Here is a 57,671-nt window from a genome sequence, read left to right on the forward strand (position 1 = left end):
TTTTTATTTGTCAGCTTTTAAGCAATTTCTGCAGGAAAGGTCACTACTTTTTCAATTTTGACCTGATCCATTGCAACCATGAGTAAACGGTCTATACCTAAAGCGATACCTGAACATTCCGGCATATGAGGCAATGCTGCTAACAGATGCTCATCTAAAGGCATAACATGAAGCCCTTGCTTAGCCCGCTCTGCATTATCTGCTTCAAAGCGTGAACGTAACACGTCTGCATCAAGCAATTCATCGTAAGCATTGGCTAGCTCTAAGCCTTCAATATAAACCTCGAAACGCGCCGCGACCTCTTCCCCATCTTCATCTACTTTCACTTTTGCCAAAGAGGCCATTTCTGGTGGAAAGTCTGTTAAAAAAACTGGAGCATCAAAACCCAAACTTGGTTCAACAAAATGAGAAAACAACAAATCCATGTAAGCTAGACGATCATCGCCCAAATCAAGGTTTAACCCCACACGATTTGCCGTATCTTTGAGTTGTTTCAAAGTTGCCTGCAAAGGGTTGATATCAAGACGATCTTGAAAGGCATGTTTATAACTTAAAATAAATGGACGAACTTCACCAAAACGATGTTGCAAACAGGTTTGCAATAAATCGGCTGTTTCATGCATTAACGCTTTTAAGTCCAGACCCGGACGGTACCATTCAAGCATGGTAAATTCACTGTTGTGTTTACGCCCGTGTTCATCATCTCGGAACACCTTACAGATTTGATAAATCGGCCCACTACCGCTCGCCAATAAACGCTTCATGGCAAACTCTGGTGAAGTCTGTAAATATTGAGTTTGCAATTTGCCATTAATATGACGCAAAGCCTGAACCGAAGCTAAATGTACATCGGTGACACCTGCTTGTGAAACGATTGGTGTTTCGACTTCCATGACATCACGTTCAGCAAAAAACTGACGAATTTGGCTATAGAGCTTGGCACGTGCTTTTAAGGCATCAATTGAACAAGTAGGTTGATAACTTAAACTCATGCCTGTGGTCCCCCATGTGCTGCCCATTCACGGCGCAGCGGATAATTTTTACGTAATAAATCAAATGCTTTTTGCTCTACTTTGCCATCTTTAATACAGGCACGGATGTTGGCATCATCTTGAGCAATATCATAAATCTGAGCTAACTTTTGCTTTAACACTGCTTTTAAATCATGTCCTGAAAAATAGTCTTCGCATGCAGGTAGCTGAGTTTCAAAACGCTTATTAATGTCGTATCCAAACTTTTGACAAAAAGCTTCATAAATCATTTGTGTACCGCGGGCTTTTCCTTCAAGGCTATAACCAGCAATATGCGGTGTTGCTAAAGCCAACATGTCTATAAGTTCTTCTGATATGACTGGTTCATGCTCAAATACATCAAGCACCACTTTACGCTGGGTACGATGAATATCCTCCATTAAAGCAGCTTCTTTCACGACTGGACCACGTGCACTATTAATTAAAATCGTGTCAGGTTGAAGTGCTGCAAAAGCTTTTTCATCAAACAAATGATATGTCGGATGTTCACCGTTTTTGGTCAGCGGCACATGAATTGAAATTGCGTTGGCTTGTTGCAACAGAGTTTCTAAGCTTACGTTTTCAATTGCGTCTAGTTTCACATATGGGTCAAATCCAATTACATTCCAACCAAGTAACTGAGCCATATAGACCAAACGCTTACCGACGTTGCCAAGGCCAACAATGCCTAGGGTAAATTTTTCTTGTTGTTCTAAAAGGTTCGCATCTAAATGAAGTAAAGCTGTAATGACATATTCAGCAACCGCTTGGGCATTACAACCAGCCGCATTTGCCCAAGTAATTCCTTGTTTTTCTAACGCTGTAATATCTAAATGATCGGTCCCGATTGTGGCACTGCCCACATATTTTAATGCAGTGTTTTCAATTAAACTTGAGTTAACTGCAGTAACCGAGCGGACCAGTAAAGCTTGAGCATTTTTTACATCTGCATGGGTTAAAGTGCGCCCTGCTTTGTGTTGAATATCGCCAAACTCAGAAAAAAAGTAATCGGTAAATGCCAAATTTTCATCTGCGACGATTTTCATTGTCTGCAACCCATAGCTTATAAAAACGTTATTATCCTTTGAGTTGTAGCAAAGCACAATGTTAAGGGTATAAATTAGTACAGGGTCTCAAGACTCAGTTTAGTCACAACCCACCACCAAAATAAAAGTAAGCCATGACAGCGAGTGTGAGCCAAATTAAAATAATGAGTACGGCAACCAAATAGTTTTTTGGTCGTTTTTCATGTTCATCCAGCCATTCTTCAGCTTGTTGTTCAGCATCGAAAATGACTTGTTGAGGTGTAAAACGAACTGCTAACCAAATCAGCATTGGTAAAATGATGGCATCATCAATAAAGCCCAAAATAGGAATAAAATCGGGAATTAAGTCGATGGGGCTAAACGCGTAAGCCACAGCCACCACAGCAATAATTTTGGGTAACCACGGCATTTGAGGATGCCTTGAGGCAAACCAAAGCATAATAATTTGCTTCTTTAGACCTTTTGCCCATTCTTTTATTGATTGTAACCAAGACATTTGGACAGACTCTGAACCTTTAGAGTTTTATAATAATCCATAAAACCTATCCTTAGCTTAAAAGCCAAAGAAATGTCAGATGAGCTTTATTTTAGGTCCATCACCTTGAACAATATATTTTAAATTTCTGTATATAAAACAAATCTATCTCCCCTACAAAAACTCGCCAAAGTCAGGCCAGATTGTTTGGCTAATTGAATAGCCATGCTGGTAGGCGCTGAAATTGACGCCAGTAGACTTATATTCAGCTGGGCACATTTTCGTATCAGTTCATAACTTGCCCGACTGGTCATCACCACAAAACCTAAACTGGTGTCGTAGTTTTCTTGCGCTAAATAACCGAGTAATTTGTCTAGGGCATTATGGCGGCCAACATCTTCAAATAAAGCGACGATGTGACCATCAACCACCCATGCTGCGGCATGTGCGCCACCCGTTAAAGCGGTAATTTCTTGCTGGGCTTTTAAGTGGGAAATGGCACTCGGAATTTGCTCAAGCCATATTTTTGATGCATGCGTTGTAATTTTAGGAACGTCTAACTGAAACTGCTCTAAACTCTCAATTCCACACAAACCACACCCTGTACGGCCTACCATCATGCGGCGGTGTTCTTTTAAGGCAGCAAATGCTCTCGATGAAATAGTCATTTCAACCGTAATGCCCAATTCATTTTGATGTACATCAAGCGCATATAGCTCTTTTAAGCTGGTTAAAATTCCTTCCGAGAGACTAAAACCTTTGGCAAATAATTCTACATCGGTCGGTGTCGCCATCATCACCGCATGCGAGATGCCGTTATACACCAAGGCAATTGGGTACTCTTGCACAATATGATCTAAAACATTTTCAGAGTCGGTTTTGTTAAACCGCTGTACTGGTAATGTTTCAACCCCATAGGAATGTGGTGTCAAAATTATTTCCTTTATTTCAAAATGGCGCTTGTTTAGAGCGCCATTTGTTTGGATGACATTTTTTAATATTGCCTTTGATTAAAGGTTGCTTACTTTCTTATCAGCGTCTTCAGGCGCAACTGCCGTTGCCAAGTTAAAATGCTCTGGCGCATTTCCGGGATGCAAAATCACAGGAACACTTTTTGAAGCAGGAATCTTGGCATATTTATCATGACTGCTTAACGCCACCAAAGGATTGGTTTCCGGATAGTAAGCGGCCAAGCTGCCTCGCGGAATGTTGTACGGCACAATACGGAAACTATGCACGATACGTTTTACACCGTCCGAGAAAACACTTTCAATATCAACCCATTGGTTTGCTTCAAAACCAGCTTCATCAATATCAGCTTGGTTCATAAATAACACACGGCGTTGCCCAAACACTCCGCGGTAGCGGTCATCTAGACCATATAAAGTGGTGTTGTATTGGTCATGAGAACGAGTAGTCATTAAGGTATAAACCTTACTGTCGGTATATGCCGCAGCGTACTGATTTTCTTTATCGGCATAGACCTCACTCAGCGGTGTAATCATAAACTGCGCTTTACCACTTTTTGTATTCCAGATGTGCTGATTGGCTGGATGCTCTAGATGGAATCCACCCGGTTTATAGACACGTAAATTAAAGTCATGGAACTCATCAAACACATCGGCAATTGAATCACGAATACGGTCGTAGCTTTCGATATACCATTTCCATTTAATTTGGCTGTCTGGAAGTACTGCTTCAGCCATTCGGGCGACAATATCTGGTTCAGACAAAATATTGTCAGAAATTGGAGCGTTACGTCCTGCTGACAAATGAATATTACTCATTGAATCTTCAACTGAAATTGCCTGTGGGCCATGAAGCTGCTCATCAATTTCGGTACGACCTAAACATGGCAAAATTAGTGCATCTTTACCACACACCAAATGGCTACGGTTTAACTTGGTTGCGACATGAACGGTTAAATTACACTTTCTAAGTGCTTCTTGGGTATACGGCGTATCTGGCGTTGCAACTGCAAAGTTCCCACCCAAACCAATAAAGACTTTGACCTCACCTTCTGCCATGGCTTTAATAGTTTCAACGACACCATGCCCATTTTTTCTCGGTGATTTAATTCCAAATACGCGATCAATGTTGTCGAGTAATTTAGGGCTAGGTAGTTCATTAATGCCCATGGTTCGGTCGCCTTGCACGTTACTGTGCCCACGAACCGGACAAAGCCCTGCACCCGGTCTGCCAATTTGTCCACGCGCCAACAATAAATTTGCCAGCATATGTACGTTAGCTGTGCCGTGGCGGTGTTGCGTGATACCCATTCCCCAACAGAAAATTGAACGCTCTGATTCTAAAAAGAGTTTGGCGAGTTTTTCTAAATGTTCAGGCGATAACCCTGAGTGTTTATAAATATCTGCCCATTCAGTTCTTTCAACCTCAGCAATCATTTCATCAAAACCAACGGTATTCACCGCAATAAAGTTTCGGTCAAAAACGCTTGGTTTACCTGAGGCAAGTGCTTTTTTATCCCACTCATTTAAGTGCTTTAACATCCCTAACATGAGTGCATAGTCGCCCCCAATTTTAGGTTGGAAATAATAACGACTAATTGGCGTACTGCCGTTGGTCATCATTTCAAGCGGTGCTTGCGGGTCTTGGAAACGCTCTAAGCCGCGCTCTTTAATTGGGTTAATCGCAATAATGTTGCCGCCACGTTTAGATACTTCACGCAAAGTACCTAACATACGTGGATGGTTGGTTCCGGGGTTATGACCAAAACTAAAAATAGCATCGGCTACGTCAAAGTCTTCTAGGGTGACTGTGCCTTTTCCTAAACCAATCGAGTCAAGTAAGCCAACACTTGTGGTTTCATGACACATGTTCGAGCAGTCTGGAAAGTTATTTGTACCAAAGCTTCTCACAAACAATTGATATAAAAATGCTGCTTCGTTACTGGCCCGGCCAGAGGTATAAAATGCCGCTTGGTCTGGGTTGTCTAGCGCATGTAAATGTTGAGCAATGAGTTTAAATGCATCGTCCCATGAAATAGGCACATATTTATCGGTTGCAGCATCGTAGCGAACTGGGTCTGTTAAGCGGCCTAAGTCTTCGAGGAAAAAGTCACTTTGTTCTGATAACCAACTGACGGTATGCCCTGCGAAATATTCAGGAGTCACTGTTTTACTGGTTGCTTCAAAGGCAACTGCTTTTGCACCATTTTCACAGAAGTTAAATGCGTGAGCATCTTTCTTTTCTGGCCATGCACAGCCGGGACAGTCAAAACCTGTAGGTTGGTTAATGTTGAGTAAGGTAATTGAACCTTTACCTAAAATATCTTGTCGCTTTAAGTTTCGAGCAACACTTAGCAGTGCGCCCCACCCGCCAGCAGGATGAGTATATGGCTCAATTCGCGCAAAACCGTTATTTTCCTGTATATGCTTTTGTTCTTCTGAATTATCCACTTTTTCATCCTCTTATTTCTTCTTAGGCATTCAACAGATCCAATAAAACCACAATTTAATTATGCTTATATCAAGAATCGCTGCTGTCTAGCTTGTGGGTAGAGTCCGCTTGGTATGTTATTCACCATATTTTAAAAAGCTGGCTCAACTGTTCTTATAATATGTGCCATATTTTTTACAATTACAATCATTTAGGCCAACCGTGCCATTTATAGAAAAACATATAAAACAATGAGTTAAAAAGATAGAAACTCCGCCTTTTACAGATCAAAACATTATTGGCTTTTATTTTTAACAGATTGAAAGCCTTTTAAAATTGATGTTTACATGTCTTTATCTATGTTTTTTTCGCATTAAACAGTATAAAACAATTAAAAATCTATCCACATTAGAGCATTTATGAAGGTTGTGATCGCCCCTGATTCATTTAAAGACAGCTTATCTGCTTTAAACGTAGCTCAGGCCATTGCCAAAGGATGGCAAGAAGTTTTTCCTCATGCAGAAACGATTTTATGCCCGATGGCGGATGGCGGCGAAGGAACTATTGAAGCAGTGTTAGAGGTCTGTGAAGGTGAATGGCGTGAAAAAACTGTAGTCGGGCCATTAGGTAAGCCTGTTCAAGCCAAATGGGGCTGGTTAGAAAAACAAAAAATCGCCATCATTGAAATGGCTCAAGCGAGCGGCATACAGTTAGTCCCACCGTCAGAGCGTGATGCTTGCCACAGCACAACGTTTGGAACAGGCCAGCTCATTCTGGATGCTTTAGATGCAGGCGCAAAAGATATTATTTTAACTGTGGGTGGTAGTGCTACTAATGACGGCGGCACAGGATTACTGAGTGCTTTAGGTGCTGTTTTGCTCGATGCCAACCAAAAGGTTTTACCCGCAGGTGGTCTCGCTCTAGGCAACCTATCAAAAATTGATTTAACACATTTCGACTCACGTATTCAGCACACGCGGTTTTTATTGGCTGCCGATGTGACCAATCCACTTTGTGGCCCAAACGGCGCATCACATATTTTTGGCCCACAAAAAGGTGCTTCTCCTGCTCAAGTAGAGTTACTCGATGCAGCGCTTGCTCATTTTGCCGATGTCTCTGCGCAAATTTTAGGTTTCGACAAACGAAATGAAGCAGGTTCTGGTGCTGCTGGTGGTTTGGGCTTTGCAGCCAAAAGTTATTTAAATGCAGATTTTAAAGCTGGAGTTAAAGTCGTGGCTGAACTGAATCAGCTTGAGCATAAAATTGCTCATGCAGATTGGGTTATTACAGGCGAAGGTAAATTTGACCAGCAAACCTTAAGCGGCAAAACAGTTTTTGGGGTAAGCCAAATTGCAAAAGCTCATGGCATCCCGGTCATTGTGATTGCAGGAACTTTAGGCCAAGGCTATCAAGCACTTTATGAGCACGGCGTTACGGCTGCTTTCTCATTAGCAAATGGTCCCATCACATTAGAACAAGCCTGCGAACATGCAGCAGAACTCATTTATGAAAGAACAGTCAATATTGCGAGGTTAATTCAGTTTAGCCAAACCAGCTTGAAAGATAAAAAAGTTTAATCGGTTAACTTTAAAAGACTCTCTTTACAGCTTTCCAATATTTCATCGCTAAGGATTGATTGGTCTGGGCATGCGCGAGACAAGGCAATTGCCCCTACGGATTGAGCAAGAATATTAATAGCTTGCTTTCTCAACTCTGGCGCTTCCAAAGACACTTGTTTTGCTCGTTCATTCATAATGAACTGGATAAGTTGCTCAATGCCCTCTTCAAACTCGACTTTTACTTCGTCTGGTTGTCTTGCGGCATCACAAGATAACGCTGTTAAGGTACATCCCAAATCTCGGTTATCGCGATGAGTGCGGGACACATAAAGTTGAATAAATTGAGCTAAATTTAAACCTTCTATTCTTTTTAAAACCTGCTCAAGTCCATATTTAACAGTAATTGAGACAAGGTCTGTTTTCGAACTGAAATGTTTATAAAACCCACCATGAGTAAAGCCTGCACTAGACATTAACTCGGCAATGCCGACACCATCGTAGCCTTTGTTACGAAACAGTTGAGTCGCCTTTTCGACAATTTTTTCTCGGTTTTCTTTTACCTGAGTTTTACTGACTTTCATGTTGGCCTACCCACTTTTACTCACCCTACTCGTCACAATTATACATTGATTATGATTGACATCAAAAATTATATATTTTAGATTACGATCATCATCTAAAAATTAAAGCGTGGAGACATCACATGTCAGCTCAATCAAAAGTACTTATTACAGGAGCTTCGTCAGGAATTGGTTCTGTCTATGCAGACCGATTTGCTCAACGTGGCCATAACTTAATTTTGGTTGCACGAGACACAAACCGCCTAGATAAAATCTCAAAAGATCTTCAAGAAAAATACGGCATACAAGTCGAGTTCATTCAAGCCGATCTATCAAACGATCAAGACATCAGTAAAATTGAAGATGTACTCAAAAATGATGCTGATATTGAAATTTTGGTAAATAACGCTGGGATAGCACTAAACGGAACCTTTTTAACTCAAGATATTAAAGAGATTGAAAAACTTATTACTTTAAATATGACTGCGGTCATTCGTTTGTCTCATGCAATTTCGCAATCACTTATACATAAAGGTAAAGGTGCCATTATTAATTTAGGTTCTGTGCTTGGATTAGCCCCTGAATTAGGTTCTACCATTTATGGCGCAAGTAAATCTTTCATCCAATTTTTTAGCCAAGGCTTATATTTAGAATTAAAAAATCATGGCGTGCATGTTCAAGCCGTATTGCCTTCGGCAACTAAAACCGAAATTTGGGAACGTTCAGGCATCGACTTAAGCCAAGTTCCACCATTAATGGATGTCAATGATTTGGTCGATGCCGCTCTGATTGGTTTTGATCGCAAAGAAACAATTACAATTCCTGTGCTGAAAGACGAAAATCAATGGAATAATTTTGAAAAATCACGTATCACATTACTACCAAACTTTTCTTCGGCTGATGTAGCCCAACGTTATAAAAACTAACGAGTACCGCTACCCAACTCTTAAGTAGGAAAATCTTATGAATGTTATTGATGCCATCCGTAATCGCCGCGCAGTTAAACGCTTCGACCCTGCTTTTCAACTTTCTGAAGATAACAAAAAGCAGTTGTTGCAAGAAGTTTTAGCAAATGCGCCAAGCGCTTTTAACTTACAACATTGGCGTCCAGTCATCATTGAAGATACTGAGTTAAGACAAAAAATTCGCACCATTGCTTGGGATCAACCACAAGTTACAGAATCATCATTACTAATTGTGTTGTGTGCAAAAGTAAATACATGGGAAGTTGATGCTAAGCGTGTGTGGGATGGCGCGACTCCAGAAGTACAAAATATTATGGCTGGCGCAATTGACCAATATTACCGTGACCGTCCACAAACCCAACGTGACGAAGTTATGCGTAGTGCAGGTATTTTTGCTCAAACCTTGATGCTTCTTGCTCAAGAGCATGGTTTAGACAGTTGCCCAATGGATGGTTTTGACTTTGACGCAATGGCAAAGCTCATTAACTTACCTGAAGACCATGTGGTGTGTTTAATGATTGCTGTTGGTAAGTCGGCTTCCGAGCCTTACCCACGCGTGGGCAAACTTCCTTACGACGATGTCATTATTCAAAATACATTCTAAGTTTTTAGTCAGATTTTAGGCCCTCATGCTATTTATAGCATGAGGGCCTAATTGTTAATGACATTCTGTTTTGTAAAATCATTTTGCCTTTTTGGTGTTTAACTTATTGGTTAAACGACGAACTAAAAGAAAAAATAAAGGCACAAAGAAAATAGAAAGTAGAGTTCCCGAAATCATCCCACCAGTTACGGCGATACCAATTTCTTTTCGGCTAACAGCCCCTGCTCCTGTAGATACAGCCAATGGAAGAACACCTGCAACAAAAGCCAGAGATGTCATAATAATTGGCCGTAATCGCTGACCAGCACCTTCAATAATGGCATCCATTAATGCCTGACCAGCCTCTAACTTGGCTGCCGCAAATTCAACAATCAAAATAGCATTTTTGGCAGAAAGCCCAATGGTGGTAAGCATAGCGACCTGAAAGTAAATATCGTTAACAAAACCTGCCAGACTTGCAGCAACTACAGCGCCAATAAGACCTAAAGGAATCACTAGCATGACAGAGACAGGAATAGACCAACTTTCATAAAGTGCTGCCAAACATAAAAAGATAAAGATGATTGAAGCCAAATATAACCAGATCGTTTGGCCACCAGCTAGTTTCTCTTGATAAGACAACCCACTCCACTGAAGATTAAAACCTTGTTGCTGGTCAACTAACTGCTGCATCTTATCCATAGCCCCACCAGAACTCTCACCTGCCGCCGCAGAGCCTTGTATTTGAACGGCTGAAAGACCGTTAAAGCGTTGCAGCATTTGAGGGCCCATCTGCCATTTCACAGAAGAGAAGCTAGAAAATGGCGTCATCTCACCAGTAGCACCGCGAACATACCATTGCCCAATATCTTGGGGTAAGGAACGATAGATTGCCTCTCCTTGTAAATAAACTCGCTTAACACGTCCCTGATCTATGAAATCGTTAATATAAGATCCGCCCCACGCCGATGAGAGCGTATTACTAATATCTGCTTGGGCTAACCCAAGAGCACTGGCTTTTCTTTGATCGATATCGACTTGTAACTGGGCTTTATCTTCTAAGCTATTTAAACGTACTGCAGCTAGGCCAGAATCAGCATTTGCTGCTTTTAACACATTATTTTGTGCTGCGAGTAAAGCATCTCGTCCTTTATTTTCAGCATCTTGCAACCAAAATTCAAAGCCACTAGATTGCCCAAGGCCTCTTACAGCAGCGGGTGAAAGTACCTGAACGCGTGCGTTACGCAGTGACTTAAAATGTGCATTTGCACGAGCAATCACAGCTTCGGCTGTATTTTCACTACCTTCTCGATCATCCCAATGTTTGAGTCCGGCAAATGCCATTCCCACATTTTGCCCACTGCCTGCGTTATTTCTACCCATCACCATGAAAATCACATTGAGATTATTCTTTTCTTTCGTCAAAAAGTAATCTGCAATCTGATTACCAACCCGCTCTGTTTCAGCTAGTGTCGTGCCTACAGGCGTACTAAATTGAACCATAACCGAGCCTTGGTCTTCTTGTGGTAAAAACCCCGTATTCATACGCGTATATTGCCAACCTAACAAAGCCGTAATACCCACGAATATGATCATAAAGACTTTGGGTTTACCTAAAACAGCAACTAGCTTTGTGCGGTAGCCTGACTGCCCTTGTTCGACTTTACGATTGAACCAAGTAAAGAATTTTCTCTGCTTATGTTTTTCATTTGCAGGTTTGAGTAATGTTGCACATAACGCAGGTGAAAGTGTTAAAGCAACAATTGCAGAAAGTACCATAGCCGATACGAGCGTTACCGAGAACTGGCGATAGATAATCCCGACGGAACCACCAAAAAATGCCATAGGTAAAAATACCGCTGCGAGTACCATGGCAATACCCACGAGCGCACCTGATATCTCCTGCATTGAAATTAGGGTGGCTTGCCGAGCATCAACATTTTGCTCATGCATAACCCGCTCGACATTTTCTACAACGACAATCGCGTCATCTACCAGTAAACCAATTGCGAGTACCATCGCAAACAAAGTCAGTGTATTAATGTTATAGCCAAGTACGCTCAACACACCAAATGTACCTAACAATACGACCGGAACTGCAATTGCCGGAATTAAAGTCGCACGCCAGCTCTGCAAAAATAAGAACATGACAATAATGACGAGAACAATTGCTTCAGCTAAAGTTTTAATCACCCCATTTACCGAAGCTTCTACAAATGGCGTACTGTCGCGTGGGTATGCAACTTTTAAACCCGCTGGCATAGAGGCAGTTAACCGTGTGACTTCAGCTTTAACTCGTTCAGCCGTTTCTAATGCATTGGCACCAGAAGCAAGTTGAATAGACATACCCGAAGCTGGCTTTCCATTCAAACGTGTAGAAGTCTGATAACTCTCTGCACCACGCTCGACTCGGGCAACATCTTTAAGTAATACAACCGCACCATTGGTTTGTGTCCGCAAAATAATATTTTCAAATTGGCTCACGGTTTGTAACCGAGATAATGCTGTTACTGTTGCATTTAAAGCCTGCCCATCACGCGTGGGTAATGCGCCCAATTCTCCTGCTGTAATTTGAGTGTTTTGTGCTTCAATTGCGGTTCTAACATCTGATGGCATTAATCCATAACTGTTTAATTTATGAGGATCAAGCCAGATGCGCATTGCATATTGAGCACCAAATACGGTGATTTCACCCACTCCATCGACCCGACTTAATGGGTCTTGCAGTGTACTCACCATATAGTCAGATATGTCGACAGAAGATCTAGTCCCACTTTCATCGTAAAGCGCAAAGACCAGTAAACTATCGCCTTGTGACTTTGTCACAGTGATCCCTTGCTGCTGAACCTCTTGAGGCAATCGACTCAGCGCCTGATTCACAGCATTTTGTACCTGCACCTGAGCAGTGTCAGGATTGGTATTCTGATCAAAACTAAGACTTATCCTTGCTTGACCCGCCGAACTACTACTCGATGAAAAATAAAGTAGACCATCAATCCCTTTAATTTGTTGCTCCAAAATCTGGGTAACACTGTCTTCAACAGTTTTGGCCGATGCGCCCGGATAGTTTGCAGTAACATTTACACCCGGTGGTGCAATGTCAGGATATTGCTCAATGGGTAACGTTAAAATCGAAATCGTCCCCAATGCCATAATACAAATAGAGAGGACCCAAGCAAAAATAGGTCGTGCAATAAAAAAACTCGACAACATACGCAATCCTCAACTCATTGGGGTAGGTTCAATCGTCATGCCGGCACTTAAGCCTTGCAGACCCTCAACAATGACTTGATCTCCTGCTTTCAAGCCAGAGGTCACTAACCAACGATTATCAATTGCATCGCCCAGAGTAATTTTTCGTTGCTCGGCTTTATTATCTTTTCCAACAATCCAAACAAGTGGATTTCCTTCTGCGTCTCGGAATAGCGCACCTTGAGGAATTAAAACGCTGTTAGGACGTGTTCCCGTTCCAAGTTCTGCCCGCACATACAGGCCGGGCAATAACGCATTATTGGGATTGGGAAATGCTGCACGTAAGGTGACACTTCCTGTCGCCTCATCTACAGCAACATCACTAAACTTAAAAGTCCCCTGTTCTGCATAGGCAGTGCCATTCTCAAGCTTCAAACGTACTGAAAGTTCAGTCGGTTTTATTCCATTTTCAGTAAGCTGTTTACGCAGTGCCATGTATTCATCACTCGACTGAGTCAAATCGACATACATGGGGTCAAGTTTTTGAATCGTTGCTAAAGGATCTGTTTGAGCAGAGGTGACTAAAGCCCCACGTGTAATGGATGAACGCCCTATCCGTCCTGAAATTGGCGCACTAACTTGTGTGTAACGTAAATTGGTTCGTGCTGTTTTCAGTACAGCTTCGTTTACGGCAACAGTCGCTTTCGCTTGCTCATATGCACTTTGAGCATTATCAAGCTCTTGTTGACTCACCCCATTTACTTTAATTAATTCTTTATAGCGCTCAGCTTGTAAACGAGTCGAATTTACAGTGGCTTTTGCTAATGCAAGATTACCAGCGGCTTCATCCACGCCATCCCGATAGAGTGATGAATCAATTTTATAAAGTGGTTGGCCTTTGCTTACTTGCGTACCTTCTTTAAATAATTGCTCTATTACTACTCCATTGACTTGTGGGCGGACCTGAGAAATTTCAGAGGCCACCGTTCTTCCAGCCAATTGATAGTTAGATTCAATCGTCTCTGGTTTTATAGTGATCGTGCCTACCTGCTGAATATTTTTAGGGGCAGGCGGATCAGAATCACATCCATTAAGAAAAAGTAGCAAAGGTAATAACCACAAGTACTTATGATTAAAAAAAACCGAACCAAACATATTTTGGCACCCTAGACTTATAGACAATTTATTTACTTTACTGTAAAGTAAATAAATATGATGTGCAAGAAAACTGATATGCTAAAAAAATCACCAGGTCGTCCGTCTCGAATTCGCCCTATTATTGTGGCAGCAGCCCGTGAACTATTCCTTGAGCATGGGTTAGAAGTCCGCTTAGAAACTGTTGCTGCAAAAGCCGGTACAAATCGACAAACTTTATATAATCACTTCCCGACCAAGACAGCTCTACTTATTGAAGTTTTTGATCATTTAAAAGCAGAAATGGAAGCACCTTTCATTGAACAGCATGAATTGAAAAATAAGCGTCTAGATCAATTATTGTTAGAAATTGGGCAGTCTGTACAAAATCATTTTTATCATATTGACGTCATTCGCCTGCAAAGATTGCTGATTATTGCCTTAGTTGAAATGAAGGAAATTCTTCCTAAAATTCAGCAACGTACTCAAGGGAATATTAAAAGATCTTTAACCGATATTCTTGCAACTGCACACAATGCTGGTATTGTTAAAATTGATCAGCCAGAGGAAGCAACAAAGGCTTTTCTCGGTGCCGTAATGGGTTATACCTATCCAGCTACACTGATTAGTGGAAATATTCCGACTCCAGAAGAACTAAAACAGTTAAATGAAGAAGTGTGTCGTACCTTTTTAAAAGCATGGCAATATAAAGAATAGCCCCACAACAAAAGCCCTTATGACAAAAAGGGCTTTTTAAATTAGACATTTAAACATCGTATCAATTATTAATAGCTTGAAGAAACATCTGGCAAACTCACTTAAGCAGATTTAACAGGAATATTTTCATGCTTCATTCATCCTATTTAAACTGCTTCAAAAAACAGTCTAATATCATCTCTCTATCCCCTACTTGACCCGAGCTTAAAAGCTGAATAATAGTCCCCTCAATCATATATAAAAATAATTTGGCGTCCTGAAAAGAAGCATCTTTTTTTAGTTTTATTAACTGACTATAGATTTCATTAAGCAACCATGTTCTATATCTCATTGCGGTGATATAGGCTTTTGGATAGGTCAGTTTGATTTCAAAAATTGCTTTAAATAATAGATAGTAAAGCCCCTCCAAATCGGTGTGTAAGACATAAAGTTTCTTAAGTTTATCCACCACACTTGTTTGACTGGTGTACTCAACCATTGAAACTACTTTTTCTTTTAAACGTTCTTTTTGCACGATCATGCAGATTTCGATAAAACGCTCTTTAGAGTGAAAGTAATGATAAAAAGTCGCTTTTGGAATTTGAGACTCTTTCACGATTCTGTCGACTCCAACGGTATGAAATCCGTAGTTGTGAAACAGATTAATTGATTTATTTACGACTTGTATGGCACGTGGGGAGATCACTAAATTTGGCATAGTTTTACCGTTATAAAAATTCTTGTTGTATGTAAACGAGATACTTTTTTGGGAGAAAAAAAGGTATAGCAAAGCCGTTAAGACTGTGTTTTGCACATCTCAAGTTTTATTGTTGATTAAGTTTTTGGTCGCGACGAATTAAAGCCTGAAAGCGCTAATAGCTATCAAGCTACTTATAAATTTAAGTAGTGTCGATATAGACTTTGGCAAAGGCTGCCAAGAAATTAAGAATGTGCAAAGCCAACTCCTTTTTATTTGAAGTTCCGCCAGACATTTATAGAATTATGGTGGCAGAACGAAAGGGGGTTAGCAGACTGGTCAAACGTGGCCAGCACACCCGAAGGTGTCCCCCTCCCGTTCCGCCGCAGAGGGGGCACGAGGGCTCAACACTAAAAGTATGAAACTTTTAATGCACGTTTGATGCGGTCTGCTAAAACCGACTGGCAATGTGGCCAGCAGGCAAAGAATAGTGCCCTGTTCTATTGCAGTCAAGCACACAAAATGACATTTGTTTTAAATTAGATCATTAAAAAGTAAGGATAAATAATAAGAGAGCTATTGTTAAATGAGGGTTTATAAAGGGGGAAAGAAATTGGCTTGGGAGGCTGTTCAATTCTTTAGGATAGAAATAGAGTCTTAAAAAAGAGTATATTCTGATATTTAATGATTCATTCAGGAAATAAAAAATGATTTCACTATTTAAAAGCAGGAATTTAAATGATAAATATAATTTTATTTAGTATTATATTAGGAGTACTCACTTCTCTAGTCTCAATTTTTCTTACAGAAAAAATAACAAATCTATTTTTTAATAAAAAAGAATTTTCTGAAAATTATATAATGTTTTCAAAAGTCTTCTATATTTTTTTATTTATGATTTTTTCAATCTTTTTCTCTATTTTCATAAGAAAATATTACCCTCTTTATTTTGAAGAAAGCTTAAGACATATTTTTATAAAAGGGTATTTCTCGACCTATTTTATAATTTTTCTCATGTTTGCTTTTCGGAAAGGTACTTAATATGTATAAATTTTTCAGATAAAAAGAATATAGATTAGATAAGTTATTTAGTAAATGTTTTTCTAAAACTAATATAAATTTAAGCCTGATAGCTTTGATCTATTAAAAAACAAATAAAGCAACCAGCCAAAACAAACTATTTCAATGTGGTTCTATATAAATATCTGATATAAGCTGTGTTGTGTATTTTAGGAAAATTTAACTTATAAAGACAAGGTAAGAATAGGTGAAGATAATCTTATTAGTATTGAGTAGTCTACTTATAGCACTTACAGCTATTTATTTTTTTAATAAAAAAGAATCTGAGATATCTCCAAAAGAATTTGTTCTCAATTGGGGAGAAAGAATGAAAAACTCACCGAATGGTGGCCCAGGAAGAAATTGCTTCCCTACCGCTTACTCAGTAATTCGTTACCCTGAATTAAAAGAAGAATTATTAGAAGCTAAAAAACTCAATTTATTTCATCCAGATCAATCAGGAAATGGACTTTTACAGATTCCTTTAAAAAACTGTTTTAGTGAAGCAAAACTTGTTGAACTAAAATTTGATAAATCTAGAAATATGGCTTGGGCTGTATATCGCTGTGAGAAAGATGGAATGGGGCTAGAAGTAAAATTATCTAGCTTTGAGGAATGGTGCAGCTATACCACATATCTAAAAAGATGGAACTTTCCAATAGGAAAATATACTCCTATTTCTATGCCTTAGAGGTTTTTATCCAGCCACCTGTTATATATTCCGCCACTGATACAAGATAAAATATACCGATATCTAGGAAAGTATTCTCTCCTACACGCTATAAACAATAAAATTTAATGAGAAGTTATGGATAACTGGAAGCATATCATCACCGCCTTTGTTGTGACTATTATTTATTGCAACAATATTAATCCCTTTATTTTCAAGGTTTAACCCTCTAAAACTTACTTTAGCTTGTTTCTTGTTTTCTACTTTAGGTTTTGGTGTAGCAGCTACCTATGGCCGTAAATCTAATAATCGAGGAATAGATGGTGATTGGGGAGCACATGGCTTATGGAAAGAGATATTTAATCTAGAACTAGTAACTATCAGCGTAGGTGTGGGAGTTTTAATTACTCTTATACTTATGTTAGCAATTTATTTTTCTAGAGAATAATATTCTTAAACTAATAAATAAAAAGCTAAGCCCCATCACCGAGACTTAGCTTTTAAAAATAATTTTAAATTAAAAAATTACTTATTTGATGTCTGCAAATTCAGAAACAGGCTTGTTCACTTCAACTTTTGTTCCACCGAATTTTTCGCTCACAAACTTTTGAACTTTAGGTAAGTGGTAAAGTTCACCAAGTTTTGTATAGATCGGGTCGTTTTTGTTCGCTTCAGCAACACCTAACAAATTCACATAAAGCTTTGTAGACTGGTCAATAGGCTCACGGAAGATAGAATCTTTCATTACATTGAGACCACCCTCAAGTGCCAATGTATTACCTAACACAATCGCGTCTACATCGTTTTTAACACGAACGGCTGTAGTCATTTGAATTGGTTTTAATTGTAAGTTTTTAGGGTTTTCAACGACGTCATTGGTCGTCCCTTTTACAGGGTCAAAGTCTGGTTTGAGTTTAATCAGTTTAGCAGACTGTAATAATGTTAAAGCACGCGCTTCATTGGCAGTATCGTTTGGAATCGCGATAGTTGCGCCTTGTGGGAACTCTTCAACAGATTTAACTTTATTTGCATAAATACCCATTGGCTCTAGGTAAGTTGTCGCAACAGCAGCAACTTTAGCTGTATTTGAAGAGTTATAAGCTGCCAAATAGTTAAATGACTGGAACGCATTTACGTCTTGTTCGCCACTTGCTACAGATGTATTCAATACAACATAGTCAGTTAGGTTAGTCACTTCGAGTTTAATGCCCGCTTGAGCAGTTTCAGGAAGCGTTGCAACGTATTTCCATACGTCTGTGTCTGAACCTGTAGAAACCAGTTTAATAGTTCGTACTGACTCAGTTTTATCTTTAGCTGAAGCTGTATTTTCAGTTTTTGCAGGTTCTTTATTACATGCAGTCAGTGTTAGAACAGATGCGCTGAACAGAACACTAAATAATTTTTTCATAGATACATCCTAAAATAGGAAACACCTACTCTACAAAAGAGTCAGGCATTGCCAACCAATGGGTCAAAATACAATTTTGGGGCGGAAATGATTTCCAGATATCGGGTTTAGAAAACTGAATTCAGCATCATTCCTTCCTTGAACTTGCTCGCTGAACAATAGAATTATGTTTTGAAACAGTTTCTAAATATTGGCTCATCATATATCAATAAATGAATATTCTACAAATAACTTGTTCGATTCTGATATATAGAAGCTTAATTGGTAAGATATTGAAAATAAAAAATATATTATATAAATATAGTAATTTTGATTAAAATATATACTTGTTTGATTTATATGAAATTTTCAGGATTTATTAGCAGTATTTAAGCTAAATCTTACTGTAATGTAGACACTAGGTATAAAAAAAAGCCCTTGTCATTAACAAGGGCTTTTTTAAGAATCTGGCGGAAGCGGTGAGATTCGAACTCACGGAGGACTCACACCCTCGTCGGTTTTCAAGACCGGTGCATTAAACCGCTCTGCCACGCTTCCAACGAGCGCTATAATATAAATAAAAATTGAAGTTGGCAAATCTTTTATTTAATTTTTAATTCAACCGCTCAAAATAAACACAAATCTATTTAAATTTCTGAGTTTTCTGTCTTTTCATAGCGAATTGTATTGATATACCACAGCTTTTTTCCTGATGGCGTGTGTACTTCAATCTCATCATCGACTTCTTTGCCGAGCAATGCGCGAGCCATAGGTGACTCAATCGAGATATGTTGAGGGTGATGATCATAAATTTCATCAATTCCAACAATACGTAAAGTTTTTTGCTCACCTTCTTCGTTTTCAATCTCGACCCAAGCACCAAAATAAACTTTGCCGTCTTGCTCAGGAGAGTAATCAACAATTTTTAATTCTTCTAAGCGTTTTCCTAAATAACGTACACGTCGATCAATTTTTCTGAGGAGCTGCTTATTATATTGATAATCCGCGTTTTCACTGCGGTCACCTAAGCTTGCAGCCCAGTTTACTTTTTTGGTGATTTCCGGACGTTCTTCATGCCAAAGTTGTTTTAATTCAGCAACTAATTTGTCATGCCCTGACCGAGTGATTAAGTTAGATTTCATGATTAAAAACCACTGTTCAACAACATATCGCTTACAAGATGTAGCATTTTATACCCTATTTTCTCACATCAGAAGTGTATAAATTTTCTTCCTTAAGAAATTCATGTGTTTATGATGATATATCGAAGTTTTAATTGTACAAAATTTGACATTACTTTTTTTCAATATTATGATGCGCGCAGTTTAAATGTTGAGCATTTTTTAACCCACTCGAAGACTATGTAGATTTTCTACACAGTTTGTTTTTTTCATTTCATGTCATTTTGAATGACGTCATGACTGCCCACCCCTTATTGAATTTATCAACTTTTAGAAGTTATGGCAGCTTTTTGTCTGACTTTTAGGGCATAAATTATCTGTAGCGGAGACAACATGCACAGTAATTCAAGTTCTGGGTCGAGGCTTTGCCTTAACTCTTTATTTTCTTCTCTCCCGTTAAAAGCGCTTGCACTCAGTACTATATTTCTCCCATTTCATAGTCTTAATGCAGGAAAAACCCTACAGTACAATACTGTAGTTAACACAAACACTTTAACTGTTGTTGCGGTAGAAAGCCCGACAACCGTTTTCAAAGAAGATCAGTTTTTACATGGTTTTGGTTACGACTTAGCACGTAACTATGCGCAGAACCTAAATGTAAAGCTGGACTTTAAAATCGTGGCAGACAATGCCACTGCTCTTAGATGGGTTCAGCAAGGTAAAGCAAACTTTGCGATGACTACAGCAGGTTTAAGCACAATCGAAAACAAAGGTTTAATGTCGTTTTCTGCAAGTTGTGGTGACACAGCAAATTTGCAAAAAAATGGCTTAAATCCTGAGTTGAGTTGGGTATTTAAACAGGCTGATGACCCACTCACACAGACCGCCAGCGGCTTTGTATGCCAAAGTAAGCAAAATGGTGTGACCGAGCAGCTTGCCTCTTTTTATAACCGCAATGTGGTGAAACCAGAAGCATGGTCAACCATTCAACGTGACTTAAGCACACGTTTACCGATTTACAAAGCGAGCTTTAAGCAAAGCGCAGCGAAGTATGATCTAGATTGGCATTTACTTGCCGCAATTGGTTATCAAGAGTCATATTTAAAGCCAGAATCTGTTTCTCCCACAGGTGTTCGCGGCTTAATGATGCTAACCAATAGCACTGCTCGAGCAATGGGTGTAAGCAATCGTAGCGATCCTGCTCAGAGTATTCAGGGCGGCGCGAAGTATTACGATCTGATGCTAACCGAATTTGATAATATTCCGTTCCCTGATCGGAACTGGTATGCGCTTGTGGCCTATAACATGGGACCAGGTGCGGTAAGTCAGATTCAGAAGCGCTTGCAATCTCAAGGGAAAGATCCGAACAAATGGGTCAACCTCTATGACTATTTGCAAAGTAATAAAACGCGAAATGGTCGATATAAGCAAGCGGTTCAATATGTCACTCGTATTCGTGCTTATCTTGAACATATCAAAACGGCGCAAACACGAATCAATATCTAATTTTTATTTTTAAAAGTTGATAAATTCATTGTTTGTACAAATAAAAAGCTTACCTCTATGGGTAAGCTTTTTATATGAATTCTTTTAGATTTAAGCAGTATGCTCTAATACTTTCTTAAACAAATCTTTTTGTTCTTGGCTTGGCTTAGCTGTTTGTAAAGCCATTAATTGAGACATGTCGCCTTGAACTTTAATTTTACCAGTCATGAATGCCTGCATAGCAGCAGCCATATCAAACTCTAAGAATACTTTACGTAAAGTTTCAGCATCCATATTTAAAGTTGTTTTGGCATTTGAAGACAAACCTTTTTGGATTTTACCCCCATCTAAAGCTAATTCGGTATTTCCAGAAGCATCTGTCACTACTAAATTAATTGCCAAGTTCGCAAGAGCGGGCGGCAAATTAAGATCACCTGCTTCAGCAGTTAATTTTTCGACAGTCGCAAACCAATCTTCAGTTAAAAATGCAGGCATGATTCTTCCTCAAATTTATTTGTTCAATTTCTCTGGTTGTCTATCCAGACAACATCATGTGAAGCAATTCTGCTTGTGGCTTGTTATAGCATGTAATTTAAATTTTGGGCTATGACTTTTTGTACGGAACATTCATTTTTTAGTATTTTGATACATTAAAGGCACTTGTTTATAAAGTGCCTTTAACATTCTTTATGCTAGCGTTTATTCAGCAGCAAAGCTTAAGTTCACGACATCTAAACGGTTCTTAAGTTCTTCCGGATCTTTAATATCCAACTCGCGCTGAGAATCTAGAGCCTCGAAATCAAACAATTCGCGGTCTGCTAACTGAGACGGAGATACGTTTTGTAATGCCCCGAAAATGCTGTGTAAGCGCTTCGGATATTGTTTATCCCATTCACGTAGCATTTCATTAAGCATTGCGCGTTGTAAGTTTTCCTGCGAACCACAAAGGTTACATGGAATGATTGGGAACTGACGAATCTCGGCATATTTAATAATGTCTTTTTCTTCAACATATGCCAAAGGACGAATCAAAATGTTCTTTTTATCTGACGATAAAAGCTTTGGAGGCATCGCCTTTAAGCTACCGCCATGGAACAAATTCAAGAAGAACGTTGCAATGATGTCATCACGGTGGTGACCTAAAGCAACTTTAGTGGCACCAATCTCTTGTGCAAAGCCATATAAAGAACCACGGCGTAAACGTGAACATACTGCACAGTAGGTTTTACCTTCCGGCGTTAAGCGTTTAGTAATGGTATAGGTGTCTTTTTCTAAAATGTAATATGGAATGTTGTTCTCTTCCATATAACGAGGCAAAACATCTTCAGGAAAGCCTGGTTGTTTTTGGTCGAGGTTAACCGCAACCACCTCAAAATTAATCGGTGCGATACGCTTAAACTGCAACAAAATATCGAGCAAGGTATAACTGTCTTTACCACCAGACACACACACCATGACCTTATCGCCATCTTCAATCATATTGAAGTCACGAATAGCATGCCCAACTTGACGGCGAAGCTTCTTGAGCAAACGGTAATAGGCCGAGCTTGTTGGAAGTTCAGGCTTAAAATTAAATCCCTGATTGGACTCAACTGGCGCGTACATAGACGAGATATACCCATAAATAAAAATACCGCGCAATTTTATATGATTCAGAAGAGAATCGCATCAAAAGAATAGTTTCAATTCTTGAAGTCGTCACATTGCTCGTGCATGATGCAAAACACATGCTCTATTTTGACTGAAGCGTTCAAAATTTGTGCAAAATGCTTACTTTTTGGACTTTTCCACAGTTTTCCACAAAACCTGTGGATAAAATTGTGGATTTCTTCGTACTTGACAAACTGTTTTGGCCTTCTGTTAAGGGTTTTCTTTAAATTGATCATTTTTTAACCAATGTTTTTTGTTATTAATAATCAACAAGTTAACCATGTCAATAGAATCATTTTAAAAAAATTTTTTAATTTTTTTTGATGAGCATTCGAACAAATCAGCTTGATTTTTTGAAAGAGTCGAAATAAAAAAAATTACACAAATCTTCTTTAAGTAATATTTTTTGATAAACTCTTTTGCAAGTTTTGAGTACCTAAAAATTGTGAATAACATAAAATGAAAAATTCGGTTCAATTTCTTGTTTCTTGTTTGCTGGGGATGACCACTTTTACGGTCGGCACAACTTCGAGTTCAGCGGGTCAAATGTATATTTACCAAGATAAAAACGGTAGTACATTGCTCACCAACCGAAAAAGCTATGACCACTCCCTTAAAAAAGTAAAAGTGACCTATTACCCTGATAGTAATATTCACAGTTATACAAACTGGGGAGCATCAGAAGCTTCTGTTTTGCCAAGCTACAATAAAAATAAGAACGCTTTCGACCACATTATTAGACAAGCTGCACAACAACATGGTGTTTCAGAAGGTCTAATTAAAGCCGTTATGCACACCGAGTCAGGATTTAACGTAAGAGCTCGTTCGCCAGTAGGTGCTCAAGGGTTAATGCAGCTCATGCCTGCGACTGCCCGTCGTTTTAATGTCTCTAACGCCTATGACCCGCAACAAAATATTTTTGCAGGCGCTAAATATTTAAGCTGGTTACTCAAGCGTTTTAATGGAAACACGCAAATGGCACTTGCGGCTTACAATGCCGGTGAAGGTAATGTCGACAAATATGGCGGTATTCCCCCTTTCCGTGAAACACAAGATTATGTGCGCCGTGTAACAAGTCGATACCAAAACCTATATGCATCGGGTTCAGGTTTTTCATCTTTTACAAATACTTCAGTACAAACCGTTTCACATCCTTCTAATTTGGCAGAAAACACAACAGCTCAAATCTCAGCACCAGCACCTAAATATTCATCTTCTCGTCAAATCGTGACTTTATCTGACGGTACCTATACCGATGCACCAACAGGCACTTATGTCACCAATAATGCCACCGCAATTGCCCATATACGAATTGAATAAACAGTAAAGAAGAACGGCGGCTCGCAGTTCTATTTAGGTTAGTTCAGATGTTTTAAATTGTAATGATCTATTACCTGATCTTTACCATTTTGACGAACTTAGCCAATTATTCTTTAAATTTAGGCACATTCTGCTAAATGAAAGAATGTATCAATTCCTTATTTTTTTCTTGAATTTTTCCCCCAAGCCCCGCATATTAGCTTCATGATTTCGAATTTGTAAATCAGATAACATTTTATTTATAAGAGGATTTTCTCAATGATGCGGATTGGTTTGTTTTTGCTTACCAACCTCGCGGTACTGGTTGTAGCTGGCATTATTTTGTCACTCTTCGGTGTCGGTAGTTACCATGGCGCGGGTGGCTTGAATCTAGGCAACCTTTTAGTGATCTGTTTTGTGTTTGGTATGGTGGGATCTTTAATCTCGTTATTCATGTCAAAATGGATGGCTAAGAAAACGACCGGTACAGAACTGATCGACCCGAATGCTCCTCGTAACCAAGCTGAAAGCTGGTTATTGCAAACAGTCGCTGAACTTTCTCAACGTGCTGGTATTAATATGCCAGAGGTTGGTATTTTTCCATCATATCAATCCAATGCCTTTGCAACAGGCTGGAACAAAAATGATGCCTTAGTTGCCGTTTCATCTGGTCTACTTGAACGTATGAACAAAGATGAGCTACGTGCTGTGCTTGCGCACGAGATTGGTCACGTTGCGAATGGTGACATGGTTACCCTAGCGCTCATCCAAGGTGTTGTGAACGCCTTTGTTATGTTCTTTGCTCGTGTAGTTGGTGACTTTATCGACCGTAATGTCTTTGGTCGTCAAGACGATGAAGCCCCGGGTATGGGTTACTTCATTATTACCATGGTATTGGATATCGTCTTTGGTATTCTCGCTTCTGCCATTGTGATGTGGTTCTCTCGTTATCGTGAATACCGTGCTGATGAAGCAGGTGCACGTTTAGCAGGTAAACAAGCAATGATTTCTGCATTATTACGTCTCCAAGCTGAGACGGAAATGCCAGATCAAATGCCAAAAGAAATGAAAGCCTTCGCAATTGCGGAAGGTAAAGAACAAGGTTTCAGCTTAGCTGCTTTGTTCCAAACCCACCCAACAATTGAACAGCGTGTGGCAGCTTTACATCAATTAGATTGCCCATAAAACGTTTAATGTAAAAATAAAGCCTCCAAATGGAGGCTTTATTTTTTATTACATGGTTTGATAGAAACTCCAAAGATAGCTTGCGCCCCACCAAACAGCTAATCCAATTAAAAGCAGTACAAGCGCACCTACTAAATCGGGAATATGCAACCATAACCAACTGACAACAGGATTTCGCCAGAAAGCTGAGTTCTGCTGCTTCTTTTCGAGCTTTTCATGTAAGTATGGATGAACGACATGAATATCACTCTGAATCGCATATTCTTCGCGTATATGCGTATGAACTACATCTAGTGCTTTTCGACTGGGTCTTATAAAAATATCAAAAATAGTCCCAGCCACAGGAACAAAGCCTACTACAGCATCTACAACAGCGAGTTTGATGACTGGAGTCAACTTATGCTGAGGCACACCAATTTGTTTAGCTTTATAGATGGCATAACAGGTCAATGCGAAACCAGCGACATCACCTGCAATTGGAATCGTACTCAGCGCAGCATCGGCACCAATGCCCTGCTTTGTAAAAGGAATGCGAACCGCACTGTCCATCATGGTTGCAAACTTGGCCAGATCTCGTTCTAGTGCGATGACCTGTTGCTCTGTTAATTTTTTTTCTTGAGGCATTTAAATCAAATATATGAAGAGTAGTTAATCTTAATATACTTGATTTAATACCTATTTTTAAATTGTTTACTTTTAACTAGTAGCTTTCGATCTGAACAAGGAACGCAGCAACACGTACATGACTGGAATAAAGAAAAGAACCAGTACTGTACCAAACATTACGCCACCTAAAATACTAATACCGATTTCTTGACGGCTTACAGCCCCTGCCCCTTGCGCAAAGACAAGAGGAATCACACCTGCACCAAAAGCCAAAGAAGTCATTAAAATCGGTCTTAAACGTAAGCTCGCGCCTTCTAAAGCTGCTTCAATTGCACTCTTCCCTTTTTCTTGAGCCAAGGCGGCGAACTCAACAATTAAAATCGCATTTTTACAAGACAATCCAATTGTGGTTAATAGCGCAATTTGGAAATACACATCATTGGGTAGTCCGAAAATATAAGAGAATATGACACTTCCTCCGACACCTAGCGGAATAGAGGTCATCACAGCGGCTGGAATGCTCAAGCTTTCATATAGAGCAGCTAAACATAAGAAGATAAAGCCTGCAGAGATTAAATATAACCAGACGGCCTGATTTGTCGACTTCTGCTCTTCAAAAGATAGACCGGTCCATGCCAAGCCAACGTCTTTTTGCTGATTTACGAGTTGTTCAACATCTTTCATTGCCTGACCTGAACTACTACCACTTGCAACATCTGCTTGAAGCTGTAAGGCACTATACCCCATATAACGTTTTACAATTTCAGGAGCACCACCCCAACTGAAGTTAGCAAACGAGCTAAAAGGTACCATCTCATTTTGGTTATTACGTACAGACCAATTATATAAATCTTCCGGTTTTGATCTGAACTGGGCATCACCTTGGATCATGACACGCTTGATACGACCACGGTCAATAAAGTCATTTACATACGTTCCACCCCATGCACTCGACAAGGTGTTGTTAATCGCGGGTAGTTCTAATCCATTTGCTAATGCTTGTTTCTGATCAATTTTGATATTGAGGTTTGCTTTACTGTTAGTAGATTGCTTATCAAAGTTTTCAAAACTTGAATAGCTTTTACTCTGCGTTTGCAACTGACGGAAGGTGTTATCTAGAAAATCTTGCCCTTGCCCATTCAAATCTTGAATCCATAAATCCAGACCATCGGTTTGGCCCAAACCATTGACTGAAGCAGGTAATGTCACATTAATTTGTGCATTATTGAACTGACTAAAATATTTCATCGCACGCTTTTGAATAGCGTCAGCTGAATTTTCTTTTCCAGTACGTACATCCCAAGGTTTTAAGGCAATAAATCCCTGTGCCAAGTTCTGGCCTGTACCAGAATAATTTCGACCATAGCGGATCAAAACCAAATCCACATTCTTATCTTCTTGAGTTAAGAAATATTGACGGACTTGTTCTCCAATTTTCTGACTTTGTGAGATCGGGGCACTATCAACAAGCTTAATTTGAACACTTAAAATGCCTTGGTCTTCTTTAGGAATAAATCCACTTTTTAAACCACTATAGAACAGTGCAAAAACTGCAATCAAAGCCACAAAAATCACGATAACTGATTTACTGTAACGGATGCTTGTTTGAACGATTTTGATATATTGATTTTTAAGTTGATCAATTTTTTTATTAAACCAAACTGCCCAGCGCATAGGCTCTGGATTCGGTTTTAAAATTAAGGCACATAAAGCGGGTGTTAAGACTAATGCCACAACGAGTGATAACGCCATAGCTGCAACTAATGTAATGGAAAACTGACGGTAAATCACGCCAATTGAACCACCTAAAAACGACATTGGAATAAAAACAGCAGTTAAAACCAATGTAATTCCGACTAAGGCTCCACTAATTTCTCCCATCGACTCAATGGCTGCCTCTTTCGGCGTTAAATGCTGTTCATGCATGAGCCGTTCAACATTCTCAACCACCACAATCGCATCATCGACTAGCAAACCAATGGCGAGCACCAATGCAAACAGCGTTAAGGTGTTAATACTAAAACCGAGTACATATAAAACAGCAAAAGTTCCTAAAATAACAACAGGAACGGTAATACTCGGAATGAGTGTAGCGCGCCAGCTTTGCAAGAACAGGAACATCACCAAAATAACTAAAATAATGGCTTCAATAAGCGTCTTTACAACTTCCTTAATAGACTCTTGGACAAACGGCGTATTATCTCGTGGATAAACAATTTTATAGCCAGCAGGTAGCTTGGTTGTAAGCTGATCTAGAGTTTGATGGATGAGTTTAGAAGTCTGAATCGCATTTGCACCAGAAGATAGTGAAATGCCTAAACCAGCGGCCGGATAGCCATTAATAGTGTTAAAAGACTGATAATTTTCTGCACCCAACTCGACTCTAGCAATATCTTTTAAGTAGACATAGCTCGCTGTTTGATTTGCTTTCACTACAATATTTTTAAAATCTTCGACTGTTTTTAGTCGAGATCCTGCGGTGACTTTCGTATTTAAATATTGTCCATCAATGACAGGTAAATCACCGATTGCACCTGCGGCAACTTGTGTATTTTGAGCAGTGATTGCATTCGCTACATCACTTGGCATTAAATTATATTGTTTTAATTTCTCTGGATTTAGCCAGATTCGCATCGCATATTGCGAACCGAAAACATCAGACTCACCCACCCCTTCAATACGGTTCAGGTCATCTACCACATGCGTAGTTAAATAGTCCGATAGCTCAATATTGCCCGATTTACCAGTTGAGTCATATAAGCCTACCACCATAAAAGTATCGCCGAGTGACTTACTCACGGTCACCCCTTGGCGTTGTACTTCATCGGGTAAACGTCTTATGACCCCACTAATACTATTTTGTACTTGGACCTGTGCTGTATCTGGATTTGTGCCATTATCAAAACTAATAGTAATTCGGCTACGTCCTGATGAATCACTGGTAGAGCTGAAATAAAGTAAATTATCAATACCTTGTATTTGTTGTTCTAAAATCTGAGTAACACTTTGCTCAACCGTTTGTGCATCCGCACCACTATAACTTGCCGAGACTGTAATTTTAGGAGGGGCAATATCAGGATAGCGCTCTACGGGTAAATTCAGCACCGAGAAAATACCAAATGCCATAACAATAATTGCGAGTACACTGGCAAAAATGGGACGCTGAATAAAAAATTTAGATAGCATGGCTGCTCAGAATTAGGTCGTCAATTAACAGATGGCAATACCAAATTTGCCCTCTTGATCATCAACGAGCGATATAAAAAAGACAAGTAGAATTAACACAATAAATGCAATTAGAACAAAAACAAAGCAAGAACTGGCATTTCCTACAAACCCATAAACAAGGTTTTAACAAGTGTCACTGAAAATTCATGAATTCTTCATGATCACGTCAAGTTCAATCATCAGACTAAATACGTTTCGACTAAAACAATATGAGTAGAATTATGTTTAAAAGAGCACTTTTATGCTTAAGTTTAATTAGCTTGGTTGGTTGTAATGATGACGATAAAACTGAAAACTCACCAACCACACCAGAATATCAACTTCCTAAAATTTTAGTGGTAGGACACCGCGGCGCGAGCGCTTTGCGTCCTGAACACACATTAGCTTCATATCAAAAAGCGATTGATGATGGCGCAGATTTCATTGAACCTGATTTAGTCTCTACAAAAGATGGCGTATTGGTTACTCGTCATGAAAATGAGATTGGTGGAACAACCAATGTAAGCACTTTAACTCAGTTTGCAGACCGTAAAACAACAAAAAATATTGATGGTAAAGACTTAACAGGCTGGTTTACAGAAGACTTCACTTTAAGTGAATTACAGCAGCTTAAAGCGCGTGAACGTATTCCAGAGTTCCGACCAGCAAACACAGCCTATAATGACCTCTACCCTGTCCCGACGCTAGAACAAGTGATTGAACTAGCTGAAGCAAATTATAAGAAAACGGGAAAAATTATTGGTTTATATATTGAAACCAAACATCCGACTTACTTTAAAAATCAGAAACTGGCAATGGAAGATACCCTTCTTAAAACCTTAGCCAAATACAAATATACACGTGATATTGCACCTGTCTATTTACAGTCTTTTGAAGTGAGTAATCTAAAATATTTAAAAGATCAGCTCGACCTTCATAAAACGATTAAACATGCACAAATCATTCAATTATATGACGCTAAAACCTCTCAACCAGCCGACTTCGTTGAATCTGGCGAAACTAAAACTTATGCCGATTTAGCCACAGCACAAGGCTTAAAAGACGTGGCTAAATATGCAAACGGTGTAGGGCCAAGCAAAGGCTATATTCTTAACTTTAATGACAGTGGCTCGGTTCAAACAACTTCGTTTATCACTGATGCACATACAGCTGGGTTAAAAGTACATCCTTATACTTTCCGCCCAGAAAATTATTATTTACCAACGCATTTAAAGTGCAGTCAAGATAAACCAGCGGAGCGCTGTCCATCTGGTGCTTTAAAAGAGTTTGAAGCCTATTTTAAAGCTGGTGTTGATGGTGTCTTTACAGATGATCCAGCACTTGGCCGTGAAGCCGTTATTAATTATGAAAAAGCCACAAAATAATTAAAGTTTTTAATAAAAAAAACAGGGCAATAAATGCCCTGTTTTTTTATTTCTCTACAACATTATCAAAATAAAGTGGGATCCACTGATATTGCTCAGCATTTACTTTATAAACATGGCCAATGCCCGGGAATGGTAAATGTGGTGCGGCAACCCATTGTTGCTTATTTGAAATTTCAGCAAACATTTTTAGACGAGTATTAATCGCCTGTTCAGAATTCACATCAAAATCTACCCCAGTTTTTGGAGCATCAAATTGCAATGAATGTGAGTGGACAATGTCTCCAACAAAAATAATTTGCTGATCATTACTTTTTAAGCGGAAGCTATGATGGCCTGGTGTATGACCGCGCGTATCGATTACTTCAAAACCGTGAATGACATCACCGTCTTTAAATGTCTTGAATGCTTTTTTCGCTTGATATGGAGCAAGAGCAGTTTTTACGTTTTTAACAGTACCCAAATAACTTTCTTTTTTGTCTGCTGGCACTGTTTTTTCAGACGCTGGATTTAACCAGTAATTAGCTTCACGCTCATGTGCATATACAGTTGCATTTGGAAATACGGCTTTTCCATTTTGAGCAATACCACACACATGGTCTGGGTGTAGATGAGTAAGTAAGACAGTTTTTACATCAGTAAGCTTATAACCTGCCAATTCAATATTTTTTGCAATCGAGCCAAGTTGTGGGCCAAAACAACTTGCTGCTCCACTGTCTACAAGCGTTAAACTTTTTCCATCATCCACTAAAAATGCATTTACCGAGGTTTGAATCCCTTTCTCATTAACAGCAGCATATTTTGTTAAGATTTTAGTTTTCTGGGCCTGATTTAAATTTTTGAATAAATCAGGATTTAAATAAATCGTACCATCAAGCAAAGAGGTTACGCGGTAGTTTCCAAATTGATGGTGATAATATCCTGGTACTTGCGAGGTTGCTGTTGGCTCAGCATAACTTGCATGGATGCTTCCAATTGCAATGCCCAACGCTACATATAATTTTTTCATCTTTTCTTCTCTATTGAGTTATAAAGTCGAAATCTTTAAAAAAGATTTAATAATTTTTTAAGACCCAAATTATATAATGCATGAAAAGTGTCAGAAATATAAGTATATGAATAGCTATTCTCCCTATAAGGGTAAAAGTGGTCTTAAGCGCATATTAAATGCAACGGGCTACTCTATTTCAGGATTTAAAGCAGCTTATAAAAATGAGGCAGCTTTTCGCCAAATTGTTTTGATTAATATTATTTTGATTCCGGTTAGTTTTTTTCTTGATGTGAGCCGTAGTGAGCATGTATTACTGATTATTGTATGTCTTTTTGCAATGATCGTTGAGCTATTCAACTCGGCTATTGAGGCAGTGGTTGATCGAGTCTCTCTTGAAAAACATCAGCTTTCTAAAAATGCAAAAGATATGGGAAGTGCTGCCCAATTTGTTGCACTCTCTATCATTGCTATTACTTGGTTAATTATTTTATTAGGCTAAAAAAAACCATGCCTACAAGTAAATAAGCATGGTTGTAACAAAAGAGGAACTTCTAGCTGCTGTTCCTGTTTTTAATATAAAGAATGGAACTTAATTATTTCTTAAAATTACGTGAAAAATAAAAAATCCCTGCATAAGCAGGGATTTTTTTGGTTAAAGCGTTGATGCGTTATTACATCATGCCGGTTAACGATGTAACCTTCACTAAATACAAATTACATTACAACCTATCCAATTGATTTAAAAATATTTTTATTCTAACTTTACATAACAATGTGATACATGCAATTACCAATTTTTGTGAGTAAGATTGTGAGTAAGCACTTTCAAAAATACCGTTACTCACAACACATGCTAAACGATCTTAAAATCAAAAGCTTAAAACCACGTGAAGAATTATACCGCGTGGCTGATCATTCAGGACTCTGTATAGAAATCCGCCCATCTGGTAGCAAATTTTGGCGTTTTCGCTACCGATTTCTTACAAAAGCAAAAATGCTCACAATCGGTCAATATCCCGAAATTACTTTAGCATACGCTCGCTTGAAAACAATGGAATATCGAGAACAACTCGCTAAAGGAGTTGACCCAATAAGCCACCAGAAAAAAGAACGCCTTGAAGCAATCAAAGCAAATAATGGTACATTCCGTTTAGTCGCCAACGAATTTATGAATTCTCGAAAAACTCAACAATCAAAGGAATGGGAACAACGCCGAACTAGTTATTTTGAGAGAGATGTTTATCCTCTAATTGGTAACAAACCTATCCATGAGATTGACTCGATTGATATTAAAAATGTTCTTGATAGTACTATGGCAAGAATCAAAAAATCAGGAAGAGGTACAGGGGAAGTTAAGGGAATTTTTGTCAGGCAAATAATAGGTGAAGTCATGGAATATGCAATTATCACAAAACGTATTTCTATTGACCCTACCTACGTCCTTAGAGGTTACATTAAGCAGCCAGAAGTAACACATGCCAGACCATTGACTGATTCTGAAAAAAGAGAACTTATGTCTAAGCTCAATACATACGGTGGCTCTACTAGTACAAGAAATGCTATCAAAGTGGCAACATATACATGGCTTAGAAGCATTGAAATACGTCGAGGCAAAAAGGAATATATTAATTTTGAAGATAGGACGTGGACTATTCCAGCAGTATCACAGGCTGATATTTTGGCTGGAAAGCGTAATATGAAAAAGAACAGAATGCATGTTGTTCCTTTATCAAATCAAGCCATACAAATCATTAAAGAGCAATTTGCTCTTTACCCCAATAGCGAATATATTTTTGCAGGTGAAGATGGAGAAATGATGGGCAAAACTACATTAAATACTGCCCTTCATAATATGAAATTAGAATTCACCATGCATGCCCTAAGGGCAACAGCATCGACAATTGCAAATGAGAATGGTTTTAACAAGGATTGGGTTGAAATACAGCTTGCCCACGTTTCGGATAATAAAACACGGGCGACATACAATCATGCTCAATGGTTAAATGATCGTAAAACTATGATGCAATGGTGGGCTGATCATGTAGATAGTTGGGGCTTTGTTTCATAAACAACTGACGCACCTACATGTATCACTTACAGCTATATTTATAGTTTTGAAACACAAATCTAACGAGATTTAAAAACATGAATAATAAATTTAAGGGCGATCTTGATTTTTATGAATTAGAAGATATAAGTCATCGCCTTGAAGTAATTGAGCTCATACTTAGAGAGGATGAAATCCCCTTCTCAATGAAATCGACTTATGGGGCTGGAAATTCTGAAATGTGGTTATTTGAAGGCACAGCTAAAAGGAATGGTGATAATTATATCGCTGAAAATATTATCGGTAAAAAATTTAAAGGCTCAACTGGTGATGATGATGGAAATGACATCATTTTTACTAAAGTGATATATAATCATGAGTTTTTCGAGCTAGAAATTGAAGGCTCGATTCTTTGTAAAGCACAAAAGTTTAACTTTGAAGGCATCTTAGAAAGCGTTGAAAATCGTATAGAAAATAAGCATACACCTGATACACTACTTCAAGATACAAAAAAATTTCAAAATCCCAAAAAACGCAGCCAGAATAATCGTAGGAAAGGATTATTTTTTATTAAATCTGAAATTGAAGATTTGCCGATTAATTTTAAATCTTATATTCAAGCTAATAGAACTTTTATCTCAGAAATAGAGGAATATGAAAAAATTTTAAAAGGTTTAGATTTTTCTAAAAATCTTTTTGAATGGGCAAATGAGTGTAGATCTCACATTAGTCAATTTGAATGCGATATTCAGCGAGTTATTGATAATGATTATCATATAGAAACATTCTATGATGAAAAAAATTTTATGGCTCAATGCCTAGAAGAAATTTTAGATCGTGCTCCTAATGATATTTCTTTCAGAATAGATAATTTGACTGAAGAGCAACAAAATCAAATAGCAGCAGTAGATGCTTATTTTTATAGCGTATATGAAAAGCTTAAAAAGAAAGGATACTCAGTTTATGAGACTTGGATTGATGCAGTGTAAATTTATTGGTTAATCTCTTAAATACGACAACCACTGACGTACTTTTCTGTGGTTTTGTGGATTTTATTCTTGTTTTCAAACACAATAAGCACAAAGAAATTTGAGAGTCTTATACGTGATTACAGGCGAAATTAAAAGCAAAATTGACCAGATTTGGAATGCATTTTGGAGTGGTGGTATTTCCAATCCACTCGAAGTTATGGAACAAATGACGTATTTGCTGTTTATTCGCCGACTAGATGAAATTCAGATTACAAAAGAGAAGAAAGCTAATCGTTTAAAGAAGCCTGTAGAACATCCAATTTTCACACCTGAGCAAGATCATTTACGTTGGTCGAAATTCATCACTTTGGGCGATGCTGCAACGCTATATAGCACCGTTGCGAATGAAGTCTTTCCGTTCATTAAGAATTTGGGTGCTGAAGACGAAACGACATATAGCCATCACATGAAGGATGCTCGTTTTACCATTCCTACACCTGCTCTTTTAACCAAAGTGGTGGATTTGGTTGCTGATGTGCCAATGGATGACAAAGATACAAAGGGTGATATTTACGAGTATATGCTCGGTAAGATTGCCTCAGCAGGTCAAAATGGTCAGTTCCGTACACCTCGCCATATCATCAAAATGATTGTAGAGCTGATGCAGCCGAAGCCAACTGATACCATTTGTGACCCTGCATGTGGTACAGCAGGCTTCCTTGTTGCTGCAAGTGAATACCTAAACGATCATTACTCTACTGAAATTTTTGCCAACCCTGAAGCAGCTAAACGCTTTAGTGAAGAAACTTTTTTTGGCTATGATTTTGACAGCACCATGCTTCGCATTGGTTCCATGAACATGATGCTGCACGGTGTAGAAAACCCACGTATTGAAAACCGTGATTCTTTGAGTGAAACGCATTCACATATTGAAAGTAAATACAGCCTGATTCTCGCCAATCCACCATTTGCAGGTAGTTTGGACAATGAAAGCTGTGCCAAGAATATTCAAGCTGTCGTAAAAACTAAAAAAACCGAATTACTCTTTTTGGCGTTGTTCTTACGTTTGCTGAAAACGGGCGGTCGTGCTGCGGTGATTGTGCCTGATGGTGTGTTATTTGGTTCATCTACGGCACATAAGGCATTGCGTCAGAAGATTGTGGAAGAGCAAAAACTTGAAGCGATCATTTCCATGCCTTCTGGTGTGTTTAAGCCGTATGCAGGGGTTTCGACTGCCATCATGATTTTCACTAAAACCATGTCAGGCGGTACGGACAAGGTTTGGTTTTATGATATGCAGGCGGATGGTTATTCGCTTGATGATAAGCGCAATGAGCTAGATGCGTCTAAGCACGAAAATAACAACATTCCTGACATTATTGCTCGTTTTAAAAACTTGGATGGTGAAAAAGACCGTAAAGCCACTGAGCAAAGCTTTATGGTGGATAAAGCCGATATTGCTGCCAATGGTTATGACCTATCGATTAACCGTTATAAAGAAGTGGTGTATGAGCAAGTGGAATATGAAGCCCCAAGTAAAATTTTAGCGGATTTAGAAGTGCTTGAGCAGGATATTTTAAAAGGTATGGCTACGCTTAAGGAGATGCTTAAGTGAGTTTTCCTAAAATGAGATTGGATCAAGTTTGCCTAATACGCAGAGGTTCAACAATCACTAAGAATCAAGTTAAAGCTGGAAATATACCTGTAGTTGCGGGCGGTAAGACTTCAACAATTTCACATAATGAAGCCAATCGTGATGCATATACAATTACAGTCAGTGCATCAGGGGCAAGTGCAGGATTTGTTAATTTTTGGCAAGTTCCTATTTTTGCTTCAGATTGCTCAACCGTTGAAGTAATTAATGAATTGGCTGATATCAATTACGTGTATTATTTTTTGAAATTTAAACAGGATTATTTATATTCTTTGCAAGCTGGGGCAGCCCAACCACATGTTTATGCTAAAGATATTGCAAAAATTGAAATCCCACTCCCACCACTTCCCGAACAACGCCGTATCGCTGCGATTTTAGATCAAGCGGATGTGTTACGCCAAAAACGTCAGCAAGCGATTGAAAAGTTAGATCAGCTTTTACAAGCCACGTTTATCGATATGTTTGGTGATCCTGTCAGTAATCCTAAAGGGTGGGATTTTGGCTGCATTGGCGATATGTTAGAGTCAGTGAAATATGGTTCATCTGACAAAGCAACTTTAGATGGTGAAATTCCAATTCTTCGTATGAATAATTTGACCTATTCAGGTGAAATGGATTTAAGAGATTTAAAATATATAACTAAAGCCCAAGCTGACGAAAAATACCTTGTAAAAGAAGGTGATATTTTATTTAATCGAACAAACAGCAAAGAGTTAGTTGGTAAAACGGCTGTATATGTTGGCCCTGAACCAATGGCTTATGCTGGCTACCTAGTAAGAGGCAGAACGAAAGAAAGTTTTGCACCTGAATACATTTCTGCTTTTTTAAACTCTCCTTGGGGTAAAGAGAAATTGCAAAGTATGTGTAAAAGCATTGTTGGAATGGCAAATATTAATGCCAAAGAGTTTCAATCAATCGTTTTACCAATTCCTCCTGAAAATGAACAAATGTATTTCAAAACTAGAGTATTAGCTATCCGAGAAAAGAAGCAATTACTTGTTAATCAATTAAATGTATTTGAAACTTTATTCAAATCGTTACAAAACCAAGCCTTTAGCGGAACTTTATAAATGGAGCTATTGCTGATACAACAAAGCAAATGCATCGGTCATCTTTTTTGATTACAATGACTCTATGTGAACATGAGTAAAAAGATGACTGATTTTGTCCAACATTCGCCCATAGCGATTCAACGCTATATGCAACAGATAGGAAACCTATCTGCGAATGAACTCGCAAAAAAATCAGGGTTGACAACAGAAAAAGTTTACACCTTACTCAAGGATGCCACTCCTATTCTCAAGCTAAGTGAGTTGGAACAGATCGCTAAAGTGCTTTTTGTTCCAAGCGTATATCTGACCAATAGTGAATTGGAATACATCCCTGAGATTCCAACGATTGTTGATCATCGTAATATGGAAGATGTATTTAACAGTTCTTATGCTTATCAAGCCGTTCTTCGAGAAGCTATTAAAGCAAGAAATGACTATCTCTATGTTTTAGAAACAATGGGTGAAGAGCCTCTCGATTTTAATTTAATGCTTTCAGGTGATGATGCCGTTGAAGATGCAAAAATTATTTCTGATTATTTTAATCTGAACCACCAAAAACGAGCAGTAAAACATAATGACTATTACTCTGCTTGGCGCAGTATTTTTGAAACTAAAGATATTTTAGTCATTGAAAAATCAAGCAAAGAACCTTTTGGTTCAGATGGTTTTTGTTTGTGGTTTGATGTTGTTCCTGTGATAGTTGTTTTGAGTACAGGACAAGCCGCTGAAAGACGTTTGTTCACCATCATGCATGAATTAGTTCATTTGGGACTACGCCAAAGTGTATTTGATGGAAAAATAAATGCAATCAATACTAATAATCAAACGGAACGCTATTGTGACACTGTTGCAGGTCATGTTATTGCACCGTTTGAATTATTGGAAAGTTGTTATCAGGCTGATATGACTGTAGACGAATTGGTGTTAAAAGTTCGCTCTAAAGCCAAAGCGAGCCGACCAGCGATTGCAATTCAATTAAAACTCGCAGGATATATTTCTGATCAACAACTTAGAGATTATCTAAAACAACTTGAACAAATTAGAATTGCTAAAAATCAATCTGGTGAAGCAAAAATCCCTGCTTCAACTCGAATTATTAGCCATTTTGGTCGATATTTTGTACAAACTGTGATTGCAGCTATGTCGCACAATACAATTTCAGCAAGTACAGCAAAAGATATTTTAGGAATTAAGCCAACATATAAACCAACGACATTACAAGATGTGCAGAGACAGGTGTATATGTAGATGATTTATTTAAGCTTAGACACAAACGCTCTGCTAGACATTTGCTTTCGAGTATATCCAGAACAAACCTTCCCAAAACTTTGGGAAATGTTAGATGGTCTTATATTAACAACAACAATTAAGTTTTGTGCTTGTTCTTCAATATTAGAAGAAACTCGGTCAAAATGTGCTTTCTTTGCATTTGATGAAAGTATCTTAGATAATTTTCTCACTCGTTTTAGAGTGATCATTATTGATCGAGATGAAGTGGGAAGTCGTATCCTCAATATTCGAACAAAATTGTTGGCTTATCCATTTGCCGCAGGATCAGCTCACGCAACTAAAGATGAACCTGATGTTGATTTGATTGCAACAGCTCAAAAATATAATACCAGTGGTTTTGTTATTACTGGCGAGATTGGATTTATTGGGGCTGATTGGGATGCTTTTAATGTTAGGGCAAGAAGAAAGGAACAAATCAAAATTCCAGATATTTGCTCACTAATTGGTGTTCAGTCCAGTTCATGGTTACAGCTATTTCAAAGATATAATTTTACCTTGGATTAAATTTTTGCGATTAAAATCTTATTGAAATTATTTGAATTTTTAAGATATATTGAAAAAATAGAAATAAAATATTGAAATTAGAAAGTACTGTGGGGTTAAGATGAGCAACTTTCAGTTTTTAGAACCTGAATTTAAAAGCTTGGCAGCGACTGCTAAAGAAGCTGAAAAACTCGTATATATTTCCCCTCAATTTGCACTTGCTGCGGCTCGTACATCGCTCGAAAACCTTGTGCTATGGCTCTATCAATATGATAAAAAACTCACCCAGCCCTATGATGCGTCACTACATAACTTACTCAACGATTTAAAATTTAAAGACCTCATTCCACCCTATATTTGGGACAAAATGGACAACATCCGCATGGTCGGCAACAGTGCTGTACATGGGAAAAAGTTCAAACAACTCACCACTGAAGAAACTGTAAAGCACATCAGCCATTTATTCCTGATGTATGTCTGGTTTGAGCGCAACTATGGTTCACCATCAAAAGACCGTTCTCAGTCGATTTTATTTAACCCCAAATTGATTCCAAATACGGAAAATACTCAGCAAATCACCGCTAATAAAGAACAACTGCAAAAAGAAACCGAAGCCAAAGAAAAAGAGTTTGCAGAACAACACAAAGCATTACGAGAATTAGAACAACGACTGTTTGAACAATCTGCAAACTTAGAAGAACGTGAAAAACTACTCGCTCAAGCAGATGCGGAAAGAGCGCAGATCCGTCAGAAAGTCGAACAAGCTAAAATTGCCAACAGCAAAATCGAAGATCATACCGACTATAAAGAAGACGAAACCCGTCAACTTAAAATTGACCTCTTGCTTGAAGAGGCAGGTTGGGAAATTGGCGCATCGGCACGAGTAGAAGTGCCTGTTACTGGGATGCCAAGCCCTTCAGGTAAAGGCGCAGTGGATTATGTGCTATACGATACCAATGGCTTACCATTGGCTGTGGTTGAAGCAAAACGCACATCGACCGATCCTGATATTGGTCAGCAGCAAGCCAAACTCTATGCAGACTGCCTAGAAAAACAGACTGGACAACGACCTGTCATTTTCTATACCAACGGCTACAAAACTCGAATCTGGAATGATGTCCAAGGTGGTCCACCACGTTTGGTACATGGCTTCTATACGCAAGCAGAACTCAAACGCCTGATCGAACGACGTAAAAACAATCCTGATTTGAGTAGCTTCCCGATCAATGCCGAAATTGTCGAGCGTTATTACCAAACTCGTGCCATCAAAGCCATGCTTGCAGCTTATCAACGTAAAGAACGTGCTGGCTTACTGATCATGGCAACAGGTACAGGTAAAACCCGTACCGCTATTGCATTGGTTGATGTGCTGATGAAAGCCAATGTAGTGCAAAAGGCGTTATTTCTTGCAGATCGCACATCATTGGTCAATCAGGCGCACAATGCTTTCAAAGCCAATTTAAAAGATGCTTCATTCGTCAACTTGCTTGAAGATAAAAATCAGGTTGGTCGTGTGTATTTCTCTACCTATCAAACTATGATGGGGTTAATAGATGAAATGAATGCCGATGGCACACGCAAATTTGGCACAGGCATGTTTGACTTGATTATTATTGATGAAGCGCACCGCAGCGTATACCAAAAATTTGGTGAGATTTTTAAATATTTTGATAGCCTACTGGTGGGGTTAACGGCTACACCACGTGATGAAGTCGACCGTGACACTTATGCACTGTTTGGTTTGGAAAGTGGTGTACCCACCGATTACTATGATCTTGATCAAGCCATTGTTGATGGTTATCTTGTACCACCTAAAGCCTATTCCGTTCCGCTCAAATTCATGCGTGAAGGTGTGAAATATGACGAACTTTCCGAAGAAGAAAAACAACATTGGGATAGCCTAAATTGGGGCGATGAAGAAGCACCTGAAGAAGTATCAGCCTCTAAAATTAATAAAGAGCTGTTTAATACAGACACCATTGATTTGATGCTAAAACATTTGATGGAAAATGGGATAAAAACCGAAGGCGGTGATCGTCTAGGTAAAACCATTATCTTTGCAGTCAATCAAAAGCATGCACAGTTCATTGCAGATCGCTTCAATGAAAACTATCCGCAATATGATGGTAAGTTTGCCCGTGTCATTACCCACGCGACAAAATATCCGCAAAGCCTAATTGATGACTTTAGCAAAAAGGACTTGCCTGAGCCACAAATCGCTATTTCTGTCGATATGCTCGATACAGGCATTGATGTACCTGAAGTAGTGAATCTGGTGTTCTTTAAAGCGGTTCGCTCTAAAGTCAAATTCATGCAAATGATCGGGCGTGGTACTCGACTATGCAAAGAACTGTTTAGCCCTGAAGATGACAAAAAAGAATTCTTTATCTTCGATTATTGTTCTAACTTTGAATATTTCAATGAAAATCCTGATGGTGCGCCTGTATCAACCACAGAGCCACTTGGCCAGCGATTATTTAAGGCTCGTTTAAACATCTTGAGTCTGCTCAATGCTAAGGACTATGACACTGACGATTTAAAAGCAGTACAGCAAGATATACGTCAAAGCCTACAGACTGAAGTGAAGTCAATGAATAACGACAATTTCATCGTAAAGTCTGAGCTTGAGTATGTTGAACACTTCAAGAATGATGAAGCATGGGACAACTTGGACGACCTCGCCATCGGCACATTACGAGAACACATCTCTAAATTACCAAACCAGCTTGAGCCTGAAACTTTAGAAGCCAAACTGTTTGATATGTTGTGTTATAACCTTGAACTGGCAGTATTAGAAAAGAACAATACCGCTATTGAAAGCTATGCCAATAAAGTGATTGAAATCGCTTCTAAATTGGAAACTAAAGAAAACATTCCTATTGTTGCAGAACAGATTGTACTAATCCAAGACATCCAAACCGTAGAGTATTGGAAAAGTATTACCTTACCAATGCTTGAGTCAATGCGTAAACGTATCCACAACTTGGTCAAATTGATTGAGAAATCGACCTCGACGATTGTTTATTCAATGCTTGATGATGAAATTGGAGAGATGCAAGCGGTCGATATTCCAGTCGTTTCAAGCGGTGTCAATCTTGCCCAATACCGTAAGCGTGTTGAGAGCTTTATTAAAGCCAATGAAAACCACATTACCATCGCTAAGTTAAAGCGTGGTTTGGCACTCACGCCAACTGACTTGAGTGAACTTGAACGCTTTGTTTTTGAAGCGCAAGAAGTAGAAAGCCGAGATAAGTTTGAAGAGTGTTTTGGGACAGAAAAGTCGTTACCACTGTTCATTCGATCTTTGGTGGGCTTAGATCGTCAAGCAGTACAAGAAGCCTTTTCAAAGTATTTACAAGGTTCAAGCTATAATGAAAAACAAATCCGCTTTGTTGAAATGATGATTGAACATCTCACACAAAATGGTGTACTTGAAGCAGCACAGTTATATGAACCACCTTTCAATCAAATCCACTATGAAGGTATTGATGGTATTTTTACTGACGGTGATGCGGACAAGATCATTGGGGTTGTTGAAGCATTTAATGAAAGTGCGGTAGCGTAAGCTTTATTTTAGACGGGGGAAGATATGGTTGCACCTTTAGTTTTAGCAGTATGGTTAGGCGGTGCTGCATTAACTGGTATTGCTGGTTATTTAGCATATGAAAACTGGGAAACAATAAAAAAGAAGGTTTCTGGAAAATCTATTGTAATTTTAGGACAACGAGCAACTGGTAAAACAACGTTACTAAATTATTTACTTAAAGGTGAAATCACATTAAAACATGAAGCTACTATTGGTGTTAAAAAAGTTAAAATTAGCAAAAAAAAACTAGCAGATCTTGGCTGGGATGTTCGTTTGAATAGTATTCAAAATGATTATAGTGGGGTTACTTCTAATTATGAGCAATGGATAAAAGCACTTAAAAATGCTGATATTTTTGTTTACCTATTTAAAATTGATGAATGGATTTTAGATGAGGGATCTGTAGAAAACCAAATTGAAAAAGACATAAAAAAAATTCAAAAAGAGTTAAATGGTAAGAAAATACCGATGTTTATCATTGGTACTCATTTAGATCTACTTGAAGGTATTGAATTTAATAACAAAAAAGAAAAAATTAAATTGATCGATGATCTTCAAGATGAAGTATTTTTTAAAAATATTAAATCTAGATTAAATGTGGATAATTCAAAATCCTATTTACATTTTGGGAGTATGAAAGATGAAATGGGGTTAAATGAAATTATTCATTTTATAATCGGTCATATGGGAGAATAGATGTGGAAGACATGGAAATTTATCTTTTTGCACAAGCATTAGATAATAATAGCTCTGATGATTGGTATAAATACACCCCAAATTCCATTGAAAAAATAACCAAAGAAAATGATCAGTCGTGGGTTAATAATTTAATATTTGAACTGACTGATGAGGGGGAAAGAGAAATTTTTCATAATGTGGAGTGTTATTATAAACTAAATCCTAATGAAATTTTTGATTTTATATTGCTGATTGAAAATCAGCAGGAAGATAATATTGGAAGAAAATCGAAAACAGCCTTAATAGTGAAAGGCTATAAAAATACTCCGTTAGAATTTGGAAAAGTATTAACTTTATTTTGGACAAGGACTAATAGAAATTCATCTAATTCAGACTTGTTAGCTAAGCAATGCGACCACATTTTTGGAATAATCAAAAAAAAAGAACAAGCGAAGGTGGCTCCTTTCACTAGCATTGATAAGTTTAGGCATAATATTAGTATTTTTATTTCAAAATTTAAGCAAAGGATAGAAGATGAGTCTTAAAAGTTTTCCTAATAATATTGATGATCGTCGAGTTGTATGGTGTTTGTCTCAGGATACAATTGATACGGCTTTAACTGATAAGTCTACCTCTGAATTATTACTCGTGCCCAATGTTACCGTTATTCAGCTCCCTTTAAGTCGAATTGCAAAAAGGAAGTCGGATAAACTCTGTGAATTAGACAAACTAAATTTATTGAAAGTAGATCAAGTTCTAGTATGTTCAGATGAAGGTGTTAATACCAAAGAAAAGTATCTAAACGTGGAAGAAATTATAGATGATTTCTTAACTTACAATTTAAAAAAGGCAAATGCCTATGCCAGATTTTTTGCGGCATTAGGTGCAACCTCATTTGAGTTTGAACATAAAAATTTTGATTTTTCTAATTCCAAAGTTGATTTTTCAGCATCACTTGATGGAGCTGCATCTAAGGTTGCTAAAGCTAATACAGATTTGACAGCTAAAGCTGAAAAAACGCTAAATCAAATTGCTTCAATTATGAAGTGTTATTCTCAGAATGAATATCCAACTGAACAAAGAATATTGTTAGCAGAAAAAATACTGGAAGAATATGGTTTAGAAAATGACGAAATTTGTCGTCACGAATTAGCTACACTTAAAGATGGCGCTGCGCATTTAAGTGATCTTAATATATCTATGTCATCTGCAAGCGATAGTAATAGAAGTATGAATATTCTTATTGATGTTGGACTTAATTTTCCAAAAGCGGAAACAGAAAGTAAAAACAGTTCACTTATATCCTTTAAGTCGAAACTTGAATTAGCATCAATTGTGAAGAACAGTTTTGATTTTAACTTAAAGGTCAAATTTTAGTAAATATTTAATGAAACACTGCTATTAAAATGAATTATAAATACTTATAGGATGCAACATAGTTGCATGAACCACGATTTAATCAAATACATTTTGAAGGGATTGATGGAGTGTTTGGTGAAGCAGATGCGGACAATATTTGGGGTTGTTGAAGCGTTTAATGAAGTGGTGGCTTAATTTTTAAAATATATCAGGGGAATATATGACTGCGATAACTAAGAAATACTATGATTCAGCTGAATGTATTTGGATTGAAGAAAGAAACACTGATGGTTCTGAAAATGAAAGTTTCGAACTTAGCATAAAAGGAAAATTAAAATCAGCACTACAGATGCCAAATATTATGGTATTGGCAGGTAGTGGAACATCATTGGGTGATGTAGTTAATGGCCCTAGAATGTGGGATTTATGGGAAGCATGTACTACTAACGATATGTTAAGTATAGCTAATGACTGTTTTTCTGAGAGTGGGTTTGATTCTGGGGTTGAAGCTAATCAGAACATAGAGATATGCCTTTCACATTGTGAGGCTTACTTACAAGTTGGAACATCAATAGAAAAAACCACGCTGTTCATTAAAAAGTGTAAGGAACTAATTTTACAAAAATGCCATTTTATTAAAGATAAAAATGCACAATTAGTTGGTCATAAAGAATTTATTAGGAAATTGGCTAGAAGAAAATCCAAAGATCCAAGAGTTAAACTATTTACGACTAATTACGATACTTGTTTTGAAGATGCTGCTGGGTTGCTTGGCATCACAGTTATAGACGGATTTTCTTTTTCAATGCCTCGTATTTATGATGCCAGATTTTTTGATATGGATATCGTCCGAAGAAATACAACATCATCTTCAACTAACATACATTATTTAGAGGGTGTATATCAGCTTTATAAACTTCATGGTTCTACAAATTGGAGTCGTGATGAGGCTAGTACTTATATTATTAAACAGGCTGAAAATGTAAAAGCTGAAGATAGCTGTATGATCTTTCCAGCGAAGGGAAAATATCAGCAGTCATATATACAGCCACACTTAGAGTTAATTGCTCGCTTTTCACAAAGTTTAAGAGAGCCGAATACATGTTTAATTATTGCTGGTTTTGGTTTTAACGATGATCATTTATCTGAGCCAATTTTGTCAGCAATACTTTCTAATCCACACTTAAAAGTGATTATTGTATCGCCAAGTATTGAAAATGATTTTAATGCGATTCCTCCTAAAACATCTAAGTATTGGAAAATATTTAAGAAGATTGCAGATGACAGAAAGAATGATGAAATAATCTTTATTAATTGTGATTTCCAACAATTTTCAAGTCTGATCCCTGATCTTACAGCATTATCTCCTGCAGAAAATCTTCATGAAAATATGAAAAAGCTATTTGGGGGTACACATGCATAATGGTGTGATCAAACCAGAGCTTCTTTTTGGAAAAGTAAATGCTATTACTGCTAGTTCAGTCAACTTCGAATATATCAATATGCAACATCAAGCAACCTACTATCATGGCAAGCGCTATGGAAAGGGCGAAGTTGGTGAATTTATATTAATTGAAAGTCAGGTAAATTTAATTCTTGGACGTATTGTAGAAATCAGAAAAGATGATTTAGATAAGTCTAATTTAGATATTGCTGGACGAATCCAACTTCTAGGCACAATTCAAATGGATAATTTGCATGTTACTGCTGGGGTTGAATACTATCCAAATATCAATGATCTCATTTATTCAGCGCCACATGAATTTATAGCTCAATTACCCAAACGTATGAATAAAGGAATACCTGAGGTAGAGCTAAATATAGGCTTTATTGATATAGATCAGGGTTGTGACATAAACGTAACGCCTGAAAAACTATTTGGTCGTCATTTAGGGATTTTAGGCTCAACAGGCGGAGGAAAGAGTTATACGACAGCAAAAATTTTAGAAGAATGTCGAAAGTTTAACTCAAAAATTATAATTCTGGACCCAACTGGGGAATATAAAGATTTCATTGGCGATGATATTGAAAATGTTCATTTAAGTGATCCCATTAGCCCAGCTATTGGTTCCTGCGCTGTCAGTTTGCCAGCAGAATGCTTCCAAGAGACTGATTTTATAGCGTTGTTTGAACCTTCAGGCAAGGTGCAAGGTCCTAAATTTAGAGATGCTATTAGAAGTTTACGTTTAGCTCAAATACTGGAAGATAGAGGATTACATTTAGATAAAATTGATAATGGTGTATTCATAAAAATAGGTAGAACAGAAGAATCTTGGAAAGTCAGTATCCGCTCTATTGGAGGAACAAAGCTTATTGAAGATCCATCTGCACGATTTAATCCAATGAAACTATGTCAGCAAATTCGTCAAGAATGTGTTTGGCCCCCTGCTAAAACTCATGGTATTTGGAATGAGGACTTGAATAGCTTGAGTTATTGTCTTGCTCTATTATCAAGAATTAATGGCTTAACAACATCTAGAACATTTGAGTTTGTTTTTAATTCAATAGAATTACCAACACTTGTAAAAAAAATAGAAGAGTTTTACAGTTCAAATAAAAAAATATTAAGAATCGATCTAAGTGATGTGGGTTTTGAGTTTAAGGCTAGAGAAATTGTTGCAAATGCTATTGGTCGTCATCTATTGAATCAAGCGAGAGCAAGGAGTTTTTCAGATAAGCCGATTGTTGTTTTTTTAGATGAAGCACATAACTTTATTGGTAAAGTTATTGGTAATGAAGATACCATCGCTAAATTAGATTCATTTGAATTGATTGCAAAAGAAGGACGTAAATTTGGTCTGAATATTTGCTTGGCAACCCAGCGACCAAGAGATATCACAGAAGGAGTACTAAGCCAATTAGGAACACTGATTGTCCATAGGCTCACTAATGATCGGGATAGAGAAATTATTGAACGTGCTTGTGGTGAAATTGATAAAGCAGCTTCAGATTTTCTACCAAGCTTACAACCGGGTGAAGCTGTTCTAATAGGTAATGACTTTCCAATACCACTAACTATTAATATCCACAAGCCTACAATAACGCCAAACTCATCTGGGGCTGATTTTCAAAATAAATGGTCTTAATTGTATGATGTTACCTATTTTAAAATAAGTTTATTTATCTGTTCATCTTATATAAGAATAGGTACGTTTAACACTTCTGTGTTGATGAGTTAATAAATGGTTACCATGCATCTTCTATAGTGAAGTTAATAATCGAGTAATAAGTAGCGAACCTTACTTTCCAGATAAATGAAGCATCAATGCCAGTACTAGGCGTCACTAAGTCTTCATCTAAACAAGAATATGCAAACATAGTTAAACACCTCTTATTGTCTAAATTAGAGAGCATGACTATCAATGGCTAAGCGCCATTTATGTATTAGTTCAGTCCCAAAGACAATTAAAATACTTTACAAATAGCTCACGTCCATGCTGCCGTTTTTGTATATCTAACTGTTCCCATCGACATTTGCGTTCTTTATAAGCTTCTATATCCTGCTGAGTAAAACTAGCTTTAGGAATAGCAAGCATCTTGATTGGAATACTACCATCAGAACTGATTAGCCGATCTGTATCTTCAATCATTTTTAAATCATAAATACTCTGTTCAATTTCGTCATATTCTTGTTGTGGTGAAAAAGCATAGATCATTTGATCTAAAGTTTCTTCCCATACTTGTCTTGTTTCTTCGGTTGCTGTGCCCAATGGATGCTTTACCGTACTTTCAGTTAAAAAGGGAGATGGCGTACCCTGCCGTTTTGATTGTTTAAACTGCACCAAGCCTGTATAAATAATTTTGGCTAAATGGGAATCTAAATCCCAGACTTCCTTTTGGGAAAATCGAATCCTTCCTTTTTGTATAAACATTTTTTTATTATCTCAATTGTTTTGAAATTTCTTTAAAATTATCATTTTCAACAAGATAGTATACTGTTTCACACTTTTCTTGATCCCCATAACGACTCCCCACCGCCATGACTAAACGGCTATCTTTTTGAAAGAAAATATCGTTTTGGGTAAAGCCTTTTTGTTCACTATAACAATCAGCAAAGGTATGGGGAAATATAAAGCTCTGCCCTGTTTTTGCATTATAGGCGATAGCAAAACTACAGCCACCACCGCACCCCACGATTTCCATGACATAATGCCCTGCAAAATTTGGTTGTTGCTGTGACAATTGTTTGAATAAAGTTCGATATTTTCGACTTTGCGAAGTCAGTATGAATGACGCGGACATTGACCACAGTGATGATCAGGCGACCAAAGCAGGTTGGATACAGGCGAGTCTTGAGAAGATTAAGAGTACGCCTTTTGCGCTAGAGCCTAAGCACCTGACACACTAGATGTACCCGAAAAGGGGCTAGTGAGACTAACGGACACGTTAGCTGGTGGATATGCGATGCAATTGATCTAAATTAATTTCAAAGCACCAGAACCGGCTCAGTTGTGCCCAAAGCGGATGTTCGCAAAAAATAATCTTCTCTTGATACCGCAGATTAAAGTGGATGTTCGATATGGCCTTTTAAAGGTAGAAAACTTAGTATTTAGACGCCTACCTTCTAGAGAAATAACGCAAATGAATAAAATGCTACCATCAACTTAAAATCATGATATGTCACGGCAAACTTCACACTTTCTAACTGTTGGCATAAACAACATACCATCCATCTACTGAAGTAGAAATTTTTTGAAATGTGCCGATGGTGTATTTTCAAGCATATTGCCACGACAAATAACGTAAAGATTTTTGTAGGGGGTGATCCCTTCAATTTTAACGCTTCTTAGTCGACCACTCTCGCACTCATCGACCACAGACGAAGAGATCACCAATGAAATACCCAAGCCTGCCTGTACTGCCCGTTTAACCGCCTCTGTGCTTCCAAGCTGCATAGATACACCAATAGAATCTGCCACGCTTCCGAAAAAATGCTGTAACAGACGCCCTGTGCCGCTACTTGTTTCTCCCCCCAGCAATTTCTCTCCCTTCAGCCAATCTAATGGAATACTCGCCAATTTGGCCCACGGATGCTCCACCGGCACAATCAAAGCTAGTGCTTCACTTCGCCAAACGCATGCATCAAATCCCTCTCGTTGATCCCACCATTCCATAATGGCCACATCGACTTCAAAGTTTTCCAGTTTTTTCACAATGGTAAGATTATCGCCAATGACTACATCAAAATTGCAAGTTGCTGTTTTCTTGAACCGCCTCAAGTGCGGTGGCAATACATAGATGCCGATATTCGAGCTCGCGCCTATTACAAGACGATTTGTGTCGAATAATGCGCACGCTCTGGATCCGGTGCGCACTAGGTTTTCCGCATAAGGCAAAAACACTTTGCCTTCCTCTGTGAGCGTACTACCTGCGTTGTTTCGCACAATCAGATTGACACTCAGCGACTCTTCTAGGCGCCTAACATGCTGAGTCACAGCTGACTGTGAGAGCCCTGTGTGCTTGGCTGCTTCACGAAAGCCACCCCGATTCACGACAGCCAGAAAAGTAACTACGCGTTCAAGATTGATCAATTAACGCCTTCCAAAATTGGATTATTGATAGCATCGGATGGCCTTTGGCCGGTCAGTGCCTGTAAGATATTATTGGCTGCTAGTTGCTCGATTTCGAAACGCACGTCGTCGACCGCAGACCCCAAATGTGGGGTGAAAAATGTTTGCGCTGTATTGGTCAGTAACTCCTGCGGAATAGCTGTTGGCCTATCAACACGGATCCACTCTTCCAATTCGAAAACATCTGCCGCATAACCCGCCAATTTTCCAGATTCAAGTGCTTCGGCAACAGCTAATTCATCGACAACTGAACCACGACACGCATTGATCAAGTAGCTTCCTGTGCGCATTGTGCCAATTGTTTCTGCATTCAATAAGTGCAAAGTTTGCGGCGTCATTGGCAGCATAGGTACAACAAAGTCACTGCTACTTAATAATTCATCGAGACTCACCTGTCGTGCATTCCAGGCCTTTTCCTGCTCTTGATTCAAGGCGATGTCATCGCAATAAAGCACCCGCATATCAAAACTCGATAAGCGCTTCGCAATCGCTCGCCCGACCGCACCCATACCGATGATTCCGAGTGTGCGTCCTGTTAAACCCGTTCCGTATAGTTCCGGTCTCCACCCGTTAAATCCGTGAGTTCGGATACGGCGATCCCCCTCGGCCAGATGGCGAGTCAGGCCAAGAAGCAATCCAATTGTCAGCTCCGCCGTTGGGATGGTCAGAAGGTCCGGCACGATGCTGAACCAAATACCACGGCGGGTACAAGCATCGACATCAAAGTTGTCATAGCCTTTGAGTGCTGCACTTACAATCTTCAATTTAGGGCAGGACGCAAGAAAATCATCATCGATACTGTCAGGCATGAATACCATCAGTGCGTCAGCATCCTTTGCTCTCTCCAGCAATTCTGCGCGCGACATAGTATCGCGGGTCATGTTGGGAACGACATCCGCAACAGATTGTAAATAATCGATAATTTCAGGATGAACCCAGTGGGTAAGAACTATTTTTTGTTTCATGTGGACCCTCATGTGTATACCGGATTTTTTATATGGGTTAGCTACTTGAACTTGCGACGCAAGAATGAACTGAATGTATCAACTAGCGTCACCATCCCAAGAATGACCAGCAATATCGCGGATACTTCTTGGTATTGCATAAGACGCAGCGATCCTATCAACTCGAAACCTATACCGCCGGCACCGACCATTCCCATCACCGTTGAGGCGCGAAAATTGTATTCCCACCGATAAATCGCGGTGTCGGCCATTTGCGGTAATACTTGCGGAAAAATGCCATGAAATATCACTTGTAGCGGGCTGCAACCTGCGGCCTGCGCAGCTTCAACTGGTGCTTGATCTGTATGCTCAATCGCTTCCGCAAAAAACTTAGCGATCATGCCGATTGAGTGCAGGCCTAATGCCAACACACCCGGCAGTGCACCAAAGCCGACAGCTGCCACGAAAACTATACCCATAATAAGCTCAGGAACAGATCTCAACACATTTAACAGAGCACGCGCAGCCTGATAGACCGCTGGATGTGGACTGGTATTGCGTGCAGCCAAAATACCCAAGGGCACGGACAAAAGCACAGCGATGGCGGTTCCAGCAATACTCATGGCTAAGGTATCGAGCACTGGCTTGACCCATGCTCTCCACTCACTAAAGTTGGGAGGGAACATCTCACCAATGAGACTAACAAGACTTGGCACGCCTTCGCCTAAACGCTCACCATCAAATAGACCAACGTAATACCAACATCCGACGACAATAGCTAAAATCAATATCACATACCTAACTACTCGATTCCAGCTTTGGCGCTGCTCTGACAATATGGCTTCGAAGTTCGTATTCATTGTAGAGACCTCAAAAAATTAGAACTTGGAAAAATCTAGCTTTAGCAAACTACCTAAATCACGCACGACATCGTAATCCTTATCTGTTGCAGGCCCGAATCCATCAGCCTTGAATGGTTTCAACACGTTCGGATCTTTCAAATCGAGGAAGGCAGCACGAATTTTTACTTTTAGCTCTGGTTTTAAGTTAGAGCGCATAGTCCATGGGTACTGAGGAAACGGTTTTGACTCCACTAAGACCTTCACTTTGTTTAGATCGATCAAGCCGCTCTGAACGAGCGATTTGAAAATGGGCTTGCTCAGACCACCGGCCTGCGCGTGTCCATTCTGAACTGCCATCGCCACTGCATCGTGAGCGCCTACGAAATGCTCCTTGTAATCCTTTCCGGCAAATAATCCTTTATCAGCAAGCATTGATTTGGGGATCAGGTGGCTGGATGTAGAGGCCTTGTCACCCCAGGCAACGGCTTTTTTCTTGATATCTGTGATGTTGTTGATGCCCGCCGCCTTATTCACAATTAGCACTGACTGATAAGTTGTTGAGCCTTTTTGTTGCATTGCTGCAAATGGTTCAATCTTACTTTTCTGTTTGGCCAATACATAAGACAAGGGCCCAAAATATGCAAGATCAATACGACCGAACCGCATTCCTTCAATCATTGATGAATAGTCAGTGGTAACAATAAGCTCAATCTTTTTGCCCAGAGCTTTTTCAAGATACATCTCTAGAGGCTTATTATTTTTAATGACGGTTGATGCATTTTCATCAGGCAAGAGAGCAACTTTTAATGTGCCGGGGTCAGGATTAGGTGCGGCATATGTGACACTACCTAAGAGGCAAAACGATATTAGAGCCAGTACAGCGAATAGCTTTTTCATGGTTATTTCTCCTCAGTTCTTAAGTTAAACAATGGTTATGAGTAATATTTGGAATGTTTGAATTCAATTACGCTTTTTGTTCATAGAGTTCAGTTACATGCGTTTGTGTCAGAGCCGCTGGTATTGCATCGAACACAACCTTGCCATGAGCCAGACCGACGATTCGGTCAGCATAGCGTTTAGCGAGATCGACTTGATGTAGGCTGACTACAGCGGTTATGCCGTCTTCTTTGCATATCTGGTGTAAGAGCGCCAAGACTTTGTTGGCGGTTGCTGGATCAAGGCTTGCCACAGGCTCGTCTGCCAAAACAAGTGCCGGTTGCTGCGCTAATGCCCGAGCTATACCCACGCGTTGTTGCTGACCGCCACTTAACTCATCCACTCGTGAGAGTGCTTTGTGAAGTAGCCCAACGCGGTCAAGGCTGTGTAATCCAATAGATTGATCCTCCTTCGATAGAGGAAAAAGAGTACGAAGCGTCGAGTGATAACCTAGTCTACCCATTAGCACATTTTGCAAAACAGAAAGTCGACCAATTAATTGATGCTGCTGGAATATCATGCCAGTACGCCGACGATGCTCTTGCAATATTTTTTTGTCCAACAATGAACCTAACATTGTAATGTTTATATTGCCGCTAGTGGGTTTTTGCATCAGGTTAAGACAACGGAGCATTGTTGATTTGCCTGCACCAGAGGCACCGAGCAACACTGAAAACTGTCCCTGTTGAAACGTGAGCGAAGTTGGATGCAACGCAATCATTTGTCCGTACTGGACGGTAATATTTTGAAGTTGAATCATTGCTGCCAGACCCTCGTTGTTGTAATCAATCTTTATTTTTGATTACGAAATCAGATAATGAGGTGAGCATAACGACTCAATGTTACAGTTTTATTGCGAGCAATTAGCAATCGCACTCAAACGCTTGGCTATAAGACTTCCAATTGGTATGCAGTGAGGCGCCGGTAATTGGCGGAGCTAGCTGGGAGGGGTTTAGCAGGATTTTAAGGCACACCCTGGCGTCCGCTTCTGGCCGAACGCAGCTGGATGATGTGTGCTGATAAAAACGGAAGCTTTCACTTGGTAAACTAAACGTACTCATCAGGAGTTTACCATGAGCAAAAAACCAAAGTTTTATACAGCGGAATTCAAAGCTGAAGCTATAAAACAGATTGAAGAAAATAAAGGCAATGTTTCGGAAACAGCAAGACAGCTTGGCATATCCATGCAAACGCTTTCCAATTGGTACAGCAAAGCTAAATCTGGAACATTAGTTGGAACACAACAATATTCCCCTGAACTTGCTGCTCTGCTCGAAGAAAATAAGAAGCTGAAACAGCAACTTAAAACTGCGGAATTGGAAAGAGAATTCTTAAAAAAAGCAGTAGCGTACTTTGCCAAAGAAAGTCAGTGAGGTACGCCTGCATGAAACAGTATAAAGATACATACCCAATCACCATGATGGCGAAGCTGTTAAAAGTTTCAGTATCAAGATTTTATGAGTGGTTGAAAAGTGGCTTAAGCCAAAAACAAATTCGAAGAAATCAGCAGACTATCATGGTGAAAATAGCACATCAGGAGACCAATGAAAGCTATGGCTATATTCGCCTGAGTAAGCATTTACACGCTCAAGGTGTTCAAATTAGCCAATATGCAGTACGTACAATAAAGAAGGTCAATAAACTCTTTTGCAAGCGCCATAAGCGCTTTAAAAGAACAACAAACAGTGATCACAACCGTCCCGTCTACAAAAACTTATTAGAGCAAAAATTTAACGTGAGCACTCCAAACCACGCGTGGGTAAGTGACATTACCTACATTTGGACAAACGAAGGATGGCTATATCTGGCTGCTTCAAAGGATCTTTATACAAAGCAGGTTGTTGGCTATAGTCTAAATGAACGTATGACAGCACAGTTGGTCTGTGATGCTCTTAAAATGGCTATTCGGAATCAAAAACCGCCACAAGGCTTAATTGTTCACTCAGACAGAGGCAGTCAATATTGCAGTCATGTATATCGAAATATGATTGAAAAATATGATTTTCAAGGTTCAATGAGTAAGCGTGGAGACTGCTTTGATAATGCACCAATTGAAAGCTTCTGGGGCATATTAAAGAATGAACTTATACACCATCGTACTTATGAAACGAGGGAAAAAGCGAAAGCAGATATTACAAAATACATAGAGCTATTTTATAATCAGCAAAGAATCCAAAAAGGATTGGATTTTAAGACACCAAATCAAATGGCAGAGGACTTTTACAGGTTGGCTGTCTAGAATCCTCCCAAGCGAAAGCCTCCGTTTTTATCAACACACATCATTATGATCTCCCCAGCCTGTCGAGATATCCGTCAATTCAACACCATTTTTCTGGTAACTCTTTACTCGGTATAAATAAGTACGTGGTGGAGAAATATCATTGGTTCGTACTTTCTCAATCAAAATGAAAGTCTTGTCATCTAACCATCTTACTCTTAATAGTAATGGATCTTGGCATTGCCCCATTTCTGCATACATTGCAGCATCTTTTCCATTCTTGGAAAAGGACAAGCCTGCACATTCTACATCGGGTAAATCTAAGACTAGTCGTTTACCAACTAAGCTTTCTTTTACGCCTGCACTAACCAAGGTTGAAAGACTTAAACATAATCCTGCAAATATCAATTTTTTCATTTAAATAGACTCTTAATTTAGTTGTTAAAACACATTGTCAATAAAGCCACATTGTAAGATGTGTTGTGATGGATTTACGGGATTGTCATAAAGGCTAATAAAAGCAATCATGTCATTCGGATCAGATACATCTCGTTTATAGGGCTGGCTATAGATATAAATTTGTTTGGGGGTATAGACCTTTTGATTGTGGAAAACCTCTCCATCAAAGACCTTTAAATGTGGATATTGTTGGAAGACTTTGTGGGTCTTGCTTCTGTTTTGATCATCATGCATTGAAGCTTTATCCCATTGCTGTTTAAAGCTTTTCAATTGTTGTCCGCTATAGTGACTAAATTGAATATTTAATCCATCCTCAATCTTTTGTTTGGTGGTGTTGATGTCATCAGCACGATAGATCGCAGTTCTTGCCCCTGCAACACTGACGTGCACTAAGGTTTCAATCTTTTTGATGGGATTGCTTTTGCTATTGGGTAAATAAACTTCGGTTTCAGGACAATCTTCACAGAAATTTTCATCATCAGGATCATTGATGACGCTGCTCTTTTGTTTGCGGTACTGCTGTTGAAATTGTTGCTGTAATGAGGTGATTCCAGATGGCCATTTCATTTCGTTGCCCATCAAGGCTAAGTGGTTACTCAAGGATTGTTCTTTCTTAGCCCAATCCAGACAAGTTAAGCCCTGCTCTAAGGTGAATGGCTTAGATGTAGACAGGGGTTGAGCCGTCACAGTCTGTATCATCAACAATGTCATACTGCTGATCAGTAGTGGTTTAAATCGAAATTTCATTTTAATGATCCTCGCATCTCTTACGGGCTTTGGCTGCCCGCAAGAAGTGCTCGTGTAAAATACTTTTTTATTTTTAATCGTTTAACATCAGTTATTGATAATGATCCGCTGATAGTAGCTGACGGATTTCACTGGCCATTTGTGGACTACGCCAAGGAAATAGGACTTTTAGGCTGTAATTCGGTTTGAATGGATCTCGTGTACCGATATTGACTTGAAACTCTCGTTTCATCGGTGTGCGATGAACTTGTTGATTGACATGCGTTCCCATCATTGGATTGCTGATCAGAGTGGTCGTGGTTCTAAAGTTATCTTCAACTAAGTTGTAGTGTCCAACGGAAGTGATGTAATCAAAGGGATATTTGACGAGACGTTGATCTGGCTGATCAAACAGAATAATGGTTTTATCTTGGCTGTTAATCCAAACACCACGGTTTTGGTAGTTAAAAGTTTCTCCTTGTCGCTTCAGTTGTTCAGTCATCCCGTCAAAGTAGGTATTTCCATATTCATAAAGGTAGTAAAGGATCACAAACCAAAATAGGTCAAAGCCAAAGAAGATGTAACCGAAAGCACCAAAAGAGAAGATTTTGGCAACGATGAGAAAGATCACGATGGGTAAGACCACACATTTTATAAAGAGCTTGGATTTTTGTGGACGGTGTTCAATGGGTATGATTTTGGGTTTGCTTAATTCAGTCATGGTTATTTCCCGCATGTTCAATGCAATGCACAATCACCAGCAGATATAAAAAGGTTTATTTTTTATAGGCGTGACTTAGCCATCCACCGTTGGATTGTTCTTGTAAAAATATTGTTTGAATACAGACGAATAATAAAAAATTAGCCGTATCGCCCTCGTTGCAAAGCACAACAAGGTTGAACATGGGGTGAGGCTAAAATATGAAAAGTTAAATGCACCATGGGCGGTAACTCCTTTGTTTAAATAAAGGTTCTACCAAATCACTGTCAATTGATGGTGGCAGAACGAAAGAGGGTTGACAGACTGGTAAACAAAGAAACCAGCACGCACAAAGACGTCCCCCTTCCGCCCTACCATAGAGAAAAGAGGGACGAGTGGGTACAGCAGAATACAAAGTCAAACTTAGTACTCTTTCTTTGTTTACATAGGGCCTGTCAAAACCCGCTGGCAATGTAGGCCAGCGAGCCCATATTAATTTTATCCAGCGCTTTAGTCAATTTTACAAAGCACTAAAATCTAGACAATTAGATTCGCCAAATGTAATCGCATTAAGTCTTTGATTTTTCCCATAGGGTCAAATTCATCCGATCGATCGGCTCATTTTGCTTTGATGGATTAGGCTAAAATGGACTGTTGTTCTCTATTAAAATAAAACAATAAAATAAAGAATTAAATCAGGCGCAGCTCAGCTGTTAAATTTGAAGCATTGAGATGAATCAATGCCTAATGAGCTGTTAATGGGAAGATTGAAATTTGCAAAGGCTGATTTAAAGC

General features: G+C 38.8%; 53 protein-coding genes and 1 tRNA gene. 26 read left to right on the forward strand and 28 right to left on the reverse strand.

Translation table 11 applies throughout. The features are described 5' to 3' along the window. Positions 1 to 17: 17 nt before the first annotated feature. The 5 genes from epmA to HMPREF0013_RS16120 all read right to left on the reverse strand — a co-directional run bounded on the left by epmA (position 18) and on the right by HMPREF0013_RS16120 (position 5,950). Positions 18 to 992: an EF-P lysine aminoacylase EpmA gene (gene epmA, locus HMPREF0013_RS16100; protein ID WP_002118760.1), complete on the reverse strand. Its 975-nt coding sequence runs from the start codon at positions 990 to 992 to the stop codon at positions 18 to 20. Then, a complete protein-coding gene (locus tag HMPREF0013_RS16105) occupies positions 989 to 2,056 on the reverse strand; it encodes a 4-phosphoerythronate dehydrogenase (RefSeq protein WP_002118412.1) in 1,068 nt (355 codons plus the stop codon). Before HMPREF0013_RS16105 ends, epmA begins: the two co-directional genes overlap by 4 nt. Positions 2,057 to 2,159: 103 nt before the next feature. After that, on the reverse strand, positions 2,160 to 2,552 hold the full coding sequence (locus HMPREF0013_RS16110; protein ID WP_002118768.1) for a YkvA family protein: 393 nt from the start codon (positions 2,550 to 2,552) through the stop codon (positions 2,160 to 2,162). Positions 2,553 to 2,671: 119 nt separating this feature from the next. Beyond that, the gene (fdhD, locus tag HMPREF0013_RS16115) at positions 2,672 to 3,463 is read right to left on the reverse strand and encodes a formate dehydrogenase accessory sulfurtransferase FdhD (RefSeq protein ID WP_002118892.1); all 792 of its coding nucleotides are present in this window, start codon (positions 3,461 to 3,463) and stop codon (positions 2,672 to 2,674) included. A gap of 78 nt (positions 3,464 to 3,541) precedes the next feature. After that, positions 3,542 to 5,950 carry an FdhF/YdeP family oxidoreductase gene (locus tag HMPREF0013_RS16120; RefSeq protein WP_002118434.1) on the reverse strand — a complete coding sequence of 803 codons (2,409 nt, stop codon included), beginning with the start codon at positions 5,948 to 5,950 and terminating at the stop codon, positions 3,542 to 3,544. A gap of 399 nt (positions 5,951 to 6,349) precedes the next feature. Here HMPREF0013_RS16120 and HMPREF0013_RS16125 point away from each other — a divergent pair, with 399 nt between their 5' ends. Further along, entirely contained in the window at positions 6,350 to 7,507 is a 1,158-nt protein-coding gene (locus HMPREF0013_RS16125) for a glycerate kinase (RefSeq protein ID WP_002118832.1), read from the forward strand. Here HMPREF0013_RS16125 and HMPREF0013_RS16130 read toward each other — a convergent pair. Next, the gene (locus HMPREF0013_RS16130) at positions 7,504 to 8,070 is read right to left on the reverse strand and encodes a TetR/AcrR family transcriptional regulator (protein WP_002118547.1); all 567 of its coding nucleotides are present in this window, start codon (positions 8,068 to 8,070) and stop codon (positions 7,504 to 7,506) included. The two genes, HMPREF0013_RS16125 and HMPREF0013_RS16130, sit on opposite strands and share 4 nt — an antisense overlap. 122 nt (positions 8,071 to 8,192) lie before the next feature. Here HMPREF0013_RS16130 and HMPREF0013_RS16135 point away from each other — a divergent pair, with 122 nt between their 5' ends. Continuing rightward, positions 8,193 to 8,975 (forward strand): SDR family NAD(P)-dependent oxidoreductase, encoded by a 783-nt coding sequence (locus HMPREF0013_RS16135; protein WP_002118899.1) that lies wholly within the window; start codon positions 8,193 to 8,195, stop codon positions 8,973 to 8,975. A 37-nt stretch (positions 8,976 to 9,012) separates the two neighbouring features. After that, complete coding sequence (locus tag HMPREF0013_RS16140; RefSeq protein WP_002118380.1) at positions 9,013 to 9,618, forward strand: nitroreductase family protein; 606 nt, start codon at positions 9,013 to 9,015, stop codon at positions 9,616 to 9,618. A 78-nt stretch (positions 9,619 to 9,696) separates the two neighbouring features. Here HMPREF0013_RS16140 and adeE read toward each other — a convergent pair whose 3' ends face one another. Both adeE and adeD read right to left on the reverse strand, forming a co-directional pair. Further along, a complete protein-coding gene (gene adeE, locus HMPREF0013_RS16145) occupies positions 9,697 to 12,810 on the reverse strand; it encodes a multidrug efflux RND transporter permease subunit AdeE (RefSeq protein WP_005803876.1) in 3,114 nt (1,037 codons plus the stop codon). A gap of 9 nt (positions 12,811 to 12,819) precedes the next feature. Then, entirely contained in the window at positions 12,820 to 13,944 is a 1,125-nt protein-coding gene (gene adeD, locus HMPREF0013_RS16150) for a multidrug efflux RND transporter periplasmic adaptor subunit AdeD (protein WP_002119008.1), read from the reverse strand. A 78-nt stretch (positions 13,945 to 14,022) separates the two neighbouring features. On the opposite strand from adeD, the gene HMPREF0013_RS16155 reads away from it, so the two are divergent. Next, the gene (locus tag HMPREF0013_RS16155; protein WP_002118929.1) at positions 14,023 to 14,640 is read left to right on the forward strand and encodes a TetR/AcrR family transcriptional regulator; all 618 of its coding nucleotides are present in this window, start codon (positions 14,023 to 14,025) and stop codon (positions 14,638 to 14,640) included. A 142-nt stretch (positions 14,641 to 14,782) separates the two neighbouring features. Here HMPREF0013_RS16155 and HMPREF0013_RS16160 read toward each other — a convergent pair whose 3' ends face one another. Continuing rightward, on the reverse strand, positions 14,783 to 15,337 hold the full coding sequence (locus tag HMPREF0013_RS16160) for a TetR/AcrR family transcriptional regulator (protein WP_019767524.1): 555 nt from the start codon (positions 15,335 to 15,337) through the stop codon (positions 14,783 to 14,785). Between the two features lie 717 nt (positions 15,338 to 16,054). Between HMPREF0013_RS16160 and HMPREF0013_RS25450 the strand changes: the two genes are divergently transcribed. The 3 genes from HMPREF0013_RS25450 (at position 16,055) to HMPREF0013_RS25350 (ending at position 17,493) form a co-directional block, all read left to right on the forward strand. Continuing rightward, positions 16,055 to 16,357 carry a hypothetical protein gene (locus HMPREF0013_RS25450; protein WP_005073008.1) on the forward strand — a complete coding sequence of 101 codons (303 nt, stop codon included), beginning with the start codon at positions 16,055 to 16,057 and terminating at the stop codon, positions 16,355 to 16,357. Between the two features lie 226 nt (positions 16,358 to 16,583). Then, on the forward strand, positions 16,584 to 17,066 hold the full coding sequence (locus HMPREF0013_RS16165; protein WP_005803882.1) for a hypothetical protein: 483 nt from the start codon (positions 16,584 to 16,586) through the stop codon (positions 17,064 to 17,066). Positions 17,067 to 17,298: 232 nt separating this feature from the next. Further along, positions 17,299 to 17,493 carry a hypothetical protein gene (locus tag HMPREF0013_RS25350; protein WP_002118653.1) on the forward strand — a complete coding sequence of 65 codons (195 nt, stop codon included), beginning with the start codon at positions 17,299 to 17,301 and terminating at the stop codon, positions 17,491 to 17,493. Between the two features lie 81 nt (positions 17,494 to 17,574). On the opposite strand, the gene HMPREF0013_RS16170 is transcribed toward HMPREF0013_RS25350, so the two are convergent. The 3 genes from HMPREF0013_RS16170 to greB form a co-directional block, all read right to left on the reverse strand. Then, positions 17,575 to 18,453, reverse strand: a complete 879-nt coding sequence (locus HMPREF0013_RS16170; protein WP_002118503.1) for a MetQ/NlpA family ABC transporter substrate-binding protein — start codon at positions 18,451 to 18,453, stop codon at positions 17,575 to 17,577. 447 nt (positions 18,454 to 18,900) lie between these two features. Next, positions 18,901 to 18,990: transfer RNA gene (locus HMPREF0013_RS16175), tRNA-Ser, on the reverse strand. 89 nt (positions 18,991 to 19,079) lie between these two features. Further along, a complete protein-coding gene (greB, locus tag HMPREF0013_RS16180; protein ID WP_002118865.1) occupies positions 19,080 to 19,574 on the reverse strand; it encodes a transcription elongation factor GreB in 495 nt (164 codons plus the stop codon). Between the two features lie 372 nt (positions 19,575 to 19,946). Between greB and HMPREF0013_RS16185 the strand changes: the two genes are divergently transcribed. Then, positions 19,947 to 21,059: a transglycosylase SLT domain-containing protein gene (locus HMPREF0013_RS16185; protein WP_002118835.1), complete on the forward strand. Its 1,113-nt coding sequence runs from the start codon at positions 19,947 to 19,949 to the stop codon at positions 21,057 to 21,059. A gap of 90 nt (positions 21,060 to 21,149) precedes the next feature. Here the strand turns inward: HMPREF0013_RS16185 and HMPREF0013_RS16190 are convergent, their stop codons facing one another. Further along, positions 21,150 to 21,533, reverse strand: a complete 384-nt coding sequence (locus HMPREF0013_RS16190; protein ID WP_002118641.1) for an SCP2 sterol-binding domain-containing protein — start codon at positions 21,531 to 21,533, stop codon at positions 21,150 to 21,152. Between the two features lie 204 nt (positions 21,534 to 21,737). After that, positions 21,738 to 22,643: a tRNA 2-thiocytidine(32) synthetase TtcA gene (gene ttcA, locus HMPREF0013_RS16195; protein WP_002118895.1), complete on the reverse strand. Its 906-nt coding sequence runs from the start codon at positions 22,641 to 22,643 to the stop codon at positions 21,738 to 21,740. Positions 22,644 to 23,147: 504 nt separating this feature from the next. On the opposite strand from ttcA, the gene HMPREF0013_RS16200 reads away from it, so the two are divergent. Together HMPREF0013_RS16200 and htpX are read left to right on the forward strand one after the other, a co-directional pair. Beyond that, positions 23,148 to 24,008: a lytic transglycosylase domain-containing protein gene (locus tag HMPREF0013_RS16200; protein WP_002118598.1), complete on the forward strand. Its 861-nt coding sequence runs from the start codon at positions 23,148 to 23,150 to the stop codon at positions 24,006 to 24,008. Between the two features lie 258 nt (positions 24,009 to 24,266). After that, positions 24,267 to 25,172 carry a protease HtpX gene (gene htpX / locus HMPREF0013_RS16205; protein WP_002118851.1) on the forward strand — a complete coding sequence of 302 codons (906 nt, stop codon included), beginning with the start codon at positions 24,267 to 24,269 and terminating at the stop codon, positions 25,170 to 25,172. A gap of 48 nt (positions 25,173 to 25,220) precedes the next feature. Here the strand turns inward: htpX and HMPREF0013_RS16210 are convergent, their stop codons facing one another. Next, on the reverse strand, positions 25,221 to 25,796 hold the full coding sequence (locus tag HMPREF0013_RS16210; RefSeq protein WP_005803886.1) for a DUF4112 domain-containing protein: 576 nt from the start codon (positions 25,794 to 25,796) through the stop codon (positions 25,221 to 25,223). A gap of 72 nt (positions 25,797 to 25,868) precedes the next feature. Then, positions 25,869 to 28,964, reverse strand: a complete 3,096-nt coding sequence (locus tag HMPREF0013_RS16215; protein ID WP_002118960.1) for a multidrug efflux RND transporter permease subunit — start codon at positions 28,962 to 28,964, stop codon at positions 25,869 to 25,871. A gap of 263 nt (positions 28,965 to 29,227) precedes the next feature. Here HMPREF0013_RS16215 and HMPREF0013_RS16220 point away from each other — a divergent pair, with 263 nt between their 5' ends. Continuing rightward, on the forward strand, positions 29,228 to 30,370 hold the full coding sequence (locus tag HMPREF0013_RS16220; protein WP_002119000.1) for a glycerophosphodiester phosphodiesterase: 1,143 nt from the start codon (positions 29,228 to 29,230) through the stop codon (positions 30,368 to 30,370). Positions 30,371 to 30,416: 46 nt separating this feature from the next. Here the strand turns inward: HMPREF0013_RS16220 and HMPREF0013_RS16225 are convergent, their stop codons facing one another. Then, positions 30,417 to 31,379, reverse strand: coding sequence for an MBL fold metallo-hydrolase (locus tag HMPREF0013_RS16225; protein WP_002118551.1), 963 nt, complete (start codon positions 31,377 to 31,379; stop codon positions 30,417 to 30,419). 106 nt (positions 31,380 to 31,485) lie between these two features. On the opposite strand from HMPREF0013_RS16225, the gene HMPREF0013_RS16230 reads away from it, so the two are divergent. The 13 genes from HMPREF0013_RS16230 (at position 31,486) to HMPREF0013_RS16285 (ending at position 47,567) form a co-directional block, all read left to right on the forward strand. Continuing rightward, positions 31,486 to 31,860, forward strand: coding sequence for a diacylglycerol kinase (locus HMPREF0013_RS16230; protein ID WP_002118962.1), 375 nt, complete (start codon positions 31,486 to 31,488; stop codon positions 31,858 to 31,860). 351 nt (positions 31,861 to 32,211) lie between these two features. Then, positions 32,212 to 33,429, forward strand: coding sequence for a tyrosine-type recombinase/integrase (locus HMPREF0013_RS16235; protein WP_025464131.1), 1,218 nt, complete (start codon positions 32,212 to 32,214; stop codon positions 33,427 to 33,429). A gap of 77 nt (positions 33,430 to 33,506) precedes the next feature. After that, positions 33,507 to 34,397, forward strand: a complete 891-nt coding sequence (locus HMPREF0013_RS16240; RefSeq protein WP_005803889.1) for a hypothetical protein — start codon at positions 33,507 to 33,509, stop codon at positions 34,395 to 34,397. 115 nt (positions 34,398 to 34,512) lie between these two features. Then, a complete protein-coding gene (locus HMPREF0013_RS16245) occupies positions 34,513 to 35,994 on the forward strand; it encodes a type I restriction-modification system subunit M (protein WP_023271156.1) in 1,482 nt (493 codons plus the stop codon). After that, positions 35,991 to 37,103 (forward strand): restriction endonuclease subunit S, encoded by a 1,113-nt coding sequence (locus HMPREF0013_RS0105515; RefSeq protein WP_005803893.1) that lies wholly within the window; start codon positions 35,991 to 35,993, stop codon positions 37,101 to 37,103. Before HMPREF0013_RS16245 ends, HMPREF0013_RS0105515 begins: the two co-directional genes overlap by 4 nt. Before the next feature lie 84 nt (positions 37,104 to 37,187). Then, the gene (locus HMPREF0013_RS16250; RefSeq protein ID WP_023271157.1) at positions 37,188 to 38,333 is read left to right on the forward strand and encodes an ImmA/IrrE family metallo-endopeptidase; all 1,146 of its coding nucleotides are present in this window, start codon (positions 37,188 to 37,190) and stop codon (positions 38,331 to 38,333) included. Further along, a complete protein-coding gene (locus HMPREF0013_RS16255; RefSeq protein WP_005803896.1) occupies positions 38,334 to 38,879 on the forward strand; it encodes a DUF4411 family protein in 546 nt (181 codons plus the stop codon). It begins immediately after the preceding gene. Positions 38,880 to 38,979: 100 nt separating this feature from the next. Beyond that, positions 38,980 to 42,423, forward strand: a complete 3,444-nt coding sequence (locus tag HMPREF0013_RS16260; RefSeq protein ID WP_005803898.1) for a DEAD/DEAH box helicase family protein — start codon at positions 38,980 to 38,982, stop codon at positions 42,421 to 42,423. Positions 42,424 to 42,447: 24 nt separating this feature from the next. Then, a complete protein-coding gene (locus HMPREF0013_RS16265; RefSeq protein WP_005803900.1) occupies positions 42,448 to 43,140 on the forward strand; it encodes a GTPase domain-containing protein in 693 nt (230 codons plus the stop codon). Positions 43,141 to 43,151: 11 nt separating this feature from the next. Continuing rightward, entirely contained in the window at positions 43,152 to 43,667 is a 516-nt protein-coding gene (locus HMPREF0013_RS16270) for a hypothetical protein (RefSeq protein WP_005803901.1), read from the forward strand. Next, on the forward strand, positions 43,657 to 44,499 hold the full coding sequence (locus tag HMPREF0013_RS24985) for a hypothetical protein (protein WP_023271159.1): 843 nt from the start codon (positions 43,657 to 43,659) through the stop codon (positions 44,497 to 44,499). The genes HMPREF0013_RS16270 and HMPREF0013_RS24985 overlap by 11 nt, the downstream gene beginning before the upstream one ends. A gap of 211 nt (positions 44,500 to 44,710) precedes the next feature. Beyond that, positions 44,711 to 45,904, forward strand: coding sequence for an SIR2 family protein (locus HMPREF0013_RS16280; RefSeq protein ID WP_025464133.1), 1,194 nt, complete (start codon positions 44,711 to 44,713; stop codon positions 45,902 to 45,904). After that, positions 45,897 to 47,567, forward strand: a complete 1,671-nt coding sequence (locus tag HMPREF0013_RS16285) for an ATP-binding protein (protein ID WP_005803907.1) — start codon at positions 45,897 to 45,899, stop codon at positions 47,565 to 47,567. The genes HMPREF0013_RS16280 and HMPREF0013_RS16285 overlap by 8 nt, the downstream gene beginning before the upstream one ends. 100 nt (positions 47,568 to 47,667) lie before the next feature. On the opposite strand, the gene HMPREF0013_RS25430 is transcribed toward HMPREF0013_RS16285, so the two are convergent. The 3 genes from HMPREF0013_RS25430 to HMPREF0013_RS24635 form a co-directional block, all read right to left on the reverse strand. Continuing rightward, positions 47,668 to 47,799 carry a hypothetical protein gene (locus tag HMPREF0013_RS25430; RefSeq protein WP_023271160.1) on the reverse strand — a complete coding sequence of 44 codons (132 nt, stop codon included), beginning with the start codon at positions 47,797 to 47,799 and terminating at the stop codon, positions 47,668 to 47,670. Positions 47,800 to 47,870: 71 nt separating this feature from the next. Then, positions 47,871 to 48,353: a hypothetical protein gene (locus HMPREF0013_RS16290; RefSeq protein WP_005803911.1), complete on the reverse strand. Its 483-nt coding sequence runs from the start codon at positions 48,351 to 48,353 to the stop codon at positions 47,871 to 47,873. A 7-nt stretch (positions 48,354 to 48,360) separates the two neighbouring features. Further along, positions 48,361 to 48,624: a hypothetical protein gene (locus HMPREF0013_RS24635; RefSeq protein WP_228141423.1), complete on the reverse strand. Its 264-nt coding sequence runs from the start codon at positions 48,622 to 48,624 to the stop codon at positions 48,361 to 48,363. An 82-nt stretch (positions 48,625 to 48,706) separates the two neighbouring features. On the opposite strand from HMPREF0013_RS24635, the gene HMPREF0013_RS25435 reads away from it, so the two are divergent. After that, positions 48,707 to 48,829, forward strand: coding sequence for a hypothetical protein (locus tag HMPREF0013_RS25435; protein WP_009584542.1), 123 nt, complete (start codon positions 48,707 to 48,709; stop codon positions 48,827 to 48,829). 325 nt (positions 48,830 to 49,154) lie between these two features. On the opposite strand, the gene HMPREF0013_RS16300 is transcribed toward HMPREF0013_RS25435, so the two are convergent. From HMPREF0013_RS16300 to phnC, 5 genes are all read right to left on the reverse strand, one after another. Then, positions 49,155 to 50,012: a LysR family transcriptional regulator gene (locus tag HMPREF0013_RS16300; protein WP_005803915.1), complete on the reverse strand. Its 858-nt coding sequence runs from the start codon at positions 50,010 to 50,012 to the stop codon at positions 49,155 to 49,157. Beyond that, complete coding sequence (locus HMPREF0013_RS16305; protein ID WP_005071472.1) at positions 50,009 to 51,016, reverse strand: phosphonate dehydrogenase; 1,008 nt, start codon at positions 51,014 to 51,016, stop codon at positions 50,009 to 50,011. The genes HMPREF0013_RS16300 and HMPREF0013_RS16305 overlap by 4 nt, the downstream gene beginning before the upstream one ends. Positions 51,017 to 51,057: 41 nt before the next feature. Continuing rightward, positions 51,058 to 51,855: a phosphonate ABC transporter, permease protein PhnE gene (gene phnE, locus HMPREF0013_RS16310; protein WP_004757464.1), complete on the reverse strand. Its 798-nt coding sequence runs from the start codon at positions 51,853 to 51,855 to the stop codon at positions 51,058 to 51,060. 18 nt (positions 51,856 to 51,873) lie between these two features. Then, the gene (phnD, locus tag HMPREF0013_RS16315; RefSeq protein WP_005803919.1) at positions 51,874 to 52,734 is read right to left on the reverse strand and encodes a phosphate/phosphite/phosphonate ABC transporter substrate-binding protein; all 861 of its coding nucleotides are present in this window, start codon (positions 52,732 to 52,734) and stop codon (positions 51,874 to 51,876) included. Between the two features lie 67 nt (positions 52,735 to 52,801). Next, complete coding sequence (gene phnC, locus HMPREF0013_RS16320) at positions 52,802 to 53,533, reverse strand: phosphonate ABC transporter ATP-binding protein (RefSeq protein ID WP_005803921.1); 732 nt, start codon at positions 53,531 to 53,533, stop codon at positions 52,802 to 52,804. A 313-nt stretch (positions 53,534 to 53,846) separates the two neighbouring features. Between phnC and HMPREF0013_RS16330 the strand changes: the two genes are divergently transcribed. Beyond that, positions 53,847 to 55,012, forward strand: a protein-coding gene (locus HMPREF0013_RS16330; protein ID WP_125316795.1) for an IS3 family transposase whose coding sequence is annotated in 2 segments (ribosomal slippage) — positions 53,847 to 54,114 and positions 54,114 to 55,012 — 1,167 coding nt in all. Because the reading frame shifts where the segments join, the coding sequence is not laid out codon by codon here. 30 nt (positions 55,013 to 55,042) lie between these two features. Here the strand turns inward: HMPREF0013_RS16330 and HMPREF0013_RS16335 are convergent. The 3 genes from HMPREF0013_RS16335 to HMPREF0013_RS16345 all read right to left on the reverse strand — a co-directional run bounded on the left by HMPREF0013_RS16335 (position 55,043) and on the right by HMPREF0013_RS16345 (position 56,897). Continuing rightward, positions 55,043 to 55,408: a hypothetical protein gene (locus HMPREF0013_RS16335; RefSeq protein ID WP_005803923.1), complete on the reverse strand. Its 366-nt coding sequence runs from the start codon at positions 55,406 to 55,408 to the stop codon at positions 55,043 to 55,045. A gap of 24 nt (positions 55,409 to 55,432) precedes the next feature. Beyond that, a complete protein-coding gene (locus tag HMPREF0013_RS16340; RefSeq protein ID WP_005803925.1) occupies positions 55,433 to 56,197 on the reverse strand; it encodes a hypothetical protein in 765 nt (254 codons plus the stop codon). A 91-nt stretch (positions 56,198 to 56,288) separates the two neighbouring features. Next, on the reverse strand, positions 56,289 to 56,897 hold the full coding sequence (locus HMPREF0013_RS16345; protein ID WP_023271163.1) for a hypothetical protein: 609 nt from the start codon (positions 56,895 to 56,897) through the stop codon (positions 56,289 to 56,291). Positions 56,898 to 57,671: the final 774 nt, after the last annotated feature.

The sequence above is a fragment of the Acinetobacter sp. SH024 genome (genome assembly GCF_000163635.1).
Classification (GTDB): Bacteria; Pseudomonadota; Gammaproteobacteria; order Pseudomonadales; family Moraxellaceae; genus Acinetobacter; species Acinetobacter pittii.

Coding starts and splice junctions, on each gene's coding strand:
- epmA (WP_002118760.1), bottom strand. CDS start 992: ATGAGTTTAAGTTATCAACCTACTTGTTCAATTGATGCCTTAAAAGCA.
- HMPREF0013_RS16105 (WP_002118412.1), bottom strand. CDS start 2,056: ATGAAAATCGTCGCAGATGAAAATTTGGCATTTACCGATTACTTTTTT.
- HMPREF0013_RS16110 (WP_002118768.1), bottom strand. CDS start 2,552: ATGTCTTGGTTACAATCAATAAAAGAATGGGCAAAAGGTCTAAAGAAG.
- HMPREF0013_RS16125 (WP_002118832.1), top strand. CDS start 6,350: ATGAAGGTTGTGATCGCCCCTGATTCATTTAAAGACAGCTTATCTGCT.
- HMPREF0013_RS16130 (WP_002118547.1), bottom strand. CDS start 8,070: ATGAAAGTCAGTAAAACTCAGGTAAAAGAAAACCGAGAAAAAATTGTC.
- HMPREF0013_RS16135 (WP_002118899.1), top strand. CDS start 8,193: ATGTCAGCTCAATCAAAAGTACTTATTACAGGAGCTTCGTCAGGAATT.
- HMPREF0013_RS16140 (WP_002118380.1), top strand. CDS start 9,013: ATGAATGTTATTGATGCCATCCGTAATCGCCGCGCAGTTAAACGCTTC.
- adeE (WP_005803876.1), bottom strand. CDS start 12,810: ATGTTGTCGAGTTTTTTTATTGCACGACCTATTTTTGCTTGGGTCCTC.
- adeD (WP_002119008.1), bottom strand. CDS start 13,944: ATGTTTGGTTCGGTTTTTTTTAATCATAAGTACTTGTGGTTATTACCT.
- HMPREF0013_RS16155 (WP_002118929.1), top strand. CDS start 14,023: ATGCTAAAAAAATCACCAGGTCGTCCGTCTCGAATTCGCCCTATTATT.
- HMPREF0013_RS16160 (WP_019767524.1), bottom strand. CDS start 15,337: ATGCCAAATTTAGTGATCTCCCCACGTGCCATACAAGTCGTAAATAAA.
- HMPREF0013_RS25450 (WP_005073008.1), top strand. CDS start 16,055: ATGATAAATATAATTTTATTTAGTATTATATTAGGAGTACTCACTTCT.
- HMPREF0013_RS16170 (WP_002118503.1), bottom strand. CDS start 18,453: ATGAAAAAATTATTTAGTGTTCTGTTCAGCGCATCTGTTCTAACACTG.
- greB (WP_002118865.1), bottom strand. CDS start 19,574: ATGAAATCTAACTTAATCACTCGGTCAGGGCATGACAAATTAGTTGCT.
- HMPREF0013_RS16185 (WP_002118835.1), top strand. CDS start 19,947: ATGCACAGTAATTCAAGTTCTGGGTCGAGGCTTTGCCTTAACTCTTTA.
- HMPREF0013_RS16190 (WP_002118641.1), bottom strand. CDS start 21,533: ATGCCTGCATTTTTAACTGAAGATTGGTTTGCGACTGTCGAAAAATTA.
- ttcA (WP_002118895.1), bottom strand. CDS start 22,643: ATGTACGCGCCAGTTGAGTCCAATCAGGGATTTAATTTTAAGCCTGAA.
- HMPREF0013_RS16200 (WP_002118598.1), top strand. CDS start 23,148: ATGAAAAATTCGGTTCAATTTCTTGTTTCTTGTTTGCTGGGGATGACC.
- htpX (WP_002118851.1), top strand. CDS start 24,267: ATGATGCGGATTGGTTTGTTTTTGCTTACCAACCTCGCGGTACTGGTT.
- HMPREF0013_RS16210 (WP_005803886.1), bottom strand. CDS start 25,796: ATGCCTCAAGAAAAAAAATTAACAGAGCAACAGGTCATCGCACTAGAA.
- HMPREF0013_RS16215 (WP_002118960.1), bottom strand. CDS start 28,964: ATGCTATCTAAATTTTTTATTCAGCGTCCCATTTTTGCCAGTGTACTC.
- HMPREF0013_RS16220 (WP_002119000.1), top strand. CDS start 29,228: ATGTTTAAAAGAGCACTTTTATGCTTAAGTTTAATTAGCTTGGTTGGT.
- HMPREF0013_RS16225 (WP_002118551.1), bottom strand. CDS start 31,379: ATGAAAAAATTATATGTAGCGTTGGGCATTGCAATTGGAAGCATCCAT.
- HMPREF0013_RS16230 (WP_002118962.1), top strand. CDS start 31,486: ATGAATAGCTATTCTCCCTATAAGGGTAAAAGTGGTCTTAAGCGCATA.
- HMPREF0013_RS16235 (WP_025464131.1), top strand. CDS start 32,212: ATGCTAAACGATCTTAAAATCAAAAGCTTAAAACCACGTGAAGAATTA.
- HMPREF0013_RS16240 (WP_005803889.1), top strand. CDS start 33,507: ATGAATAATAAATTTAAGGGCGATCTTGATTTTTATGAATTAGAAGAT.
- HMPREF0013_RS16250 (WP_023271157.1), top strand. CDS start 37,188: ATGACTGATTTTGTCCAACATTCGCCCATAGCGATTCAACGCTATATG.
- HMPREF0013_RS16255 (WP_005803896.1), top strand. CDS start 38,334: ATGATTTATTTAAGCTTAGACACAAACGCTCTGCTAGACATTTGCTTT.
- HMPREF0013_RS16260 (WP_005803898.1), top strand. CDS start 38,980: ATGAGCAACTTTCAGTTTTTAGAACCTGAATTTAAAAGCTTGGCAGCG.
- HMPREF0013_RS16265 (WP_005803900.1), top strand. CDS start 42,448: ATGGTTGCACCTTTAGTTTTAGCAGTATGGTTAGGCGGTGCTGCATTA.
- HMPREF0013_RS16270 (WP_005803901.1), top strand. CDS start 43,152: ATGGAAATTTATCTTTTTGCACAAGCATTAGATAATAATAGCTCTGAT.
- HMPREF0013_RS24985 (WP_023271159.1), top strand. CDS start 43,657: ATGAGTCTTAAAAGTTTTCCTAATAATATTGATGATCGTCGAGTTGTA.
- HMPREF0013_RS16285 (WP_005803907.1), top strand. CDS start 45,897: ATGCATAATGGTGTGATCAAACCAGAGCTTCTTTTTGGAAAAGTAAAT.
- HMPREF0013_RS25430 (WP_023271160.1), bottom strand. CDS start 47,799: ATGTTTGCATATTCTTGTTTAGATGAAGACTTAGTGACGCCTAGTACT.
- HMPREF0013_RS16290 (WP_005803911.1), bottom strand. CDS start 48,353: ATGTTTATACAAAAAGGAAGGATTCGATTTTCCCAAAAGGAAGTCTGG.
- HMPREF0013_RS24635 (WP_228141423.1), bottom strand. CDS start 48,624: ATGGAAATCGTGGGGTGCGGTGGTGGCTGTAGTTTTGCTATCGCCTAT.
- HMPREF0013_RS25435 (WP_009584542.1), top strand. CDS start 48,707: ATGAATGACGCGGACATTGACCACAGTGATGATCAGGCGACCAAAGCA.
- HMPREF0013_RS16305 (WP_005071472.1), bottom strand. CDS start 51,016: ATGAAACAAAAAATAGTTCTTACCCACTGGGTTCATCCTGAAATTATC.
- phnE (WP_004757464.1), bottom strand. CDS start 51,855: ATGAATACGAACTTCGAAGCCATATTGTCAGAGCAGCGCCAAAGCTGG.
- phnD (WP_005803919.1), bottom strand. CDS start 52,734: ATGAAAAAGCTATTCGCTGTACTGGCTCTAATATCGTTTTGCCTCTTA.
- phnC (WP_005803921.1), bottom strand. CDS start 53,533: ATGATTCAACTTCAAAATATTACCGTCCAGTACGGACAAATGATTGCG.
- HMPREF0013_RS16335 (WP_005803923.1), bottom strand. CDS start 55,408: ATGAAAAAATTGATATTTGCAGGATTATGTTTAAGTCTTTCAACCTTG.
- HMPREF0013_RS16340 (WP_005803925.1), bottom strand. CDS start 56,197: ATGAAATTTCGATTTAAACCACTACTGATCAGCAGTATGACATTGTTG.
- HMPREF0013_RS16345 (WP_023271163.1), bottom strand. CDS start 56,897: ATGACTGAATTAAGCAAACCCAAAATCATACCCATTGAACACCGTCCA.